This is a genomic window from Actinosynnema sp. NPDC004786 (assembly GCF_053601135.1).
The window spans coordinates 1-57671 of the sequence record NZ_JBSGBG010000045.1; the positions used below are offsets into that span (position 1 = coordinate 1).

A 57671-nucleotide genomic window follows, 5' to 3' on the forward strand; every position below is an offset into this window, starting at 1 on the left:
GCCTCGACGCCATCGCGGACAAGCTGCCGTGGATGGCGCTGCTGCTGGTGGGCGCGACGTTCGTGCTGATGTTCCTGGCGTTCGGCCTCGACGTGCCGTCCGCCCGCGCCGAGCTGGCCGCCTCGGGCCACTCCCGCGCGCCGGTCGCGCGCGGCGGGCACCTGGACGACGTGGTGGGCGTGGTGCACCTGCGCGACCTGCTGCGCGACGACGCCCGGCTGGTCGACGTGGCCCGGCCGCCGGTGGTGTTCCCGGACTCGGTGCGGGTGTCCGACGCGCTGCGCCGGTTCAAGGCCGAACGCGAGCAACTCGGGCTGGTGGTGGACGAGCACGGCGCGGTCGACGGCATCGTCACGCTGGAGGACCTGCTGGAGGAGGTCGTCGGCGAGATCCTGGACGAGACCGACCGGGACGTGATGGCGGTGCGCAACGGCGCGGACGGCTCGCTCGTGCTGCCCGGCACGTTCCCCGTGCACGACCTGGCCGACCTCGGGGTCGAGCTGCCCGACGCGCCGGAGGGCGACTACACCACCATCGCGGGCCTGGTGCTGGTGCTGCTCGGCCGGATCCCCGAGGCGCCGGGCGACGAGGTGGCCCTGGCCGACTGGACGATCAAGGTGCTGAAGGTCGAGCACCACGCCATCACGTCCGTGCGCATGCGGAAGCGGTGAGGCGCGGGGCCGGGCGGCGGGTCGGCCGCCCGGCCCGGCGGTCAGCGGCCGGCGGCGGCGACCCACGCCTCCAGGCCGGCGGCGTCGCCCGGCAACGCGGACGAGAGCACCCGGTTGCCCCCGGGCGTGACCACGACGTTCTCCTCCAGCCGCACGCCGATGCCCCGCAGCTCCGGCGGCACGGTCTCGTCGTTGGGGTGGAAGTACAGGCCCGGCTCCACGGCCAGCGCCATGCCGACCTCCAGCGTGCCGTCGTGGTAGGCCTCGGCGCGGGAGTTCGCGCAGTCGTGCACGTCGAGCCCCACGAAGTGGCCCACGCCGCAGGCGATGTAGCGGCGGTGGTGCTGGCCGTCCGGGTCCAGCGACTCCTCGACCGACACCGGCAGCAGGCCCCAGTCGTGCAGGCCCTCGGCGAGCACCCGCATCGCCTCCCGGTGGAAGTCCCGGTACTCCGCGCCGGGCCGCACGGCCGCCAGCGCCGCCGCCGACGCCCGCTCGATCAGCTCGTGCACCTGCCGCTGCGCCGGCGTGTAGGAGCCCGACACCGGCAGCGTGCGGGTGATGTCGGCGGTGTAGAGGGTGTCCAGCTCGACGCCCGCGTCCAGCAGCAGCACGGCGTCCTCGGGCACCGGCCCGTCGTTGCGGACCCAGTGCAGCACCGGCGCGTGCGGCCCGGCGGCCACGATCGAGGCGTAACCCGGCCCGTTGCCGGCCGTGCGGGCGCGCCGGTCGAACGTGCCCTGCAACCACCGCTCGCCGCCGCCCTTGACGGCGGCCCCCAGCTCGGCGGCGACGTCGGCGAACCCGAGCACGGTCGCGTCCACGGCGGCCTGGAGCTGGTCCAGCTCCCAGTCGTCCTTGACCCGGCGCAGCTCGGCCAGCACGGTCCGCAGCTCGGCGGTGTGGTCGGGGCCCGCCAGCGCGTCCAGCAGCGGGTCGACGCCGGAGGTCGCGTGCACGGCGGGCAGCCTGCCGCGCAGCGCCGACGGCAGCTCGTGCAGCGGCCGGCAGCGCAGGCCCAGCGCCTCCGTCCACTCGGCCAGGCCCGGCACCGGGCCGATCCACAGCTCGCCGTCGCGGGCGTTGGCGAAGAAGTCCGGCTCGTCCGGACCGGCGGGCGGCCGCAGGTACAGCTCCGCGTCGTGGCCGCCGGCGACGGGGTGCATGACCAGCACCGCGCCCTCCGCGGAGCAGCCCGTCAGCCACGAGAAGTCGCTGTCGGGCCGGAAGCCGTAGTCGGTGTCGTTGGACCGCACGGGCGCCCAGCCGGCGGCCACGGCGATCCGCGCGCCGGGCAGGGCGGCGCTGAGCCGGTCGCGGTGCGCGGCGGCGGCCCGCGCGGCGCCGGGCGCGACGCGGGCGGCCCGGTCGGCCGGGCCCCAGCCGTGCTGGACGAACTCGCGGAACCCGGAGGCGTCGACGAGCTTGCTCGGGTCGCGGCGGGCGGGTTTGGTCACCGTGGGCAGCCTTTCGGGTCGGGGCCGTGGACGCGTCCGGGTCGCGGTCGGCGACCGGGCGTCACCCACGATGCTCTCACCACGGCTCCGATCGCCCGATGGGGTGTCTCGTGCGCGGAAACGGGTCACCCGGCGAGGGCGATCCGGTAGGTAACACGCCACGGCGACCTACGGCAGGTGAGCGCATGCGTCCCGAGGACGTGGTCGAACTGCGGGTGCACGGCGTGTCCGGGACGCCACCGGAAGCGGTGCTCGGCGACCCGTTCCCGACCCCGGTGGCCGGTGACGACGTCGCGCGGTTCCTGCGGGCGGGCCGACCGGCGCGGGCGCTGTCGAGCGGGCGGACCCGCGTGGTGGAGGCGTTCCACTGGGGCCGCTTCACCTCGGGCGGCGCGAGCCGGGCGCTGTGGCTCGCGCTGATCCCGTTCGCGGTGCTCAACCTGGCCCGGTACGCGCTGCTGGGCGCGGGCCGGCTCGCCGAGGCGGTGTTGCGGCTGCTCGCGCTGGTGCTGACGGGCATGCTGGTCACGGCCGTCGCGTACGCGTCGCTGGAGCTGCTGGTGCGGCAGTGCGCGGGCACGGCGGCGTGCCGGTCGGCGCGGCTGGGGTTCCTCGACGGCCTGCCGTTCGGCGCGATGCTGCTGGTGGGCCTGGCGCCGCCGGTGCTGGTGGTCGCGGTGCTGTGGTGGTTCGGCCGGCAGACGTTCCTGTACGAGCCCAAGGGCACGCACCACGTGTGGGAGACCCGCACCGGCAGCCTGGGCGACTACGCGTTCTGGCACACGTCGCCGCGCACGCCCGTGCTGCGGGACGCGCACGTGGCGGCGTCGTGCGCGGTGGTCGGCGTGCTGTGCGCGGGCGCGTTGCGGACCGAGCAGGCGCACCGGCCCCCCGACGCCCTGTCGTGGACGGTGATCGGGGCGGGCGTGCTGGTGCTGGCGTGGGCCGTGGGGTGCGTGGCGCTGTCGCCGGACCGGCGGGCGGTGAACTCCCGGGCGCTCAAGTGGGCGGCGGTGGCGTACTCGGCGGTGGCGGCGGGTGTCGCGGCCGCGTTCCTGTGGCGGCTGCCGACGGACGCGGTCGGCGCGGTGACGCCGCTGGCCGGGTTCGAGGCGGTGACGAACGTCCTGTCGGCGTCGGCGATGGTGCTGCTGGTGGTCCTGCTGGGCGCGTGCGCGCGGATGCGGCGCTCCGCGCGCGGCCGGGAGCTGATGGTCGCGGACAGGCGGTTCCGGCCGATGTGGCACGGGTACGCGGCGGTGGTGATCGCGGCGCTGGCGACCACGCTGGCGGTCGGGTTCAGCGGCGGGCTGGCGTACCGGGTGGTGGACTGGGTCGGCGACCCGGTGCCGGAGTCCGGGCGGCCGGGGTCGGTGCTCGGCACGGGCTACCTGGTCGGCGCGGGGCTGTGGGGTGTGCTCGCCATCGCGTTCGTGCTGCTGCTCGCGCCGGTCGTGGCGGCCATGGTGCGGCAGGTGTCCAGCGCGCTGGTGTTCGCCGCCGGTTCGGCGGTCGCGGCGGTGGCCGTGGTGCTGCGGTGGACGTCCGCGCCGGCGTGGGCTTCCTGGGTCGCGGTCGCCGCGGCCGGCGGCCTGTACGCGTTCGGCGCGGTGTCCGGCGCGCGGCACGCGGTGGGCACGGCCGTCCGGGACGGCGTGGTGGCCGACTACCCGGGCCGCCCGGACCGGCCGGGCATCGGCAAGGTCGCGGTGGCGCAGCGGGTGGCGTCGGCCAAGTACCGCTACCACTGGCTGCTCGGCGCGGTGGCGCTGCTGGGCGGCGCGCTGGTCACGGTGGGCGGCGGCCTCGCGCTGGCCCGGCTCGCGCACCCGGGCCGGCGGGCCGTGCCGCCCCCGGCCGTGGCGGACTGGCTCTCGACCCGGCCCGCGCGGGAACTGGGCACGCTGGGCAGCCTGGTGGTGTCCGGTCTCGTGCTGGTCCTGGTGGTGCTGGGCGTGCGGTCGTGGCGGAGCCCGAAGCTGCGCACGGCGGTCGGGGTGGTGTGGGACCTGGTGGCGTTCTGGCCGCGGCTCGCGCACCCCATCTGCCCGCCGCCCTACGGCGGCCGGGCCACCATCGAGCTGACCTCGCGCGTCGTCCGGCTGGCCCGCCACCACGGCGTCGGCGCGGTGGTGCTGTCCGGGCACAGCCAGGGCAGCGTGGTGTGCTTCGCGGCGTTGTCGTTGCTGCGCCGGGAGAGCGAGCGGCCCGACCCCGCCGACGGCGAGCGCTACATCCGGCAGGCGGACGCGGTCGCCGCGCTGCGCCGGGTCGGGCTGGTCACCTACGGCTCGCAGTTGCAGTGGGCGTACTCCCGGCTGTTCCCGCACTACCTGGGGCACGCCGAGCTGCGCCGGCTGCACGCCGACCTGGGCGACCGGTGGTGGAACGTGCACCGGCTGACCGACCCGCTGGGCGGCCCGGTGCAGGTGTGGCCGGAGACGGCGGAGGAGCGGTTGTCGGCCGACCCCCGGCTGTGGGGCGTGCGGTGCGGGAACGACGTGCGGCTGCGCGACCCCGAGTTCCTCGACCCCGACCCGGACATGGTCGCCTCGCCGTTGCGCGGGCACGGCGACTACTACGACGACCCGGTGTTCGACGAGGTCGTGGCCCGGGTGGCGGACGCGGTGGCCGCGCCGCGCGGCTCGGTGGTGGTCGACGGCGTCACGCTGTCCTGACCCGCACGGGTTCCGGGCCCGGTCGAGGCGGGTCGGCTCGCGCGGGGTGACGGGCGGGTCCTGCCGGTCCCGCCGTGGTCGAGGTGTGGCGGCGCGGAATTCTCCTCGACCGGGGCGATCGACGCATTTCCGGCACGGGTGAAGACGCGAAACGGTAAACAACCGCAATCGTGCGGAAAAGTCCGGCCGCGCGCCTGGGCATGAGAATTCCTCGGTTGTCCGGTCGGAGGCCGAAGGATGCGGTGAGACGGGTCGATCTTGCGGTCGATCCGTCGTCTACGCAGGTAGATCACGCGTTACGCCGTTGTGGTGCTGAGCTGTCCGTGAGATCAAAACGTCACCGGATACACCCGATCGTGTTGATGTTCATCTGAAAGAGTGAACACTCCGCTGATTGCGTAACAGGCTCTCCGGGGTGGGCTATAAGGATCGCAACGAACGCATAATTGATTCCCGGCCTGCCTGCGACGTCGCTCCTCGAACGCCGGCCGGCCGATTCTGATTGTTCGCCGGGTCGTGGCCACACGAATGCGGACAAGGGGAGATCCATGCTCACAGGTCTGTTCGGACCGCGGTGGTGGCGTCGTCGCCCGCCGCGGTCGGTCACGGCGCCGGCGCGGTGGTCGGTCGCCCTCGCCGCGATCGCGTTCCTCGTCCCGCCCGCGCACGCCGAGCCGGTGCACGCGCGGCCCGCGCACACCGGGCCCGTGCACGCCCAACCCGCCTCCGGTGACGACGAGCCGCAGGTCAAGCCGGTGCACGCGGTGCTGCTGGTGGACGAGTCCGGTTCGATCGACGCGGAGGCGATGCGGCAGCAGCAGGACGCGGCGAAGGTCATCGCGCAGGGCGAGTACTCGCCGGGCTCCACGATCACGGTCGTCGGGTTCGCGAGCCAGGACGGGCCGAACCAGAGCGCCGTCGACGTGGTGTGCCCGACGACACCGGTCCGCACCGCCCAGGACCAGGAGTCGCTGTCGTCGTGCATCGACCGGCTGCGGGTCCGGCAGCCCGCCGAGGGCAGCGGCACCGACCACGCGTCCGCGTTGTCCCAGGCGCTGTCGGCGCTGACAGACGCGCCGGCGGGCGAGCCGCGGATCGTCTTCCTGCTCACCGACGGCGTGCTCGACGTCTCCGGCAGCCCCCAGTACGGGCAGCGGGACAACCCGGAGCGCCGCAACGAGGCGGGCCGGCAGGAGGTGGCGCGCCAGCTGGAGATCGCCCGCCAGGCGGGCGTGCAGGTGTGGCCGCTGGGGTTCGGCGCGGTGGACAAGGCCCAGCTGGACGCCCTGGCGACCGGCGGCGCGCAGGCCACGTGCGGCGACCGGACGCCCAAGCCGACCGCGACGGTGGTGGGCTCGGCCGGTGACGTGGTGGACGCCATGCTGACCGCGTTCAGCGCGAGCCGCTGCGCGGGCAAGGGCCCCTACCAGCAGAAGAACCTCCCCGCCGGGAAGACGGTGGAGCTGCCCGTCGACATCCCCACGGTCGCCACGGACGGCACGATCCTGGTCGTGCGGCCCGACCCGCGCGTCACGGTCGCCTACCTCGACCCCGACGGCCGGGAGGTGCCGAAGTCGGGCCGGCAGGGCGACTCGGCGTTCCAGGTCAGCGGCGAGCAGAGCCGGGTGGAGGCGCTGCGGGTGGTCAACCCGGCGCCGGGCCGCTGGACGGTGCGCGTCACCGGCCGCAAGGACGTGCCGGACCAGGTCGTCGGCGTCTCGGTGCTGTGGCAGGGCGCGGCCCGCGCGGTGCTGACGGTGAGCCCGCCCGCGCCCGGCGCGGGGGAGGCCGTGACGGTCGCCGTGCGCCTCTACACCCGCAAGAACGCGGTGGTGGACCCGGCGGCGCTGGACCAGCTCAGCTTCACCGCGCGGCTCACCGGCGAGGGGTTCGACCCGATCCCGGTCGCGGTCGCGGACGACGGCCAGGGGCCGGACCGCACCGCCCGCGACGGCCTCTACTCGGGCACGGTCACCGTGCCGGGGTCCGCCTCGGGGGTGCTCCAGTTCTCCGGCGCGGTGTCCGGCATCGGCATCACCGGCGACGAGCGCCAGGTGAACACCGTGGTCAAGGACGGCCGGCCGGTGGTGCGGGCGCAGGCGCGGATGGCCGACGCGGTGCCGTTCGTCGCGCCCGGCGAGACCTGGGCGGGCACGATCAGCGTCAGCAACGACTCGGGCCGGCCCAAGCGGGTGCGGCTGGTGGTGGTGGACGAGGGGCCGGGCACGGTCGTGTCGGCCTCGCCCGCGACGTTCGACCTGCCCGCGTCCGGCGACTCGAAGGTGGACTTCGAGCTGCGGTTCGCCGCGAACACCGTGATCGGGGTCAACTCGGGCACGTTGCGGCTGGTGGACGACGCGGACCCGGACACGGTGTGGCACGCCCTGCCGTTCACGGTCGCCGTCTCCTACCCGCCCACCTGGTTGCAGCGCCTGCTGTGGCTGTGGATCACGCTCGCGGTGCTGCTGGTGGCGGTGCTGGTGGTGGTGTTCCTGCGCACCCGCAACCGCAAGCGGCTGCGGGACGTGCGCGGCCTGGAGGCCGGGCTGGTCACGGCGGCCGGCGCGACGCTGCACCTGCGTGCCGAGGACCGGCCCGCCCAGGTGTTCCGGTTCTCCCTGCGCCGCGGCCCGGCCGGGGAGCCGACGCACCTGGACCTGGCCCGCGAGGGCGAGGCCGTCTACGAGCTGCGCCGCGCCGAGGACGGGATCGCCGCCGAGCTGTCCACCCCGGACGGACGGCGGCACCGCCTCCAGGCGGGGGAGCAGGTCGACGCGGGCGGCGGCGTGGTGCTGACGTTCCGCGACAAGCGGCCGCTCAACGTGCGGGTGCGGGAGCCGCGGCCCCCGAAGCCCGAGCGGCCCGGCCGGGAGCGCGCGCCCGCCGCGTCGCGGGACCGCCCGCGCCCCGAGGAACCGCCCGTGCGCCAGGCCGCGCCGCGGAACCCGGCGCCGACCGACGACGACCTGCTCTGACCGGCTGGAGGAAGAACACCGTGATGAAGATCTACCAACCGGTCCTGTTCGTCGGCCTGGGCGGCACCGGCTGCCTCATCGGCGCGGAGCTGGAGCGGACGCTGCGCGGCGAGCTGTGCGGCCCGGACGGCACGAACCTGCAGGAGGTGCTGGGCGGCAAGGGGATGCTGCCGTTCCAGCTGCCGTCGTTCCTGCAGTTCGTCTACGCCGACCTGAGCGAGGACGAGTTCAGCAGGCTCCAACGCCGGGTGGTGCCCGGCGCGGAGCACCTGCCCGCCGCCGAGCGGACGTTCCACCTGGTGCGCGACCTGGTGCCGCGCCACGACACCTACCCGGAGGTGGCGCGCAGCCTGCGGCTCAACGTGTCGGAGGGCGTCGAGTGGCTGCCGCCCGCCGACGGCGAGCCGCGGATCAGCCCGCTGGCCAAGGGCGCGGGCCAGTTCCCGACGGTGGGCCGCGCCGCGCTGTTCGAGACGCTGCGCACCGGGCTGGGCGCGGCGCAGAACCCGATCAACCGGGCGATCGGCGCGATCAACAAGTCCGGCGGCGAGCTGTCGCGCCTCGGCGGCCGCCTGGGCAACGCCTGCGACGTGTTCGTGGCGTTCTCGGTGGCGGGCGGCACCGGCAGCGGCATCTTCTACGACTACCTGCACCTGATCGGCGACGCGCTCGCCCGCAGCGGCTACCGGGCCCGGATCTACCCGCTGGTGCTGATGCCGTCGGCGTTCGAGGAGGGCCTGGGCGGCGGCCGGCCGGCGCGGCTCAACGCGGGCCGGGCCCTGCTGGACCTGTTCCGCCTCGTGGACGACCAGAACTCGCAGGTCGCCGGCACGGAGCTGGACGGGATGGGCCTCACCGGCGCGTTGTCGGTGCGCTACCCGACGGGCGGGGACCTGCGGCTGCGCGCGGGCACCGTGCAGACCGGGTTCCTGTTCAGCCGCAGCACCGGCGTGGAGCGGGAGGACCTGCACCGGTCGGTGGTGTCGCTGGTGTTCTCGCTGATCGGCACCGGCCCGACCGAGGCGGTCGGGCAGCCGCAGGGCACGGACCGGATGTACCAGTCGTTCGCGGACGACTTCATCAACCGCGCCGCCGAGCGCGAGCTGCCGTCCACCAGCGGCATCGGCAACCGGGGCGTGTCCACGAGCCTGGTGGCGTCGATGACGGTGCCGGTGGACGACCTGGCCGACATCGTCAGCTCCCGGCTGCTGGCCGAGGCGGTCACCGAGCTGCTGGAACCGCCGCCCGGCCGGGCGGAGGGCAACCGCGGCCCGATCACCGAGATGTTCACCGGCTCGAACCTGGACCCGTTGCGGCAGCGGGCGCCGGTCGAGTTCGCCGAGCCGCCGATCGCGGCGGGCGCGGAGGCGGTGCTGCGGGCGTTGAGCACGCGGGTGAACACGATGGAGGCCGCGCTGACGGCGCTGGAGCAGCAGTTGCGGCAGCGGGTGCCGCAGCTCGCCCAGGACTTCGACCCGCAGCGGGCCATCGAGCTGCTGCTGGCCGACCACGACCTGTTCCGGGTGCACCGGGTGTTCGCCGGGCACCCGGTGCTCGCCGACCCGGCCGACCAGCGCGGGTTCGCCCGCATCCTGGAGAGCAGGCGCGGCGAGCCGGAGCCGCCGGACGGCGTGGGGCTCGCGCCGCCGCAGCCGCTGCCCGTGCGCAACCGGCTGTTCAGCCGGATCAAGTGGTCGGACCCGGTGGTGCGGCACGCCATCGAGGAGCAGAACCGCTGGTACCAGTGGCGGGCCAAGCGGGCCTGGCACGCCGCGTGGAACGAGCAGGCCGGCCGGTGGCAGCGCACGCTGCGGCAGGCGGACGCGCAGCTGCGCGACATCGTGGAGGCGTTCGCCGAGCACGCCCGCCTGGACGCGCCGCGGTTCACCCGCCGCGCCCGCGAGCTGTACCGGCCGCGGGTCGGCGTGTCGTACCTGCTGCCGCCGCAGGGCGGCGACCTGGAGCCGTTCTACCAGGCCGTGCGGCGGCGGTTCGTGGAGACGCTCGCCGCGCAGGACCGGCTGCGGCCCACCGCCTCGGTCGGGGACCTGCTGACCGAGCTGGTCGGCCCGGACGGCTGGCGCACCGCGTACCGGCAGGCGTTGCAGGACGGGCCGCAGCGCGCGGTCGGCGCGATCCGGGAGCGGCTCAAGCGCGAGGTGCAGCTGCTGTTCCGCCACCAGGACGCCGAGCGCGCGCCGCTGCTGCCCGCGTTGCAGGACCTGCTGGCGGCCGCGGCCGGCTCCGAGACCGCGCGCGTCGGCGAGGACGACCTGGTGCAGTTCCGGCAGAAGCTCGCGGGCCTGGTGCCGGGCGGGTTCTCGCCGCCGGGCGCGGGGCCGATGAAGGTGCTGTTCTCCTACCCGGCGGGCAGCGCGAGCCCGGAGCTGGAGAAGTTCCTGCGCCAGGAGGTGAACCTGCCGCGCGGCGCGGACATCGTGCTGGACTTCCGCCCCACCACGGCCGAGTCGATGGTGGTCGTGCTGTTCCGCTCCTCGATGAGCGTGACCGAGGTGCCCGAGCTGCGCGAGGTGCTGCGCACGTGGTCCGACGCGCAACGCCGGCCGCAGGACCAGGACTTCCTGAAGTGGCGGCAGCGCACCGGCTACGACTTCAGCTACCTGGCCACCACCGAGGAGCACCGGGTGCTGATCCTGCACCGGCTGCTGTGCGCGATGTGGAACGGGCAGGTGACGACCGAGGGCGACCCCGAGTCGCCGACCGCGATCCAGGTGCGCCTGGGCGGCCCGGACGACGTCTCCATGCGGCTGCACCTGACCGACTACTTCCGCATGTCGTCGTGGGCCAGCGTGCTGGGCGCCTACGAGGAGTGGACGCTCACCGACGACGAGGACATCCGCCGCGACTTCGGCGCGCGGCTGATGGCGTCGCTGCCCGACCGGCTGGACGAGACGCCCTCGATGCCGTCGGACCTGTACCGGGTGGTGGTGGACCTGGCGCGCAAGCAGGCCGCCGCGCTGCCCGCCGCGCTGGAACGCCTCGGCAAGGCGGGCGCGGGCCGGGCGCAGCAGTTGCGCGAGTTCTGGACCAGCACGTTCCCGGCGGCGCTCGACCTGCCGTTCCGCGGCGTCACCTCGCCGGTGCAGGGCACGCTGCGCGACCTCGAGGAGTGGGTGGGGCGATGACCGCGAGCACGGCGAACACCCGCGCGGTGCGGGTGGTCGACCTGGTGGAGGACCGCGACGTCGGCGAGGCGTGGCTGCGGGAGACGCGGCGCGGCGACCGCTTCGACGACGTCGACCGGGTGGTCATCGTGGACGGCGTCGGCGACGTCGCGGGCGACTTCCCGCTCTACGAGCACCTGTGCGCGCCCGGCTTCCAGCTCATCGTGGTGGCGGTCGGCCGGCCCGACGAGGACGGGTCGGGCGCGCGGCTGCGCCTGCCCGGCCAGCTCACCCGGCACGAGGGCGCGGCCGTGCTGTGGGTCGGCGACGAGCACGGCGTCTGGTGGGGACCGGAGCACGCGGGCCGGGCCGGGCACCGGCCGACCGGCGGCTCCGGGCTGGCGGAGCTGAAGGAGGTGCTCGGCATCGAGGACGTCTTCGCCGACGTGGTCGAGCGCGCCCGGCTCATCCCGCACGCGACCGCGAGCCCCGCGCTGCACGTGGTGTCCGGGTCGCTGCGGTCCGACGAGGTCGCGGCCACCCGGTTCGCCGCGGTGGCGCGCCTGACCGGCCCGACCCGCGCGGCCGGCCGGGTCGCGCTCGACCTGGCCGGGCCGGAGGCGGGGGTCTCCGTCGTGGCCCCGGACTCCCGGGTGGACCGGCAGCGCGCGGTGGCGGTCGAGGCGGCGGAGGCGGCCGACCGGCAGGCGGCCCTGCTGGGCGCGTGGACGACGATGCTGCGCACGTCCGGGCGGCGGGACGTGCGCGCGGCCGTGGTGGAGGCGGGCGTCGAGCTGGACGCGTACGTGGCGCTGGTGCGCGAGGCGGCCGAGGTCGTCGGCGCGAGCGTGCGCGCGGGCGTGCCCGCCGGGGAGCGGCCGGCCGGGTTCGGGTTCGCGCCGCCCGCCGAGGTGGAGCCCGCGGCGGTGGCCGCGAAGGTGCGCGCGGTGGTGGGCGAGGAGCTGGGCGCGGGCCGGTCGCTGGTCGACGTGGCCGCGGCGCTGCGCGGCGAGGCGACCCGGCTCACGCCGGGCGGCACCAAGCGGGTCGAGGCGGAGCTGGACGCGTGCTGCCCGCCGGGGCTGTCGGCCGCGCTGGCCGACCCGCCGGAGTTCCCGAGGTGGCCTATCCCGCCGGTGACGCTGCCGGCGGCGTTCGCGGCGACGGCGGTCGCGGCGTCGCTGCCCGGCCCGTTCCGGGTGTTCGGGCTCGTCCTCGGGCTGCTGTGGGTGATCGCGGTGGCCGGTGCGGGCGCCGCCCGGCCGCGCCGGCCGTCCACCCCGGCCGCGGCCACCGCGCTGCCCGTGCTCGCGCACGGCGCGGCGGTGGCGGCGGGGCTCCTCCTGGCCCGCGTGGCCGGGGTCGAGGCCCCGGTCGAGGTGACCGCGCCGCTCACCCTGGTCGGCGCGGGCGGCCTGCTGTTCGCGCTCGTGCACGCGTGGCGGCTCGGCGCGCACCGGTGGCACGCGGCCGCCCGCACCGCCGACGCGGTCCGCGCGGCCCACGCCGTCGGCGAGGTGCTGCACCGGCTCGCGCACCACGACTGGTGGCTGGCCGAACGACGCCGGTTCGCCTCGGACGCGCTGCGGGCCGCCGCCGCGGCACTGGACGAGGTGTCGGCGGAGATGCGGGCCATCGGCCGCGAGGCGTCGCCCGGCGACACCGGCCGCGGCGGGGACGACCCGCTGCTGGCCGCGGTGGTGGCGGACGACCTCGTGGACCTCGCGGTCGCCGCGCTGGACCCGCTGTGGGCGAGCCTGGAGCTGGGCGTCGTGCCCGCGCACGGCGCCTCCGAGGTGGACGACCGGGTGCGGGAGCTGTTCGAGCGCTACACCGACCACCTCGCCCGGCGCGGCGTGCACGAGCCGCCGCCGTTCGGCCGCCGCACGCCCAGGCGGGACGAGCTGGTCGCGGAGACCCTGCGGCAGACGCCGGAGATCCTGGCCGTGGTCCGCCGCACCGGCGCGGAGGGCATGCGCCAGCTGTGCGCCGGGCAGGACCTGGCCCGGCTCGACCGCTCCGGCGCGGACACCCAGGTGATCCGGTTCGCGCCGACCCTGGCCCGGCCCCGGCTGGACGCCCCGGTCGCCGCCGCCTACGACGACGTGCGCTGGACCAGCGGCAGCCTCGCGGCGGGCGTGGTCCGGCTGGTGCCGCTGCGCGCCGAGGTCGTCCACCCCTTCTGGCCCCTGGACGGTGAGCGGCCGTGGTGAACTCCGCCTGGCAGGTGCTCGAGTACCGGGACGTGCGGTACGGGCTGCGGCGGGTCGAGGTCCGCGAGGCCGCGACGCCGCTGCCGCCGACCGGGTCGCCGCTCGCGGTGCGCCCGCTGGTCACGACCGACGGGCGGCGGCTGGTGCAGAAGTCGGTGCCGCGCGCGGAGGGGCAGCCCGACGACGACCTCTACGACCGGCTGGACCGGGAGATCCGGGCGGGCGCGCGGCTGGCGCGCCGGTTCGCGGGCCTGCCCTACCCGACCGGGCTGTCCGAGCTGGTCGGCTACGACATCGACGTCGAGGAGCCGTACGTGCTGCTGGCCCACTACCGGGGCGAGCCCGTCGCCGGGCAGGCCGGCCGGCTGCTCACCCACCAGCAGCACCGCTTCGAGGTGGGCCTGCTGCACGCGCTGCGGGAGCTGGAGGCCGCGAAGGTCGTGCACGGCGACATCTCGCCGCGGACCGTGTGGTGGGACGGCGACGACGTGCAGCTCGTCGGGTTCGAGCACGCGGTGCTGGTGGGCGAGCCGCGGGTGCGCAACGTCGGCAGCCCCACCGGCTCGCCGCAGCAGCGCGCCGGCGACGGCCCGGCGGACGTCCGCGACGACCTGTGGTCGGCGGGCGCGGTGGTGCTGCACGTCGTGACCGGCGACGTGGGGGCCACGCCCGACCCGCACGCGGCGGGCGACGCCCTGGTCGACCTGCTGGCGGGCGTGTTCGCGCCGACGCCCGGCGAACGGCCCCACCCGGTCGAGCTGCTGGACCGGCTGGCCGTGGCCGACCGCGTGCCGCCGCGGGCCGACCGCACCGCGGTCGCGTTCGGGCAGGCGCGGGCCAAGTTCGACGAGGTGCTGGTGGCCAAGCGGCCGGGTCGTGACGCGCCCGCGCCGGCGCCGCCGCGACGGGACGCGCGGCGGGTGTCGGCGGTGTGGCTCGCCGTCGTGTCGGCGGCGGTCGTCGTGCTGGCGGTCACGGCCGTCCTGGTGAACGGAGGGCTGTGGTGAACCCGGAACCGGAGGCGCGCTGGGTGCGCTGCCCCGTGTGCCTGGAGCGGTTCGCGTGGCGCGAGGACGAGCTGTGGCTGCCCACCGGCGAGGTCGGCGGCTACGAGCGGCTCGACCTGGAGAAGGTCAACGACCCGCTCAAGCGCCGCGACATCCGCCGCAACAGCTACCAGCGCTGCCCGAACCCGTCGCAGGACACCGAACCGCACCACCTGCCGGCGTCCTACCTGGACTACAAGCCGCCGTTGGTGATCGGGATCGTCGGCCGGACCGAGTCGGGCAAGACGCACCTGCTCACGTCGATCATCGCCGAGCTGCTGCGCGGCGGCCTGCAACCGCACGGCCTCACCGCCCAGGCGATGGACTACATGCAGCACCGGCGGTTCCAGGTCGAGCAGCTCGACCAGCTCGCCCAGGGCAAGGAGCTGCCCGGCACGCGGCACGGCCTCACCGGGTTCGCCGCCGTGCTGCTGGTCTCCTCGCCCGCCGGCACGTGGCCGGTCACGTTCTTCGACATCGCCGGCGAGGACTTCCTGAGCGTCGGCGACACCGGCAAGGCGGGCCGGTTCCTCATCGGCGCGAGCGCGGTGATGTTCGTCGAGACCCCGGAGGACGCCCTGGGCGTGTCGCGGGAGAACGCGGAGCGGCAGGCGGAGAGCAACGCCACGTTCGCCCGCGTGCTGGCGCGGCTCAAGGATTTGCCGCACGCGGCCGAGCTGCCGGTGTGCGTGGTGCTCAACAAGTCGGACCGGCTGCGGTACGTGCCGCCGGTCGACAAGTGGATCCGCCGGCAGGACGACGGCGAGCTGGACGCCGCCGCGCTGCTGGAGGAGAGCCGGGACTTCTACGGGTTCCTCAGCCAGCACCGGGCCGACTCGTCGCTCACCCCGTTCCACGAGTTCCCGTTGTGCACCCTGCACTTCGTGTCGGCGACCGGGAGCGAGTCGATCGGCAAGAGGTTCGTCCGCGGCGTGCGCGCGATGCGGGTGCTGCGGCCGCTGGTCGCCCTGCTGGCGATGAGCGGTGTGCTCGACGGGCCCGAGGCACGGAAGGTGGGGCGCTGGTATGACTCGGTCTGAGGGCGCGGGCGTCGGGCTGGACCGGATCCTGTTCGGGTCCCCTCCGCAGGGAGGGGTGGAGCTGCTGTGGAGCACGGTGTTCCGCCGCCGGCTGGAGGAGACCTGGCACGAACGCCTGGTCGGGCTCGTGCGGCTGGAGTTCAACTACAACTTCGACGAGCCGCGGTCGAGCCTGTCGTACTTCGCCTACCCGGACTCGACGGCGGCCGTGATGCGCCGCGTCGGCGACGGCCAGACCAACGCGCGCAACTCGGCGCAGGTGCTGGTCGGCCCGGTGGACGTGCTGACGCCGCGGCAGGCGTTGGCGCTGGAGGGGTGGGACGGCTGGTCGACGTGGGGCGAGGACGGCGCGCCGCTGCCGCCGCTGCCCGCGCCGCTCGGCCCCGCGCCGCTGGAGCACGAGCGGTCGGTGGCGGAGGTGGTCGCGGCGATCCTGCGCAAGCCGGACGAGCCGCTGACCGTCGTGGCCGCGGGTCCGGGCACGGAGGTGCCGTTGGTGCGTGGCGCGGTCGAGCTGCTGGAGCCGTTGTGGCACGGCTCGGACGCGCTCCGGCGGTGGACGTTCTCCACGCACGAGAAGGAGTTCACCGCGACGACGATCCGGCTGGTGGACATCGCGTTCCTGCCCGGCCGGTCGGCGGAGGTGACCGCGGTGTCGAAGTCGGTGCTGGACTTCACCGCCGCCCCGCCGGAGGAGGACTGGGAGGCGGCCGCGGCGGACCGGTTGGTCCGGCTGTACCGGGAGGGCGGGCGCGCGGCGGTGGAGCGGGTGTTCTCCGGGCCCGGCGGCCCGTCGCCGCGGATGGGGGAGCGGCTGCTGGAGCTGCGGGCGCGGACCGCGGGCGTCGCCGCGCCGCGCAACCCCGTCGTGGGGTCGCCGACGGGGTTCTCCGGGCTCGCCGGTGGGGACGGGGGGTCCGCGGCCGGCTCTCGCGCCGGAGCCGGCGAGGTGGCCGTGTCCGGCGGCGCGGCCGGGCACGGCGCGGCGTCCGTGTTCCCCGAGGTGGCCGGATCGCCTGCGGCGGCCGGTGCACAGCCCGGTGCCGGGTCTCCCGGCGCGGCCGGGTCGCGGGCCGTGGAGGGCGGGTCGCGGGCCGCGGCAGTCGGGGCGTCCGCAGTCAGGGCGTCCGCAGTCGGGGAGTCGGCAGTCGGGGAGTCGGCAGTCGGGAGTTCCGCAGTCGCGGAGTCGGCGGTCGGACAGGCACCGGTCGGTGGTCGGGCGGCGGTCGGTGGTCGGCCTGGGGAGGACGACGAGGTGTCGTCGGCCGAGTTGGTGGAGCGGTGGCTCGTGACCGGCGACCCGGACCTGCGCCGCCGGTTGTCCGAGCGCTCGGCCGCCCTCACCCCCGCCGACCGGGTCGGGATGCGCCACGCGCTGCTCGCGCCGCGGGCGGTGGACCGGCTGGACGCGTTGGCGGGCCACCGGACCGCGGTCGCGCTCGCGTTCGGCGCGGCGCTGGAGGACGTCGGGCACCACGCGCCGGACGTGGTGCACGGCCTGTCCGCCGTCGTCGCCGACCGGCGCAGCTCGCCGCAGCTGGTGCGCTGCGTCGTGGAGACCGCGGTGCGGCACGGGAAGCTCGACCTGATCAGCCCGGCGCTCGGCGTCCGGCACGCGCGGGAGCTGGCGATCGCCGCCCCCGACCTGCCGTGGGCGGACCTGCTGTGCGCGGACCGGGAGGCGCACCGGCCGAAGCCGGCCGCCGGGCGCGTCGACCCGCTGCCCGCCGTGACCGCGCCGGACCCGGTGTTCGACCGGTACGCGCCCACCGTGAAGGTCGTCGTCTTCGTGCTGCTGGCCTTCCTCGTCGGACTCGTCACGGGGGTGCTCGGTGGTTGACCGGAACGTCGACGCGGACGTCGTCGAGCGGGTGTGGCGGCGTCACCTGGACTGGTCGGCGGCGGCGCGGGAGGCGACCGACGCCACCCGTCGCGCCCGGCTGTTCGCGCTGGTGCTGGCGGTCGCCGCCGCGGCGGCGGGCACCGGCGCGAGCCTGCTCGACGGCATGACGGCGCGGGTGCTGGCGTTCGTGGCGGCGGTCGCGGTCGCCCTGGGCGCGATCGCCGGCCGGGCCCGCGACCGGGACGCGGTGCGCGTGGCCACGTCGCTGCGCGCGGTGGCGGAGGCGTTGAAGGCGCAGGTGTACACCTACCTGGCGGGCGCGTCGCCCTACGACGGCGCGGACCGCGAGGACGTGCTGATGGCCACCGCGAACCGGCTCACGCCCGTGGACCGGGAGCTGCGGCAACGGGTGTCGGCCGCCGCGGTCCGGCCGGAGCCGTTGCCGGCGGTGTCCGATGTGGACACCTACACCCGGCACCGCGCGCGGGAGCAGGTGGACGACTACTACCGGCCGCGGGCGCGCCGCATGGGCCGCAGCGCGAAGTGGTGCCGGCGCGTCGAGTGGTGGCTGGGCGTCGCGGCGGCGCTCGGGTCGGTCGCGGCGGGCACGCTGGAGCTGACGCAGGCGACGGTGTGGCTGGGCGTGGTCACCACCGCCACGACCGCGGTCGGCGCGCACGCGAAGGCGTCCCGCTACGAGTACCTGCAGTTCGCCTACAGCCAGACCGCCGACGAGCTGGAGGCGCTGCTGGCGGGCCGGCGGTCCGGCCGGATCCCCGACGCGGCGTTCGTCGCCGCGTGCGAACGGCTGCTCGCGGCCGAGAACCAGGCGTGGCTCGCCCTGTGGGAGTCGTCGGACGGCGAGGGGAGGGCGGCCACGTGACCAGGACCAGACCGGTGGTGCTCATCAGCCACAGCACGAGCGGGCACGGGCCGGACGGGCGGCCGACGTTGGCGGGCCGGGTGAAGGAGGAGCTGTACGCCCTGCTGGGCCGCGACTACGCCTGGCTGGACAGCGAGGACCTGCGGGGCGGCGACCGCTGGGAGGAGCAGCTGTCGGTGGCGTTGATGGAGTGCTCGGCGGTGGTGCTGCTCATCGACCGCCACGCGCTGCGCTCGAAGTGGGTGCAGCGGGAGTCGTGGGTCGCGAACACCCGGCGGCAGGCCGGCGCGAACCTCACCGCCGTGGTGCCGATCGTGTTCCCCGGCGTCTCGCGCGAGGAGGCGCTGGAGGTCTTCGCCGAGATCCGCGACCTGCACTTCCTGCGGCCGCCGCGGGACGACCGCGCGGCCGCCCGGTGGATCGTGGACAAGGTGGAGCAGGCGCTCGCCGTGCCCGCGCCGCGCCACCCGGCGGAGGCCGACTACTGGGTGGAGCTGGTGGCGGGCCACCTCGGGCACCTGCGCGGCGAGCACCTGACCTCCGCGGTGACGGCGTTGGAGCTGACCGAGGCGCAGCGCCGCCAGGTGATCGGGCAGCGCGACGCGCACCGGGTGCTGGCCTCCTTCCTGGTGACGCGGTCCAGCGGCAGCCACCTGGTGGCCGCGATGCCGTGGCTGCGGATCGGCATGGAGCGCAGCAGGCGCGAGGAGCTGGTCGACTACCTGCGCCCGACGTGGGTGGACGAGAAGCAGGCGGTGCAGCTGCTCGCGGTGGCGGGCGGCCGGCCGCGGCGGGTCGAGCTGGGCGCGGCGGACGAGTGGGTCGGCCTCGACTACGCGCGCCGCGCGGTCCAGTTCCGGCACGACCACCGGGTCGACCGGCCGCCCGAGTACGCGTACTCGGAGGCGGCCGAGGACGAGTTCCTGCTCGCCCTCAAGCGGGCGCTCGACCGCCGCGCCCGGTCGGCGGCCGCGCCGCTGCGGCTGGACGGGCGCGTCCGGCGCGTGCTGGTCGCCCTGATCAGGGATCTGCCGCTGCACACGGCCCGCAACGCGGTCCGCCGGCTGCACGACGACCACCCCGAGGTGACCGTGCTCCTGCTGACCGGTGATCGCGTCGGCACGCCGGACGACGACGCGGTGGTGCTGCGCCCCCTGTCCCAGGAGGAGACCGGGGAGGCGCAGCGCTTCATCGAAGACCTCGCCCGCGCCGCCGACGTGCCCGACCCGTTTCGCGGAAAGGACTGACCGCCGTGTCCCCAGCGGATGCACCCGACCGGAACCCCTCGGTCTACGTCATGCCCGACGGGATGCCCCTCGCGGTCGACGTCGCGCTCGCCACCGGGCGGCCGTTGCTGCTGCGCGGCGACCCCGGGTCGGGCAAGTCGTCGCTCGCCCGCCACATCGCGCACCAGCGGAAGTGGCGGTACTACGAGCACGTGGTCACGGCCCGCACGCAGGCGCGCGACCTGCTGTGGACCTACGACAGCGTGCACCGGCTGGCCGACGCCCAGACGAGGTGGGCGCGCGAGGAGCGGTACGAGTGGCAGGACCACCGGTACGTCGAGCCGGGCGTGCTGTGGTGGGCGTTCGCGCCGGGCCGGGCGCGGCGGCGGGGCGTGCCGGGCGACGGGCCGCTGCCGGCCGGGTTCGAGGCGACCGACCCGTGCCGCCCCCGGGACGGCGAGGTGTCCGGCAACCACGCGGTCGTGCTCGTGGACGAGATCGACAAGGCGGACCCGGACCTGCCCAACGGGCTGCTGGTGCCGCTCGGCTCGGGCGAGTTCGACGTGTCCGACATCGGCGAGACGGTGCGGAAGGAACCGCCGGCCGGCGCCGCGGCCGGCGCGGGGGCCCAACACCTGGTCGTGGTGACGACGAACGAGGAGCGCGAGCTGCCGCCCGCGTTCCTGCGCCGGTGCGTGGTGGCCTGGGTGCCCGACGCGGACCACGGGAAGCTGGTGGAGATCGCCGTGGCGCACCTGGCCGCGGAGGAGGGCGCGGTCACCGCCGCGGACCGCGCGCTGGCGGACGCGCTCGCCGGGGCGCTGGTCGAGGCGCGGGAGCAGGCGGTGGCGGCCAACCTGCGCAAGCCGAGCACCGCCGAGTTCCTGGACGCGTTCCGCGCCTGCCGGCAGACGGGCGTGCGGCCCGGTGACGACCGGTGGGAGCTGCTGCGCCGGCTCGTGCTGGTGAAGACCAGGCCGACGGCCGGGGTCGCGGCGGCGGGAGGAGGGGGCGGTGGCCGGTGACCTGTGGTTCGGCGACCTGGTGCGGGCGCAGGCCCGGCTGGGCGTCACCGATCCCGCGACGATCCGCGAGGTCGCGGCCCTGCTCGGGTTGACCGGCCCGCCCGACGACGAGGGGACGGCGGTGCCGCCCGACCCGGGGCCGTCGCGGCGGCCCGGCCGGGACCGGGCCGCCGACCCCGCGCGGATCCCGGAGCCACCGGCTCCGCCCGCGCCGTTCGCGCCGCCCGTGCCGCCGCGGTGGCGGCCGCGGCGACCGGGCACGTCGGTCCGGCCGCTGACGCCGGACGACCCGGAACCCCTCCCGTGGGGGGACGTGGTGCGGCTGCCCCCGTCCGAGGAGCGCCACCTGCGCGCCAGGCCGCCGCACGAGCCGCTGTTCGCGAGGTCGTCGACCCGGGCGATCATCACGGCGATGCTGTCGCGGTGGGTGCCGGACGGCCCGGTCGACGTGGCCGCCCTGCTGGACACGATCGCGCGCGGCCGGCCGGTCCGGGAGATCCCGCGCGAGCCCGTCCCGACGTCCCGGTACGGCGTGCAGGTGCTGGTGGACCGGGGCGCGGACATGGAGCCGTTCCGGCGCGACCAGGACGTGCTGGTGGAGGACGTGCGCAAGGTGATGGGCGCGAGCGTCACCGACGTCCGGTACTTCGCCGGCACGCCGTCCGACGGCTGCGGCGCGGACGACGAGGAGGCGTGGGAGCCGTACCGGCCGCCCGCCGCGGGCGGCCGGGTGCTGGTGCTGTCCGGGTTCGGCCTGGGCGCGCGCCGCGACCGGCGGGCCGCGTGGGAGGCGTGCGTGCGGGACATGCGGTGGCGGGGGTGCGCGCCCGTCGGCCTGGTGCCGGCGCCGCCGGACCGCAGACCGGCGTGGCTGACCGCGCTGCTGCCGCTGGTGACGTGGGACCGGCGGACCACCGCCGGGCACGTGGGGGCGAGGTCGTCGTGGGGCTGACCGGTCGGCTGGAGGAGGAGCTGCGCGGCGACTTCGACCGCCTGCCGGGCGGGGTGCAGCTCGCCGTGGCGTTGAGCGCGGCGACCCGGATCGAGCCCGAGCTGGTCCGGGCGATGAGGCTGACCGCGTTGCCGAGGCTGGACGTCGGCGCGGAGTCCGACCTGTGGTTCGGCGACCTGGTCGGTGCCCGCGGGCCGGACGCGGTGTCGCTGCGCGCCGAGGCGCTGCCGGTGCTGCGGGAGGCGTTGGCGCGCCGGTTGCGCGACGCCGAGCCGAGCGAGCCGATCCGGCTGGTGTGGCACGTGCTGGACGCCGTGCACCGGCCCGTGCTGCCGCCGACGCTGTACCTGGAGGAGCAGGTCACCAGGCTCGCGCTGAGCGGGTCGGCGGAGGACCTGGCGGAGGCGGCGCGGCGGTTGCGGCGGGCGCACTACTCGCTGGTGGTCGAGCGGCGCGACGGCATCGCGGACTGGGCGTTCGGCGCGTGGCGGCGGCTGCCGAGGTCGGTGCTCGCGACGCGGGCGGCCTGGCGGTTGGCGCAGGTCGTGAACAAGCGGCTGGACCCGGACCGGGTGAGCGTCGCGGACGTGCCGCCGGACCTGACGCCGCAGGACGCGTGGTTCGTGGAGGACGACGTGGGCACCGCCGAGTTGCCGGTGTCGCTGGGTGACGGCGTGCTGCGCCTGGGCGGGGAGCGGGGCGACGGCGAGGTGCTGACCGCGGTCGCCACCGACCCGGTCCTGGTGGAGGTCACCACCGCCGCGGGCAGCCGGGTCGTGCGGGTGCGGGCGGGCGGCGAGGCGCTGGTCGCCGTGCCGGCCGGGGCGGTGCGGGTGCGGACGTCCCGGCGGCACGCCTACGACCTGCGCGAACTGCCGCGGCCCGGGGTGCTGCCGGTGTTCGGGCCGCGGGGTGGGGCCGCGACGGGGGAGGTGCTGCCGAGCACGCTCCTGGAGCGCGCGCCGTGGCTCGCGGAGCCGGTGCTGGACGACAACCTGCCGGAGCTGACCCGGTGGCTGTCGGGATCGGCGGCGGTCGCGGTGCGCCTGCTGTACGAGCCGAGGGGGGACGGGCTGACCGAGGTGGCGGCGGGCCTGGCCCGGACCGCGCGGGCGGCGGGGTGGGACGTGCGCCGCGCCCTGCCCGCGACTGTTGCGGACCCCGCCCGGCCGGTCGGTGGCGCGGCGGAGCAACCCGGTCGAACTCCGGAGCGGCACAGGAGCGACCGCGTCCTCGACACAGCCGAGGGCTTCGTGCCGGCGGGCGGGGCGGAACCCGACCCGGCTGGGAGCTTCGCGTCGGCGGGCGGGGCGGTGTCCGACGCGGCCGGGGATGTCGTGCCGGTGTCCGACGCGGCCGGGGGTTCCGTGCCGGCGGGCGGGGCGGTGGGGCGTCTGCTCGTCGTGGAGGACACGGCCGTGTGGCCGCCCGCCCACCTGGCGCACTTCCTCGACGACCCGGCCGCCGGCCCCCTCCGCGTGGTGGTGCTGGACCGCTCCCCGGGCCGCTGGTGGGAAGCCCTCCAGGAGTGCCTGCCCGAGGCGGAGGTGTCGCAGTCGCGCGTCACGCCCCCGCAGTGCTCCCCGACCCGGCTCGCCCGCGCGTTCGGCGACGCGCTCGACATCACCGTGGTGCCGCCCGCCGTGCCCTCCCCCGCCCCGCCCGCCACCGTCGCGATGACCGCGCTCGCCGCCGCCCTCACCGTGCGCGGCCACGCGCCGCCGCCCGACGACCCGGCCCGGCTCGCGGCGCACCTGCTCGCCTGCGAGGCCGAGTCGTGGCCGAGGCTGCTGGGACGGCGCGTGCCGGGCCTCGCCGAGGCGGTCCTGTCCGTCACGCTGGCCGGCCCGGTGACCCGGGAGGCGGCGCGCCGGCTGGTCGAGGAGGCGCCGGGCGGGTCCGCCGCGCTGCTGGACGCGGTGACGCGCTGCTACCCGCCGGACGCCGGGGACGAGGTCGTCGGCATCCGGACGCGTCCGCTGGTGGCCGACCTGGTCGACGCGGTGGCCGCCGGCGCGCCCCGGCTGAACCTGGCCGGACGCGCGGTGCGGGCGGTGTTCGACCGGCTGGTCGCGCGGGAGGACGACGTGGCGCGGCACGCCCTCGCCAGGGTCGCGGCGGCGGACGGCGTCGGCCCGCGCGCGCTCGTGCGCGAGGTCGCGGCCACCCGTCCCGACCTGGTCGCCACCTCGCCGGACGTGGTGCTCGCCGCGCTCGCGGCCTCGGCCGACCCCGAGACCGTGGAGGAGGTGGTGTCGCGGCTGCCGCCGGGCGGCTCGGCGGACTTCGGCGCGTGCCTGCTGCTCGAACGCTCGCTCGCCGCGGACCTCCCCCCGACGACCCGCGCCCGGCGGCGGCTGGAGCTGGGCCGCCGGCTGGCCGCGGCGTCGCTGCCGCTGCGCGCCCTGGCCACGGCCGAGCGCGCCGTCACGGACCTGCGGTGGCTCGTCGCGTCCGCCCCGGCCCGCTACAAGCCGCTGCTGGCGGAGGGCTACGGCCTGCTGGTGGAGGTCGCCGGGGAGCCCCGCCGCGGTGGGGCCGCGCGGGCCGCGGTGGCGTTGCTGGACGAGCTGCGGGACGCCGAGTCGAGCCCGTCGAAGCGCGAGCTGGTGATGAGGCTCGTCGGGTACGGCAGGCAGCTCGCCGCGGCGAGCGGCGGCGCGGGCGCGGTGGAGGAGACGGCGCGGGCCGTGGACATCTACCGGGCGCTGGCGCGGTCGGACGCGGACCGGTTCGCGGCCGAGCTGGCGGTGGCGCTGAGCCGGCACGCGCACCGGCTCGCCGAGGCCGGCGACCGGGCCGCCGCGTCGGCGGCGGCGGGGGAGGCGTCGCGCCGGTTCGCGGGCCTGACCGGGAGCGTGGCCGTCGCCTACCGGGAGGAGGCGGCCCTGGCCGCCGCGCTGCGCCGGGCGCTCTGAGGCGGCCGACGCCGCGCGGGGTACGTTGCGCGGTGGCAGTTCACGAACGGAAGACCTGATGATCTCACTCCTCGCGTCCGCGTTGACGGTCGTGGCGCTGGTCGCGGCCCTGTGGTCGCTCGTGCTGGTGATCACCGACCGGCCCGTCACGCTCGCCACCAAACCCACCCTCGGCCTGGCCGCGGTGGTCGTGCTGCTGGAGGTGGGGCTGCTCGCGCAGGCGGTGGTCGCCACCGCCCTGGTGCTCGGCGGCGACCGCGGCGACCTGGACCTGCCCACGTTCTTCGGCTACCTGCTGGCGTCGGTGGCGGTGCTGCCGGTCGGCGCGTTCTGGGCGCTGGGCGACCGGTCGCGGTGGGGCGCGGGGGTGCTGGCCGTGGCGTGCGTGAGCGTGCCGGTGATGATCCTGCGGCTGAACCAGCTCTGGACGTCCCATGGCTGAGCGGTCCGACGTGCTGCGGGAGACGACCCGGTCCGGTCCGGGCCGGATGCTGATCGCGGTGTACGGGATCTTCGCCGTCGCCGCCACGGCCCGGTCGGCGGTGCAGCTCGCCACCCGGTTCGGGCACGCCCCGCTGGCGTACGTGCTGTCGGCGTTCGCGGCGGTCGTGTACGTGGTGGCGACCGCCGCCCTGGCGGGCGTGGTGTCGCGGCGGGTCGCCTACCTGGCGTGCGGCGTCGAGCTGGCCGGTGTGCTGGTGGTGGGCGCGGCGAGCCTGGTGTTCCCCGCGGCGTTCCCGGACGCGACGGTGTGGTCGGACTTCGGCGGCGGCTACGGGTTCGTGCCGCTCGTCCTGCCGGTGCTGGGCCTGCTCTGGTTGCGCCGCACCGGGCTGCGCCACGCGGCACTGCGGCACTCCGAACCGGACCGCTGAACCGGACGGCGCGCCGCCCTCGTAATGCGTTCGAGCCGCCGGACCCCCACAGCCGGCGGCCCATCCGTGGCGGCGGTCGTGACCAAGGGCGTCCGGCAGGGTGCGCCGTCGTGGGTGCAGGAGGCCGGGGGCCCGCCCCCCGGCCTCCGTGATGAAGATCACCTGACGTCACCCGATCCGGTGTCGACCCGGTTGGCGCAGGTCAGGGCCGTCCGGGCGGCGGCGCAGCCAACCCATGTCTGAGCCGGTTCTCAGGTGGGGTGTGCCACCGTTCGCACATCCGCCCGCGGCGCCCGGTGCGGTTGCCCGATAGTCGGCTGTGCCGACGGCGACGCGCCGGCAGGTCCGCCCACCAAGGAGATTCCCACGATGTCCGTGCTGGCTCGCCTGAGCCTGGCCAACCGAAGCCTCGTCGGGCTGCTCAGCCTGCTCGTGATCGGTTTCGGCGTGCTCGCGCTGCCCTCGATCAAGCAGCAGCTGTTCCCGTCCATCGAGCTGCCCGCCGCCGTGGTCATCGCGCCCTACCCCGGCGCGTCGCCGGACCTGGTGGACGGCCAGGTCGCCGAGCCGATCCAGTCGGCCGTGCGCGGCGTGGACGGCGTCGAGCAGGTGTTCACCCGCTCCGCCGAGAGTTCCGCGACCGTGCAGGTGATGTTCACCTACGGCACCGACGTCGACGCGGCCGTGGCGCAGGTGCAGCAGGCGGTGAACCGGCTCCAGCCGCGCCTGCCGCAGGGCGTCGAGCCGACCGTCGCGCAGGGCAGCACGGACGACATCCCGGTCATCGCGCTCGCCGCGACCTCCGGCGACGACGACATCGCCGCCGCGGCCCGGCTGCGCGCCGAGGTCGTGCCCCACCTCGAGGCGATCCCGGGCGTGCGGGAGGCCACCGTCAGCGGTGAGCGCGACCGCCAGGTCACCGTCACCGTCGACTACGCCCGGCTGGCCGCGGCCCGGGTCGAGCCGCAGGCCCTCACCACGGCCCTGACCACGGCCGGCGCGGTCGTGCCCGCCGGCACCGTCGCGGACGGCGACAAGGCGCTGACCGTGCAGGTCGGCGGCCCGGTCGCCTCGGTGGACGACCTGCGCGGCCTGCTCCTCGCCTCGCCCGCCGGGCCGGTCCGGCTCGGCGACGTGGCGCAGGTCGAGTCCGCGCCCGCGCCCGCCACCGCGCTGACCCGCACCAACGGCGAACCCACGCTCGGCATCAGCGTCACCATGACCTCCGAGGGCAACGCGGTCGAGATCTCCCAGCGCGTGCGGGAGCAGCTCGGCGCGTGGGGCGAGGCGGCCGGCTCCACCCTGTCCGTCGCGTTCGACCAGGGGCCCCAGGTGGAGAAGGCGATCAGCGGCCTGACCACCGAGGGCCTGCTCGGCCTGCTGTTCGCGGTCGTGGTGATCCTGCTGTTCCTGCTGTCGGTGCGGTCGACGCTGGTGACGGCGGTGTCGATCCCGCTGTCGGTGGTGGTCGCGCTGATCGCCCTCTACACCGGCGACCTGTCGCTGAACCTGCTCACCCTCGGCGCGCTCACCATCGCGGTCGGCCGGGTGGTGGACGACTCGATCGTGGTGCTGGAGAACATCAAGCGGCACCTCGGCTACGGCGAGGAGAAGCAGCGCGCCGTGCTCGACGGCACCCGCGAGGTGGCGGGCGCGGTGACCGCGTCCACGCTGACCACGGTCGCGGTGTTCCTGCCGATCGCGTTCGTCGGCGGCATCGCGGGCGAGCTGTTCGGCCCGTTCTCCGTCACCGTCACCGTGGCGCTGCTGGCGTCCCTGCTGGTGTCGCTGACGATCGTGCCGGTGCTCGCGTTCTGGTTCCTCCGCAGGCCGGCCGTGCCGACCGACCCGGAGGAGGCGGCGAAGGCCCGCGACGCGGCGCTGGAGAAGGAGCGCCGCAGCCCGCTGCAACGCGCCTACGTGCCCGTGCTGAAGTTCGCCACCACCCGCCGCTGGGCGACGCTGCTGATCGCGGTGCTGATCTTCGGCGGCACGCTCGGCCTGGCCGGCTCCCTGGAGACCAACTTCATCGACAACGCGGGCGGCACCGCGTTGCAGGGCAGCCAGAAGCTGCCGCCCGGCACCGGTCTCGCCGCGCGCGACGAGGCCGCGCGCAAGCTCGAGGGCGTGCTGGCCGACACCGACGAGGTCGAGACCTACCAGGTCACCGTCGGCACGGACAACAGCCTGGCCGCGTTCGGCTTCGGCGGTGACGGCGACACCAGCGTCCGCGCCACCGTCCGCGAGGGCACCGACCTGGAGGCGTTGCAGGACCGGCTGACCGAGCGGCTGAAGGACACCCCCGGCGCGGGCGAGGTGGCGTTCGGCGCGGCGGCGTCCGGCTTCGGCTCGGACACGATCGACGTGCTCGTCACCGCGCCCGACGAGGCCACCCTGCGGGACGCCGCGGACCGCGTGCAGCGGGCCGTCGCCGACACCCCCGGCGTCGGCGAGGTCACCAACGACCTGTCGGTGAGCGCGCCCCGCGTGCAGGTCACGGTGAACGCGGCCGCGGCGGCGGCCCGCGGCCTCTCCGGCCAGACCATCGGCCAGTTCGCGGCGCAGGCGCTGCGCGGCGTGCCGGTGGCGCAGCTGCCCGTCGACGGCGAGGCCCGGCAGGTGCTGCTGCGCACCGGGACCGCGCCGACCGACGTGGCCGCGTTGCGCGCGCTGCCGCTGCCCGGCGGCGTCACGCTCGGCCAGGTCGCCGAGGTGTCCGTGGTGGACGGGCCGGTGCAGGTGCGGCGCACCGACGGCGCGCGCAGCGCCACCGTGTCGGCCAAGGCCACCGGCTCCGACCTGGGCGCGGTGACCGCCGAGCTGACCTCCCGGCTGGACGCGCTGGACCTGCCCGCCGGCGCGGCGCACAGCATCGGCGGCGTCAGCGCCGACCAGGCCGAGACGTTCGCCGACCTGGGCCTGGCCATGCTCGCCGCGATCGCGATCGTGTTCCTGATCATGGTGGCCACGTTCCGCAGCCTGGTGCAGCCGCTGATCCTGCTGGTGTCCATCCCGTTCGCGGCGACCGGCGCGATCGGCCTGCTGCTGCTCACCGGCACCCCGCTCGGCCTGCCCGCGCTGATCGGCATGCTGATGCTCGTCGGCATCGTGGTGACGAACGCGATCGTGCTGATCGACCTGGTCAACCAGTACCGGCGGGACGGCATGCCGGTGCGGGAGGCGGTGGTCGAGGGCGGCAGGCGGCGGCTGCGGCCGATCCTGATGACCGCCGCGGCCACGATCTTCGCGCTGCTGCCGATGGCGCTCGGCATCACCGGCGAGGGCGCGTTCATCGGCAAGCCGCTCGCGATCGTGGTGATCGGCGGGCTGATCAGCTCGACGCTGCTCACCCTGGTGCTCGTGCCGACCCTCTACTCGATGGTCGAGGGCCGCAAGGAACGCCGGGCGGCCAAGCGCGCCGAACCCCGCCCGACCGGGGACCGCGAACCGGTCGCCGTCTGAGCACGCCGGTCGGACAGGCCCCGTCGCCCGCCGCGGCGGCGGGGCCTCGCCGGGTGGCGACCCGGTCGGGCCCCGACGGCGCGGCGGGCGCCCGGTGGGAAACCTCCGCCGCTTCCGAACCCGTGGAAGCGCAGGGCGTCACCTCCGGCGGGTCGCGGTCCGGGTGGCGCTGGAGCGCGACGGGCCGCGGGGCCGGCGGTCGCGGTCGGGAGGGCCGGGGAGCGTGCCGAGCCCCGGGCCGCCGGGCCTCGCCGGAGCGCGACGAGCCCCTGGGCGGAGTGTCCGGCGGGGTCAGGCTTCCGGCTCGTAGGCCAGGTTCGGCCGCAGCCAGCGCTCGACCTCCTCGACCGCCATCCCGCGGCGGCGGGCGTAGTCCTCCACCTGGTCGCGCCCGATGCGGCCCACGGTGAAGTAGCGCGACGCCGGGTGCGCGAAGATCACACCGCTCACGGCCGCCGCCGGGGTCATGGCGAACGAGTCCGTCAACGCCAGCCCCACCCGCTCCGCGCCCAGCAGCTCGAACAGGTCCCGCTTCTCGCTGTGGTCCGGGCTCGCCGGGTAGCCGAACGCGGGCCGGATGCCCCGGAACCGCTCGGCGTGCAGGTCCTCCAGCGCGGGCTCGGCGTCCGGCTCGAACCAGTCCCGCCGCGCCCGCAGGTGCACGTGCTCGGCGAACGCCTCGGCCAGCCGGTCCGCCAGCGCCTTCACCATGATCGCCTTGTAGTCGTCCTGCTCCCGCTCGTACCGGGCGGCCAGCTCCTCCGCGCCGTGGATCGCCACCGCGAACCCGCCCAGGTGGTCGCCGGCCGGCGCCACGTAGTCGGCCAGGCAGCGGTTCGGGCGGCTCTGCGGCTTGGCCGTCTGCTGCCGCAGCATCGGCAACCGCCTGCCGTCCACCACGATGTCGTCGCCCTCGGCGTGCGCGGGCCAGAAGCCGTACACGCCCCGGGCCCGCAACGACCCGTCCGCGACGATCCGGTCCAGCATGGCGTTCGCGTCGTCGAACAGCTCCTGCGCCGCCGGGTTGGTCTCCAGGATCCGCGGGAACTTGCCCTTCAGCTCCCAGGCCAGGAAGAAGAACGTCCAGTCGATCATCTCGCGCAGCTCGGCCACCGACGGCTCCACCACCCGCAGCCCGGTGAACGCGGGCGTCGGCAGGTCGTCGAACGACACCACCTCGGCGTTCGCCCGCGCCTGCTCGACGGTCAGCAACGGCGTGCTCTGCCGGTTCTCGTGCTCCTCGCGCAACCGCTGCTGCTCGGCCCGGTTCGCCTCGGCCAGCTCCTGCGCCCGGTCGGGGTCCAGCAGCGCCGACACCACGCCCGCCACCCGGGACGCGTCCAGCACGTGCACCGTGGTCCGGTCGTACGCGGGCGCGATCCGCACCGCGGTGTGCTGCCGGGACGTCGTCGCCCCGCCGATCAGCAGCGGCAGGTCCATCCCGCGCCGCTGCATCTCCGCCGCCACCGACACCATCTCGTCCAGCGACGGCGTGATCAGCCCGGACAGGCCGATGGCGTCCGCGCCCTCGGCGACCGCGGTGTCCAGGATCTTCGCCGCGGGCACCATCACGCCCAGGTCGACCACGTCGTAGTTGTTGCAGCCCAGCACCACGCCGACGATGTTCTTGCCGATGTCGTGCACGTCGCCCTTCACCGTGGCGAGCACGACCTTGCCGTTGCCGCGGGTCGAGCCGGACGCCTCCTTCTCCGCGTCCATGAACGGCTCCAGGTGGGCCACCGCGCGCTTCATCACCCGCGCGCTCTTCACCACCTGCGGCAGGAACATCTTGCCCGACCCGAACAGGTCGCCGACGACCTTCATGCCGTCCATCAGCGGGCCCTCGATCACGTCCAGCGGACGTGCCGCGGCCAGCCGGGCCTCCTCGGTGTCCTCGACGATGAAGTCGACGATGCCGTGCACCAGCGCGTGCTCCAGCCGCTGCTCCACCGTGCCCTCGCGCCAGGACAGGTCGACCGCCCGCCTGGTGCCCGACCCGGACACCGTGCCGGCGAACGTCACCAGCCGGTCGGTGGCGTCGGGGCGGCGGTCGAACAGCACGTCCTCGACCAGCTCCAGCAGGTCGGCCGGGATGTCCTCGTAGACGGCGAGCTGGCCGGCGTTCACGATGCCCATGTCCAGGCCCGCGCGCACCCCGTGGTACAGGAACGCCGAGTGCATCGCCTCGCGCACGGTGTCGTTGCCGCGGAACGAGAACGACAGGTTCGAGATGCCGCCGCTGATCCGCACCCCCGGACAGCGCTGCTTGATCAGCGGGATCGCGTCCAGGAACGCCTTGGCGTACCCGTTGTGCTCGGCGATGCCCGTCGCCACGGCCAGCACGTTCGGGTCGAAGATGATGTCCTCGGCCGGGAAGTCCGCCTTCTGCGTCAGCAGGTCGTAGGCGCGGCCGCAGATCTCGACCTTGCGCTCGGTCGTGTCGGCCTGGCCCTCCTCGTCGAACGCCATCACGACCACGCCCGCGCCGAAGTCGCGGATGCGGCGGGCCTGGGCGAGGAACTGCTCCTCGCCCTCCTTCAGGCTGATCGAGTTGACCACGCCCTTGCCCTGCACGCACTTCAGCCCGGCCTCCAGCACGCTCCACCGCGAGCTGTCGACCATGATCGGGACGCGGGCGATCTCCGGCTCGGTCGCGATCAGGTTGAGGAACGTGGTCATCGCCCGCTCGCTGTCGAGCAGGTCGGCGTCCATGTTCACGTCCAGCAGGTTCGCCCCGCCGCGCACCTGCTCCAGCGCGACGTCCACCGCCGCCTGGTAGTTCTCCGCCTCGATCAGCCGGCGGAACTTCGCCGAACCGGTCACGTTGGTGCGCTCGCCGATCATCACGAACCCGGTGTCCGCGCCGATCTCGAACGGCTCCAGGCCGCTGAACCGGCTGCGCTCCGGCACCCGCGCCACCGACCGCGGCGCGAGGTCCCCGACCGCCGCCGCGATCCGCGCGATGTGGTCGGGCGTCGTGCCGCAGCAGCCGCCGACGATGTTCACCACGCCGTCCTCGGCGAACTCCCGCAGCAGCGCGGCCGTCTCCTCCGGCGTCTGGTCGTAGCCGCCGAACGCGTTCGGCAGGCCGGCGTTGGGGTGGCTGGCCGTGTAGACGCCGGCGATCCGCGACAGCTCCGCCACGTGCGGCCGCATCTCGGCCGCGCCCAGGGAGCAGTTCACACCCACGACCAGCGGGTCGGCGTGCGCGACGGAGTTCCAGAACGCCTCCACCGTCTGCCCGGACAGCGTCCGGCCGCTCAGGTCCACGATCGTGACCGAGATCCACAGCGGCAGGTGCGGCGCGACCTCGCGGGCCGCGGCGACGGCCGCCTTCGCGTTCAGCGTGTCGAAGATCGTCTCGATGAGCAGCAGGTCGACGCCGCCCTCGGCGAGCGCGCCGATCTGCTCCGCGTAGGTGGCCTTCACCTGGTCGAACGTCACCGTCCGGTACGCCGGGTCCTCCACCCGCGGCGACAGCGACAGGGTGACGTTGAGCGGGCCCACCGAGCCCGCCACGAACCGGCCGCCCGCCTCGTCGGCCGCCTGGCGGGCGAGCTGCGCGCCGCGCAGGTTCATCTCGCGGACCAGCTTCTCCAGGCCGTAGTCGGCCTGCGCGATGCCCGTCGCGGTGAACGTGTTCGTCGTGGTGATGTCCGCGCCCGCGGCCAGGTAGCGGCGGTGGACGTCGAGCACCAGGTCCGGCCGGGTCAGGTTGAGCAGGTCCGGGTCGCCGGTGACGTCGCGCTCGTGGTCGCCGAGCAGGTCGCCGCGGTAGTCGGCCGGGGTCAGCCCGGCAGCCTGGAGCATCGTGCCCCAGGCGCCGTCCAGCACCGCGACGCGCTGGTCGAGCAGCTCTCGCAGGGCGTTTTCCGACACGCGGCCTCCCATGGTGGTGGGAGGCGCCCTTCGGGTCCTTGCGCCCGACCGAGCGTGGCGGGCCGAAGGCCCGTTGCAGCGCCTCTCGGTCGGGAGACCGATCTTAGCGAAATTCGCGTTTGTGGGCGCACCCGTCCACGACGTGAGACGGTTTCGCGGTCGGTCAGCGGACGATGACGACCTCCAGCGTGCGCGGCCCGTGCACGCCCTCGACCCGTTCCAGCTCGATGTCGCTGGTCGCGGACGGTCCGCTGATCCACGTCTGGGTGCGCGCCCCGGCCAACGCCGCCACCGCGTCCGGCACCCCCGCGACCACCTGGTCGGCCCGCACCACGACCAGGTGGTAGTCCGGCACGAGCGTGAGCGCGCGCGGCCCCTGGTCGGGGGCGTCGTGGTCGAGCACGATCGTGCCGGTCTCGGCGACCGCCACGTGACAGGCCGTGAGCACCGCGTCGGCCCGTTCGAGCGCGGCCACGTCCACCGGACCGCGCACGACCTCGACCCGGACGGCTTCGGGGTCCGCTCCGGTCGCCGCGTCCACCCACGGCCGGGTCCACTCCGGCGGCGTGCCGGGCGCGGTCACCACGTGCCGCGCGCCGCGCTCCCGGAGCGCCCCGGCGACCGCCGCCGCCACCTCCCCGGCCTCCGCCACCCGCACCCGCGCCCGGTAGTCGCGCAGGCGTTCGGCGAACAGCTCCACGTCACCCGGCCCGCGCGTGCCCGCCGCCCGGTACTCCCGCGGCACCGGCGTCGCGGCCCGCGCGCCCTTCGCCCGCCGCACCCTCGCCAGCACCTCGTCCCGCGCGCTCACCGGGACTCCCACCAGTCGCGGAACGTCTCCTTCGGCGGTTGCGGCAGGTCACGCGCCGCCGACCACCCCGGCAGCGGCACGTGCCGGCTCGCCACCCGGCCGAACTTCCCGAGCCGCACCAGCCGCCGCCACCGCCGCGCGTCCGACATCGCCCACGCCAGCGCCCGCATCGCGGTCGACTCCGGCGTCGTCCGCTTCGCCGACACCACCCGTTCCCGCAGGTGGACCAGCATGGACGGGATGTCGATCGCCACCGGGCACACGTCGTAGCAGACACCGCACAACGACGACGCGAACGGCAGCGTCGGGTTCCGGTCCACCCCGGTGAGCTGCGGCGACAGCACCGCCCCGATCGGACCGGGGTACGTCGAGCCGTACGCGTGACCGCCCGTGCGCTCGTACACCGGGCACGAGTTCAGGCACGCCGAGCAGCGGATGCAGCGCAACGCCGCCCGGCCGTCCGGGTCGGCGAGCGTGGCCGTGCGGCCGTTGTCCACCAGCACCACGTGGCTGGTCTGCCCCTCCGTCGGCCCCGTCCACACCGACGTGTACGGGTTCATCCGCTCGCCCGTGGACGACCGGGGGAGCAGCTGCAGGAACACCTCCAGGTCCTGCCAGCGGGGCACCAGCTTCTCGATCCCCACCACGCTGATCAGCGTGCGCGGCAGGGTCAGGCACATCCGCCCGTTGCCCTCCGACTCGACCACCACCAGCGACCCCGTCTCGGCCACGCCGAAGTTCGCGCCCGAGATCGCCACGTCCACCGTCGTGAACTTGTGCCGCAGGTGCCGGCGCGCCGCCTCCGCCAACGCCCGCGGGTCGTCGGTCAGGTCCGGGTCCACGCCCGGCATCCCGCGCCGGAAGATCTCCCGGATCTCCGACCGGTTGCGGTGGATCGCGGGCACCAGGATGTGGCTCGACTTGTCGTGGCCCAACTGCACGATCAACTCGGCCAGGTCGGTCTCCACCGCGTGCACGCCGATGTCGGCCAACGCCTCGTTCAGCCCGATCTCGACCGTGGCCATCGACTTCACCTTGATGACCTCGCGCGTCCCCGTGGCCCGCACCAGCCCGGCCACGACCCGGTTGGCCTCGTCGGCGTCCCGCGCCCAGTGCACCTGCGTGCCGCGGCTGGTCAACGCCTCCTCGAACCGCACCAGGTACTCGTCGAGGTTCGCCAGCACCTCGTCCTTGATCGCCGCCCCCGCCGCCCGCAGCCCCGCCCAGTCGGGCAGCTCGGCGACCACGGCCGCGCGCTTGGCCCGGATCGTGCCGGTGGCCTTGGCGAGGTTGCGCCGCAACTGCGCGTTGCCCAGCGCCTCGCGCGCGGCCTTCGGGAACGGCTCGCCGGTCAGGTTGCCGCCGCCGGCGGGCATGCCCAGGAACGTCGTCATCGCGTGTGCTCCAGGATCTGGGCCAGGTGCAGCGGCCGGACACCGCCGCGCAGCCTGCTCAGGCCGCCGCCGATGTGCATCAGGCACGACGAGTCGCCCGCCGTGAGCACGCCCGCCCCCGTGCCGAGGACCGCGCTCATCTTGTCCGCGAGCATCGCGGTGGAGGTGTCGGCGTTCTTCAGCGCGAACGTGCCGCCGAACCCGCAGCACGTGTCCGCGCCCGGCAGCTCGACCAGGTCGATGCCCTCGACCGCGCGCAGCAGCCGCAACGGCCGGTCGCCGACCTTCAGCACGCGCAACGAGTGGCACGTCGGGTGGTAGGTGACCCGGTGCGGGAAGTACGCGCCCACGTCGGTGACGCCGAGGACGTCCACCAGGAACTCCGACAGCTCGTAGGTCCGCCGCGCCGTCTCCTCGGCCGCCTCGGCCAGCGCGCGGTCGCCGTGCTCGCGCGCCACGCCCGCGTGCTGGTGGCGCACCGACCCCGCGCACGACCCGGACGGCGCGACCACCACGTCGGCGTCCTCGAACGCCCGCACGTGGTTGCGGACCAGCGGCAACGCCTGGCCCGCGTACCCGGTGTTGACGTGCATCTGCCCGCAGCACGTCTGCCCCGGCGGCACGACCACCTCGTGGCCGAGCCGCTCCAGCAGCCGGACGGTGGCCTTGCCGACGTCCGGGAACAGCCCGTCGACCAGGCACGTGACGAAGAGCGCGACCTTCACCGCGACGAGTCTAGACTGCGTGGCCTGACCACACCAGGGCTGTGGTCAGACCACAGGAGGTGCGGACGGTGTCCGGGTACGGCGCGGTGCTGCGGCACGTCGAGTCGGAGCTGAGCGCGGGCAGGCTCGGCGTGGGGCAGCACCTGCCCGCCGAGCGCAGGCTGGCCGAGGACCTCGGCGTCAGCCGCGCCACCGTCCGCGAGGCGATCCGCGTGCTCCAGGCGATGGGCGTGGTGCGCAGCGGCGTCGGCTCCGGACCCGACGCGGGCACGACCGTCATCGCCGACCCCGCGGGCGGGCTCGGCGCGGCCCTGCGCCTGCACCTGGCCACCCGCAGGCTCCCGATGGCCGACCTCGTCGGCACCCGCGTCATGATCGAGAGCCACTCGGTGCGCGCGGCCGCCGCCACCCCCGACCACCCCGACCTCGCCCGCGCCGCCGACCTGCTGACCCGCATGGACGCGCCCGACCTCGACGCGGACGCGTTCCACCAACTCGACGCCGACTTCCACGTCGCGCTCACGGCCGCCGCCGGCAACGCGGTGAACACCGCGATCATGGCGGCCCTGCGCGACGCGATCCACCGCACCGTGCTCGACGCCGTGCAGGCCCTGCCCGACTGGTCCCGCACCGCCGTCCGGCTGCGCCGCGAGCACCGGTCGATCCTGCGCGCCGTCCGGGCGGGCGACGGCGAGCTGGCCGCGGCCCGCGTGACCCGCCACGTCCGGGGGTTCCACCGCGAATGGGCCCGCCACGCGGGTCCGACGTGACCGGACGGCCCCGCCGCGACCCCCGCCACCGCGAACCCCGGCCCCGCCGCGGCCCCCCGTCACCGCGAACCCCGCCGGACGTCACTCGGGCAGGTGATGCCGGACGTCCTCCGAATCGGCCAGGCGCCCCCGGATGTCCTCCAGCGTGGCCGGGGCGGCCCCGTGGGCCCGCGCCTGGACCAGCACGTTGCCCAACGCGGTGGCCTCCACCGGACCCGCCGTCACCCGCCGCCCGGACAGGGTCGCCGTCAACCGGCACAGCAGGTCGTTGCGCGACCCGCCGCCCACGACGTGGATCACGTCCACGTCCCGCCCGGTCAGCCGCGCCGCCTGGTCCACCGTGCGGGCGTAGGCGACGGCCAACGAGTCCAGCACGCACCGCACCGTCTCGACCGGACCCGCCAACGGACCCGTCGCCGCCTCCGCGATCCGACGCGGCATGTCACCCGGCGGGATGAACGCCGGGTCGTCCACGTCCACCGTCGGCCCACCCGCCGGCAGCGCCTCCGCCCGCGCCAGCAGGTCCGCCGGGTCCAGCCCCGGCCACTCCCGCATCGACTCCTGGAGCAGCCACAACCCGCCCACGTTGCGCAGGAACCGGATCCGCCCGTCCACCCCGCCCTCGTTGGTGAAGTTCAGCTCCCGCGCCCGCCCGTCCACCACCGGCGCCGGCAGCTCGACCCCCGCCAACGACCACGTCCCGCTGGACACGTAGGCGAACCGCGACCCGTCGGCGGGCAGCGCCACCACCGCCGACGCCGTGTCGTGCGACCCGACGGCCGTGACCGGCGTCGCGCGGGGCAACCCGGTCGCCCGCGCCACCTCCGGCCGCAGCACGCCGCGCACCTCGCCCGGCTCCTGCAACGGCGGCAACGGCACACCGGCGGCCAGCTCCGCCGACCACGTGCGCGTCCGCACGTCCAGCAGGCCCGTGGTCGACGCGTTCGTGATCTCCGTGCGCAGCTCGCCGGTCAACCAGTACGCCAGCAGGTCCGGCAGCAGCACCACGTGCGCGACCTTCTCCCACAGCGGCGACGACCGCTCCGCCTCCAGCTGGTAGAGCGTGGTGAACGGCAGGAACTGCAGGCCGTTGATCGCGTACAGGTCCTCGAACGGCACCCGCGCGTGCACCCGCTCCACCGCCTCGGCCGTCCGCCCGTCCCGGTAGGAGACGGGCTCGGCCAGCAGCTCGCCGTCCGCGCCCAGCAGCCCGTAGTCCACGGCCCAGGTGTCGATGCCGATCGACGCCACCTCGCCGAACCCGGCGGCCAGCGCCCGCAGGCCGGTCAGCACCTCCCGGTACAGGCCGGTGAAGTCCCACCGCAGGCGCCCGTCGCGGTGGACCACCCCGTTCGGGAAGCGGTGCACGACGTGCAGCGTGGTCCGGCCGCCGGCCACCACCCCGGCCACGACCCGGCCGCCCGAGGCGCCGATGTCCACGGCTCCGAAAACCCCGGCGACGGACGACATGGGCGACTCCTCGGCTTGAATCGTTTCAAACCACCGCAGTGAAGCGCCCCGCGCCCGCCCTGTCAAGGACGCCGTCCGATCCCCGGGAGGACCGGGGACCGGACGGCGACCGCGCGACCCGGGGCCGGCGACCCCGGACCCGGGCCGCGCGGGCTCAGTCGCCCAGCGGGTTGAGCAGGTCGGCCTTGCCCTCGAACGCGAACAGCAGCAGGTCCGTCATCCGGAACGTCCGCGCGTCCGGCCCGAACCGCGGCCGCCACGACGGCTCCCGCACGATCGACGTGCGGCTGCCCTCCATGGCGCGGTGGAACACCTCCGCCACGATCCGGCCGCCCACCGGCCCCAGCCGGCCGCCGGCGAACTCCGCCTCCCGCAGCACGTACAGCCACAGCGGCGTCGCGGCGGTCACCGCGGCCTTCTGCGCGTCGGTCAACGAGTCCAGCACCGCCCCGCCGTTGCCGACCAGGACCTGCTCGTCCGTCAACGGCGGCACGCCCAGGAACTCCGCCATCTGCTGACCACTGGCCAACCGCACCATGTCCGCCCGGGTCAGGTTGCGGAACGCCAGGTTGCGCTGGATCTCCGGCACCGTGCCGCCGCGCCCGCCGAACGACCCCGCCGGGAGCTGCGTCAACGGGTTCACCAGCAGGCTGTCCACCCGCTTGGCCACGTTGCCGCCGTCCGCGGTCGGCGGCACCAGGTCGGGCCGGTCGGCCTCGGTGAAGTCGTACAGCCGGCGGAAGTCCGCGATCCAGTTCGTCGGCAGCGCGTCCACCGTGCCCGAGTTCGGGTTGTCCAGGTCCGGCAGCGCCGAGCCCGGGTCGAAGTTGCCGGACGTGCCGGTGAACACGAACAGCAGGAACAGCGTGGCGACCCCGCCCGGACCGGCCGAGTTGAACACCCGGTTCCACTGGTACGCGCCCCGGACCATGCTGTGCCCCAACCGGTACGCCGCGACCGAGAACTCCAGCGGCATCGTCGGGTGCAGCCCGTGCGGCGCCGTGCCGCGACCCGGCGCCTCGAAGAACCGCCGGCCGTTGGCGAACACGTCGTCCACGACGGCCGGGTCCACGATCCGCGGCAGGAAGTCGGTGCGCAGCACCCACTGGTAGTGGCGCACCACCTCCTCCCGCGCCGCGGTGAACAACCGCCGCCCGGTCAGCCCGCGCAACGCCAACTCGTCCACGACCCGGTTGTGGAACCGGATGAACGCCAGGTGGTGCTGCGCGACGATCAGGTTCTCGTCGTTGCGCGCGTCCGGGATCAACGGCCGACGCCGGTCCGCCCCCGTCGTGCCCGCCGCGCCGAACCGCGGCAGGTCGAACCCCTCCAACGCGACGTTCACCCGCTCGTCCGGGAACGGCGTCGGCGACGTCGTGCCGACCTTCAGCTTCACCCCGTCCGCGGCGTAGAAGATCCGGTCGTTGCGGTCGCCCGGACCGCGCCCGTAGACCGAGTCGAGGTCCAGCGCCGGCGACCGGCCCTGCAGCAGGTCGTCGAGGTTGACCTCCTCGCCGAGCTGCGCCTCGGTGCGGTCCATGGTCAGGTCGTGGTCCACGAACTGGCCGAGGTAGGTGAACCCCGCCGGCACCGGCGGCGCGGCGGAGTCCTGCTGCGGGACGTCCGCCGTCATGGCGGTGGCCAGCGCGATCCTGGTCTCCTCGTCCAACCGCGGACCCTCCGGGCCGAGCCGGGAGAACCGGAACCGGCGTAACTCCTCCACGGTGAGCGGTTGGCGGGCCGTCGCCACGCCGTCGCGGTCGAACTCCAACACCCCCTCGCCGACGACGAAGAAGCTGTTCGTGCCGTGCTGCTTCATTGACCCCCCAGGTCATGTGGTTGCCCGGATCGACCGGGCGGGACGAACGCACCCCCTGTGGCCGCCCCAACTACACATGTACCAGGCGATGTCCATCAGATACCCGGACCATTCCGCTGAGCCGATCGCGCCAGTCCACGCGGGCCGGCAAGTCGCTGGTCGGGAGCTTCCTGAGAGATCCTGTGAATTTCCTTGCCCGTCAGCCGTTGTCGGCCGCGTTCAGGCACGCCCGCGGCACCCGGCGTCCTCTCTTGGCGGCCGTCCGGCGTTCTCGGCGGCGTTCGGGCGCGTGCAGTCGTTCAGGCGTTCTCGGTGGCGTTGCAAATCCCCCTCCGGTCGCACGTCCTCGGTGGCGTTGACCGTGCCCTTGGGGCAGGGCGTAGACAGGTCGGCACACACGCCGAGGGGGATTCACGGATGATCGATTACGCGACGCACAGCCGGTTCACCGATCCGGGTCCACTGACCGGGTGGTTGAACGGCATCGAGCCGGACCTGAGTGAGCTGCACCGCACCGCGTCCACCCTGGTGTTCCACTTCTGGGGCAACGGCGACGTCACCGACCACGGCTTCCTCCCGGCGCGGCGGGCCGAGGTGGACCTGCGCTACGCGGCCGACATGCTCGCGCGCCTGCACGAGCTGAATCCCGGGCCGTTGGGCGCGGAACGGGCGACGACGGAGCGGATCCTGGGCTGCTGCCGGGACTTCACGCTGCTGTTCGTGTCGATGGCGCGGCAGTGCGGGATCCCGGCACGGTCGCGGGTCGGGTTCGCCGCGTACCTCGTGCCCGGCCGGCACGTCGACCACGTCGTGGCCGAGGTGTGGGACGGCGACCGGTGGCGGCTGGTCGACCCCCAGTTCGCCGTCCCCGACTCCGACCTCGGCGGGGTGGATCCGACCGACCTGCCGCGAGACCGTTTCCTGGTGGGCGCGGACGCGTGGCGGGCGTGCCGGTCGGGCGCGCTCGACCCCGACCGCTTCGTGATCTCCCCGGACCGGACCGACCCGCGCCTGCGCGGCCTGCCACAGATCCGGCACAACCTCGTGCAGGACCTCGCGGCGCTGAACAAGCACGAGATGATCCTCTGGGACCTGTGGGGCTGCCTGACCGACGACCCGGCAGTGTCCGACCCGGCAGTGTCCGAACAGGACGCCGCAGCCGCCGACGAGCTGGCCGCGCTGCTCCAAGACCCCGACAGCGCCGACGTGAGCGCAATCTTCACCACCGACCCCTACCGCGTGCCACCGGTGATCACGTCCATCGACCAGACCACCCTGGCACCGGTGGAGGTCACACTGCGCTGAGCCACCTCTGTCCACGACGGACAGTCCCCGGTGGACGCTCCTGCATGCCCGTCTCGCCCGCGGCCACCGTGACCCCGCCGCCCGCGAGCGCCCGATCCGCGACGGGCCGGCCGCCACCGGGGGCGAGCCGGCGCGGGTCGATCCTCGACCGCCGGCCCGGCGCATCCCCGACTCCCGACGCCGGCCGCGCCCAGGCCGCAGGCGCTCGACCGCCCGGCGGTCGACGCGACGCTACGGGGCGCGGACGCTCGATGCGAGCGGGTCGGTGCCGCACGTTCGCCCTCCCACTGCCGCACGTTTCCGCGGCCACTGCCTCGCGTCTCCCCGGTCACCGCCTCGCGTCTACGGGGCGGGGGCGTCGAGGGGGCGGGTGGGGCGGCGGGTGGTTGGGCAGGCCGGTGGTTGAGCGGGGCCTCATTTCTTCAACCGACGTTTGACGGTGAAGATAACGGTGTTTTGGTGAGTCGGGCAAGACAGGTTCACTCGATCGGGTTCGGGGTGTCGGGCGAAACCGCAGGTCGGAGGGAGTGGGGTGATCGTCGCCCCGTCCACCACACTGAACGTCATGACCTCTCCCGAGCACCTCGACGTCGTGATCGTGGGCGCCGGGCTCTCCGGTGTCGGCGCGGCCTTCCGCCTCCGCACCGAGTGCCCCGGCAAGTCCGTCGCGATCCTCGAAGCCCGCGACACCCTGGGCGGCACGTGGGAGGTGTTCCGGTACCCCGGCGTCCGGTCCGACTCCGACATGTTCACCCTCGGCTACCCGTTCCGCCCCTGGCGCGAGGCGGCGGCGATCGCGGACGGGCCGTCGATCCTCCGGTACATCCGGTCCACGGCCGCCGAGTTCGGCATCGACCGGCTCGTGCGCTACCGCACCAAGGTCGTCGCGGCCGACTTCGACACCGGGACGGCCCGCTGGACGCTCACCGTCGCCACCGACGGCACGACGAGAACGATCACCTGCGACTTCCTCTACACCTGCGCCGGCTACTACGACTACGACCACCCGCACGACCCGGCCCTCCCGAACCTCGACGCGTTCCGCGGCGTCGTCGTCCGACCCCAGTTCTGGCCCGACGACCTCGACTACGCCGGCAAACGGGTCCTCGTCATCGGCAGCGGCGCGACGGCGGTCACGCTCGTGCCCGCCATGGCGCGCACCGCGGCCCACGTCACGATGCTCCAGCGCTCGCCCACGTGGATCGGCGTGGTCCCCGGGCGCGACCGCCTCGCCGACGCCGCCCGCGCCGTCCTGCCCGCGACCGCCGCCCACCGCCTGGTCCGCGCCAAGAACATCCTGGTCAACCTCGCCTTCTACCAGTTCTGCCGCCGCCTGCCGAAGGCCGCGCGCAAGCTCCTCACCGGCCTGTCCGCCCAGGTCCTCGACGCCCGGACGGTCCGCGAGCACTTCACCCCGACCTACGACCCGTGGGACCAGCGGCTGTGCGCGAGCCCCGACGCCGACCTCTTCCACGCGCTCAAGGACGGCCGGGCGTCGGTCGTCACGGACCACGTCGACACGATCACCCCCGACGGCGTGCGGCTGAGGTCGGGGCGGGAACTCGCGGCCGACGTCGTCGTCACCGCCACCGGTCTGCGGCTGCTCGCCCTGGGCGGCATCGCGCCGAGCGTCGACGGCCGCCGCGTCGAGCTGTCCGAGCAGTTCGTCTGGCGCGGCGCGATGATCACCGGCCTGCCGAACTTCGCGGTCTGCCTCGGCTACACGAACGCGTCCTGGACGCTGCGCGCCGACCTGACCTCACGCCTGGTGTGCCGGGTCCTCAACCACATGGACGACCGCGGTTACGCCTCCGTCGTCCCCACGCCGAAGCGCCCGCCGGTCCCGCGCCCGCTGCTCGACCTCGCCTCCGGCTACGTCCAGCGCGCCATCCACGCGTTCCCGCGCCAGGGCGACCGCGGCCCGTGGCGGGTGCGGCAGAACTACCTGCTCGACTCGGTCACCACGCTGCGCGGCAACCTGGACCGCGACCTCGTCGGCACGGCCCGATCGTAGGCAACCCCTCCCCGGCACGGCGCGTCCTTGTCCCCGTGGACGCGAGCGACGATCACCCGGTGGACGCGACGGACGGCCGCCCGGCCGGGCGGGTCGCGGCACGGCGACGCGGGCCCGCGTGGGCGGGGTGGGCGATCGGCGTGCCGATGAACCTGGCCCTCGGCGTGGCCGGCCACTACCCGATGGTCGCGCTGTGGCTGCTCGGCACGGCGGTCGTGCAGGAATCGGGCTGGGCCACGCCCGACCCGACCCTGCTCGACGACGGCTGGTTCCCGATCGTGCTCGTCGTGGGCGTGACGTGGCTGTTCTTCCTGCCGGTCGTGGTGGGGCTCAACCTCGTCGTCACGCGCGTCACGGCGGTGCGACGGCCGCCCTACCGACTGGCCGCCGCCCTGCTGCCGGCGGTGCCGTTCGCCTACGAGGTGGTCACGGCAGCTTGACGCCGGTCAGCTCCGCGCACGCGTCGAGCAGGCGGTCCTGGACCTCGACGTCGTAGGCGGCGGGGTTGGCGCGCAGCTCCTCGCGCCACTTGAAGTAGCGGCCGGTGACGGTGGCGGCGGGCTCGTCGCTCGTCGCCAGCCACACCTGGGTGTCCGCGCCCTTCGGCAGCTCGTCGGTCGCGCCGGGGCCGCCCAGCTTGGTCTTGATCCAGCCGGGGTCGACCGCGTTGCTCAGCACGTAGGTCCACCGGCGCGCCACCGCGAACGCCAGCACCACGTCCAGCAGCTTCGAGTCCGAGTACGCCTGCATGCCGTGCCACGGCCCGCGCTCGTGCTGGAGGTCGTCGAGGTCCGCCACGCCCTGCGCCTCCAGCCCCGACGTCAGGTAGACCAGCCGCCGGGGCCGGGGCATCAGGGCCGTGAGCAGGTACGGCGCCAGCACGTTGACCTGGAACAGCAGCTCCAGGCCGTCCTCGGTGACGGTGCGCTCGGCCAGGCCGCCGCCGAGCCCCGCGTTGTGGATCACCACGTCGAACCGCCCGGCGGCGTCGGCCAGCTCCCGCGTCTGCGCCAGCGACGCGAGGTCGCCGACGACCACGTCGGCCGCGCCGGGCACGGCGGCCAACGCGTCCTCGGCCCGGGCGGCGTCGCGCGCGTGCAGCACGACCCGGTGCCCGAGCGAGACCAGCGTCGCCGCCGTCTCCCGACCGATACCGTCCGACGACCCCGTGACCAGAACGCTCACCATGCGGCGGAGCCTACCTGGGAGCGTTCCCAATCGCCGTTCAGCCGATCACCTGCCACCCGGCGAGTTGCGCGGCGGGCCAGCCCGTGTTGCCGGTGAACCGCAGCCGCACGTACCGGGCGCGCAGCCCGGACGGCAGCGCGACGGTGACGGCGTTGCCGGCGGCCGGGTCGAACACGTACCCGGTCGCGCCCAGCGCGGTGGCGAACGCCGAGCCGTCCGACGACGCCTCCACCGCGATCGTCTGCGTGCGCCTGCCCCACGCCGGGTTCGGCGGCAGGCTCAGCACCATCCGGCGCGGCGCGGCGACCGCGCCCAGGTCGACCTGGATCCACTGCGGGAACGCCTGGTTCGCGCTCTCCCAGTAGCTGTGCGGGTCGGCGTCCACGGCGAAGTGGCTGCCGTAGTGCTGGGTCTGGCTGCTCTGCGCGGTGGGCCTGCCGGCGGCGAGGTCGCGTTCCGCCGGGGGCGTGTCGGTGAGCACCGGCCTGGTCGGGCGGACCGCGGTCAGCGGGATCAGGCCCTTGAGCATCCGGCCGCCGTCGCCGGTGAGCCGCAGGTAGTAGTCCGACGAGCACCGCGTGCCGTCCTCGTCCAGCGCGAGGAACCCGGAGCCGACCGGGATGCCCGCCTGCGTCTCCGGCGTCTTGGCGATCTGGTTGGCCTCGTTGTACTCGTCGAACATCGAGATGTAGATGCCCTGCACGCCCAGCCGGACCATGTTGTAGAACTGCCGCCACATGAAGTCGCCGTGCGCGCGGTGCCGCCGGGACAGGTCGCCGGGCAGCACGCACGGCTGGTAGTCGATGCCGAGCCGCGTGCACTCGGCCTGGTCCGGCGAGTTCACGTTGGTGTGGAAGTGGTCGGCGTCGGCCACCGTGCCGATCCGGCCGACCATCCACGGCGACAGCATGTGGAAGCTGCGGTAGACCTGCGCGAAGCCCGGCCGCGAGTCCTCGACCTCGCGCCGCCAGTGCGTCGGCACGCCGCCGATCAGGTACACGCCCTGGCCCTTGAACCAGTCGACGACGTCCTGGCACTGCTGCGGGGTGAACGGCCGGCCGGGGTCGTTGAAGCCGAAGCCCCAGACGCACACCACCGGTTTGCCGTTCTGGCGGGCGTACATGGGGGAGGAGGTGTACGCCCGCATCTTGTCGATCCAGTCGGCCTTGATCTCCGACTGCATGTTCGTCCAGTTGGTGACGTCGTACATGATGTAGAACTTCACGCCGTGCGCCTCGGCCGCGCGCCGGACGTGGGCGGTGACGGCGTCGCGGATCGGGCCCTCGCCGCCGGTCGGGTTGAACCGCTGGAGGGCCGCGGTGTCGCAGCCGTACTCCCGCATCCACCGGAAGTGGACGTCCACGGTGGAGTAGTCGTGGTTGGAGAAGACGGTCGCCGGCCGGCCGTCGCCGAGCGCGCCGAACGCGGTCGCGTACTGGTTCGGGTAGTCGGTCATGTCCGGCCAGGCCATCAACGCGTGGTTGGCCGGCGAGGGCGGCCGGCCCCAGTCGTGGCTCCAGTGCCACCAGCCGTTGATCGGCGAGTTGTCGCCCCGGGCGGCGAACCAGCCCTGGTAGCCGACGGTGATCTTGCCGACCACGTCGCCCGGCGGGCTCGCGGCGGCGGCCGGGCTCGACGTGGTGGTGGCGAGGGCGGAGGCGGCCAGGGCCGACCCGATGAACGTCCTGCGTGACAGGGACACCGCACGCTCCTTCGTTGGAGGGACGGCATCAGCATGCAAGAAGTGAGCAGCGTCACGCAATAATTCGACAAACCGGGATTCTCGGGTCGGACCGGGACGAGGCCGCGCCAGGTGGGCGACCAGTTCGGCGGCCGACCGGAACCCGGTTCACGCGGCGACCCCGGCCTTCGGCCGTGCGCGGGCCAGCAGCACGCCCCCGATCACGACCGCGCCGCCGACCGCCGTGTGCCACCCCACCGGCTCGTCGAGCAGCACCGCGCCGAGCGCCGTCGACCACAGCGGCGCGACGTAGGTGACGGTGGACGCCACCGCCGGACCGGCCGCGCGGATGACGTCGAGGTTCAGCACGTACGCCAGGCCCGTGCCGACCGCGCCCAGCACCGCCAGCGCCACGACGGCCCCCGTGCCCGGCCACGCCGGCGGCCCGCCCGCGAACGGCGCGACCAGCGCCAGTTGCAGGGTCGCGCAGGTGATCTGCACGGCCGACAACGCGCTCGCGCCGTGCCCGCCGCCGGCGAAGAACCGGCGGGTGTAGGCGAACCCCGCGCCGTAGCAGGCGGTCGCGGCGAGGCAGGCGAGGCCGCCTTCGAGCAGGTCGCCCGACAGCCCGCGCCACGCGCCGAGCACGACGAGCACCCCGGCGAAGCCCGTCCCGAGCCCGGCCAGGCGGGTCCGGGTGATCCGCTCGCCCGGCACGACGAGCAGCACGAACACCAGCGTGGCCAGCGGCGTGGTGGCGTTCAGCACCCCGGCCGGCACCGAGCCGACCAGCGTCTCGCCGTGCGCGAGCAGCGTGAACGGCACGGCGTTGAGCAGCGCCGCCACCACCGCCGCGTGACCCCACGTGCGCCGGTCCCGCGGCACGGCGGAGCCGCCCGCCAGGCACATCGCCCACAGCGCGAGCGCGCCGAACAGGCAGCGGGACAACGCCACCCACACCGGCGGCACGCCCGCGTCCACCGCCACCTTGATCAACGCGAAGCTGCCGCCCCAGATCGCGGACAGCAGCAAGAACTTCCCGGACGTCTGCACCTGGGGGAGGATCGCCGCGCCTGCGAGGATGAGTCCAACAAGTGCCCGACACCGATCCATGAGAGCGGCTCATGACGTTGAACTTCGCGCAGCTCCGCGCGTTCCTCGCGGTGGTGGACGAGGGCGGCTTCGGCGCGGCCGCCGAGGCGCTGGGCGTGACCCAGTCCGCCGTGTCGCACGCCGTCGCCGCGCTGGAGCGCACGCTCGGGCACCCCGTGCTGGTCCGGCGCGGCGCGCCGCCCCGGCCGACCGCGTTCGGCGTCGAGGTCGTGGCGCACGCCCGTGCCGCGGTGGCCGCGTCGGCGGCGATCACGGACCTGGCCGCCCGGCGGGGCGGGGCGGCGCGCGGCACGGTGAAGCTGGCCGCGCCGCCGACCGTGTGCCAAGGGCTGCTGCCGGACCTCATGACGCGGTGGGGCGCGGAGTTCCCGCACGTGCGGGTCCGGGTGTTCGAGGGCGAGGACGACGAGGTGGCCGAGTGGCTGGCCAACGGCACGGTCGAGGCCGCCGTCGTGGTCGACCCGCCCGGCGGGGACGGCGTGCCGGTGGGGGAGGACGCGTTCCACGCCCTGCTGCGGGCCGACCACCCGTTGGCCGGGGTCGGCGAGGTGCACGTGGCGGACCTGGCCGACGACCCGTTCCTGCTGTCGTGCGGCGGGTGCGAGCGGCACGTGCGGCAGGTGCACGCGGGCCTGCCGTTCGACCCGCTGCACCGGGTGCGGGAGCTGGGCACGCTGCTCGCGATGGTCCGGGCCGGGGTCGGCGTGTCGGTCGTGCCGGGGCTGGTGGCGTCGATGCTCGTGCCGGGCCTGGTCCTGGTCGCGCTGCGGCCGAGGGTGGTGCGCCGGCTGGTGCTGAGCGGGCCGCCGGGGCGGGAGTGGCACCCGGCGGTCACCGCGCTGGTCGACTCCGTGCGGCGCACCTGAGCGCGGCGACCTCATCGCCCGGCGGGGCCGCCGCGGGTGTGAGCGGCGGGCGGGTGTGAGCGGCGGCCGAGTTTGATCCCGGCCCGGCGGGCAACTCCCGGCCCATGACGAGAGGCGCGCGAGCGGCGCTGGTGCTCGGCCTGGGGATCGGCGGGTTCGTGGACGGCATCGTCGCCCACCAGCTCCTGGGCCGGCACCACGTGCTGTCCGGGTGGCACCCGGACGACCTGCACCTGAACATGCTCGGCGACGGGCTGTTCCACCTGCTGTGCCTGCTGCTGGTGGTGGTCGGCGTGGCCGCCCTCAACCGGGCGGGCACGCTGCCGGGCCGGGTGCTGTGGGGTGGCGTGCCGGCCGGCTGGGGCGTGTTCAACCTGGTGGAGGGGATCGTCGACCACCAGGTGCTCGGCATCCACCACGTGCGCAGCGGCCCCCACGAGGTCGCCTACGACCTCGGGTTCCTCGCCCTGGGCGCGGCGCTGGTCGTGGTGGGCGGGCTGCTGCTGCGGGAACGGGCGCGCCGGTGAGCGGCGTGCGGGAGCGGTTGCGGCGGGCCGCCCGGGACGTGTTCGGGTGGGCCGAGCTGCGCGACGAGCAGATCGACGCCATGGAGCAGGTGCTGGCGGGCCGTGACGTGTTCGTCGTGCTGCCCACCGGCGCGGGCAAGTCGGCGGTCTACCAGGTGCCCGGCGTGCTGCTGGACGGCCTGGTCGTCGTCGTGTCGCCGTTGATCGCGTTGCAGCGCGACCAGGTCGCGGCGCTGCGGGAGAACGGCGCGCCGCGCGCCGAGCTGGTCAACTCGGGACAGTCCGACGCGGACAACGAGGCCGCGTGGGAGGCCGTCGCGCGCGGTGAGGTGCGGTACCTGTTCGTCGCGCCCGAGCAGCTGGCCAAACCCGAGGTGCTGGAGCGGCTGGGCGAGCCGGCGCTGGTCGTGGTGGACGAGGCGCACTGCGTGTCCGCGTGGGGTCACGACTTCCGGCCCGACTACCTGCGGCTGGCGGCGGCGGTGGAGCGGGTGGGCCGGCCGCCCGTGCTCGCGCTGACCGCCACGGCGGGCACGACCGTGCGCGAGGACGTGATCACCCACCTGGGCATGCGTGACCCGGTCGTGGTGGCCGTGGGGTTCGACCGGCCCAACCTGTCGCTGGAGGTGCGCGCGTTCGTCGGGGACGACGAGAAGCGGCGCGCGGTGCTGGAGTGGGTGCGGGACGCGCCGAAACCGGGCCTGGTGTACGTGGCCACGCGCAAGGACGCCCGCCGGTACGCCGACGACCTCGTCGCCGCCGGGGTGGACGCGCAGCCCTTCCACGCGGGGATGAAGGCAGCCGACCGGGAACGGGTGCAGGACGCGTTCATGCGCGGCGAGGTCGACGTGGTGGTGGCGACGTCCGCGTTCGGCTTGGGCATCGACAAGCCGGACGTGCGGTTCGTCGCGCACGCCTCCGCGCCGGGCTCGCTGGACGCCTACTACCAGGAGATCGGCCGGGCGGGCCGGGACGGCGAGCCGGCGCTGGCGGTGCTGTTCTACCGGCCGCAGGACCTGGGGCTGCAACGGTTCCTCCAGTCCCGGCACACCGACCGCGACGGGCTCGTGGAGCTGGCCGCGTTCGTGCGCGACCACCCCGGGCTGCGGGTGACCGAGCTGGCGCGGGAGAGCGGGCGGTCCCGGCGCACGGTCACCACGGGGGTGAACCTGCTGGAGCGGGTCGGCGCGGTGGAGGCCGCCAAGGCCCGGTTCCGGGCGGTGGTCGAGCCGGAGCGGGCGGCCGACCTGGCGGTCGCGGAGGCGGAGCGGCTGCAACGCCTGGACCGGTCGCGGATCGAGGTGCTGCGGGCGTACGCGGAGACCAGGGCGTGCCGGCGGCAGCACCTGCTCGGGTACTTCGGCGAGGTGCTGGAGCGGGCGTGCGGCAACTGCGACACGTGCGCGCGGGGCGAGGCGGGCACCGGCATCTCGGCCAACCCCGAGTACCCGGCGCAGTCGCGGGTGGACCACGCCGAGTTCGGCTCCGGGACGGTGGTGCAGAGCGAGGCCGACCGGATCACCGTGCTGTTCGAGGACGTCGGTTACAAGACGCTGTCGCTGGAGGCCGTGCACGCGGCCGACGTGCTGGGCCGGCACCCGGACCCGTGACCCGGTCCGCCGTCCCGCCGGGGTCAGCCCACGTCGACGCCGACCGGCATGCCGGTGAGCGGCAGCCCGGAGGCGAGCGCGAGAGCCGCCGCCGCGGGCGGGTAGGCCAGCTCGCCCAGGCCGCCGATCGGGGCGTCCGACGCCACCGGCACCACGTCGATGTCCGGCACCCGGTCGATGCGCGCCCACGCGTAGTCCCGGAACGACGACTGGGCGACCCGGCCGTCCCGCACGGTGATCTGCGCCCCGAACACGGTGGACAGCGCGTCCACGACCCCGCCCTCGACCTGCGCCCGCACCCCGGACGGGTGCAGCACCGGCCCCACGTCCACGGCCGCCGTCACCCGGCGGACCCGGCCGTCGGCGGCGTCGGCGACCACGGCGATCACCGACCCGTACTCCTCGTGGCACGCCACCCCGCGGGTCACGCCCGGCCGTGCCCGCCCGGCCCGCGCCGCCGCCGCGTCCAGCACCCGCCGCAGGCGCGAGTCGGCGGGCAGCAGCCGGCGTCGCAGCTCCACCTGGTCGAGCCCGGCCCGGCGGCCCAGCTCGCCCAGGAAGACCTTCTCGGCGAACTGGAAGTGGCCCGAGTACACGGCGCGCCAGAACCCGGTGCGCAGCGGCGAGCCCTTCAGGGCGACGTCCACCCGGCCCGCCACCCCGTACGGGAAGTGGTCGCCGGCCGCCTTGACGACGGCGGGGTTGGCGAAGAACGGCGCGACGGACAGCGGCCACGTCGCGACGCCGTGCGCCCGCCACGTCGGCACACCCGCCGCGTCCACCACGGCGGACAGCCGGTGCACCGACATCGGCCGGTACGAGTCGTGCCGCATGTCGTCGTCCCGGGTCCACAGCACGCTCACCGGCGCGCCCACCGCCCGTGAGCAGGCGACCGCCTCCAGCACCGGGTCGGGTTCGATGCGGCGGCCGAACGCGCCGCCGGCCAGCGTCGCCTCGACCCGCACCGCCGCCTGGTCCAGCCCGAACTGCCGGGCCAGCGTCGCGCGCAGCGTGCCGGGGTCCTGGGTGGGCGTCCACACGGTGACGCCCGTGCCGGTCACGTGCGCGGTGGAGTTCATCGGCTCCATGGGCGCGTGCGCCAGCAGCGGCAGCCGGTACGTGGCCTCGAACGCCACCGGTCCGGGCGCCCCGGGCACGGCGGGCAGCGCGGCCTCCAGCTCCGCGAGCCACTGCCGGCTGTCCGCGGTGGGCGTGCCGCCGCGCCACGTCACCCGCAACGCCTCCCGGCCGCGCAACGCCTCCGGCGTGGACCGGGCGATCACCGCCACCCCGCCCTGACCGGCCGTGGCCGGGTCGAGCGGCGTCACCGCGACCACACCGGGCACCGCGCGCGCCGCGGCGTCGTCCACCCCGTCGACCAGCGCGCCGATCCACGGCGGCCGGAGCACGACGGCGACCAGCGCGCCCGGCGGGCGGGTGTCGATGCCGTACCGGGCCCGGCCGGTGACGATCGCCCGGGCGTCCACCCGGCCCGCGCGCGTGCGGCCCAGCAGCCGCCACCGCTCCGGCGGGGTCAGCGTCACCGGCACGGTCGTCGGGTCCAGCGCCGCCGCGTCCCGCACCAGGCTCGCGTACCGCAGCACCCGGTGGCCGTGGCGGACCGCGCCGTCCCGCGCCGCGCACTCCTCGACCGGCACGCCCCACCGGCGCGCGGCGGCCGCGACGAGCAGGCAGCGGGCGGTGGCGGCGGCCCGGCGCAGCGGCTCGTGCAGCTGCCGGGCGGAGAACGAGTTGCCCACGCCCTGCGGCCCGAACCGGGCCGGGTCGCCGTGCGCCTGCTCCAGCCGCACGTCGTCCACCTCGACCATCAGCTCCTCGGCCACCAGCAGCGCCACCACGGTGCGCACGCCCTGCCCGGAGTCCGGTTTGGGCGCGGTCGCGGTGATCCGGCCGCGGTCGTCCAGCCGCACGAAAGCGGAGGGCGCGAACCCGTCCGCCGCCTCCGCCGCGCCCGGCCGGGACAGCGGCACGGACACGACGAGCACGCCGCCGAGGAAGGTCCGCCGACTGATCGTCACCGCTCGCCCCGCTTCCACCGCGCGGCCAACCGGACGGCCGCCCGGATCCGGGTGTACGTGCCGCAGCGGCACACGTTGTCGCGCAGCGCGGCGTCGATCTCGTCGTCGTCCGGGTCGGGGTTGGCGGCCAGCAGCGCGACCGTCGACATGATCTGGCCGGGCTGGCAGTAGCCGCACTGCGCGACGTCCAGCTCCAGCCACGCCCGCTGCACGGGGTGGTCGCCGTCCTCGGACAGGCCCTCGATGGTGGTGATCCGCTTGCCCTGCGCCTCGGCCACGGGCGTGACGCACGGCCGCGCCGCCGCGCCGTCCACCAGGGACGTGCACGCGCCGCACGCGCCCACGCCGCAGCCGTACTTGGGGCCGAGCAGGCCGAGCCGCTCCCGCAACGCCCACAGCAGCGGCGTCTCGCCGGGCACGTCCACCTCGCGCCGCTCGCCGTTGACGTGCAACCGATACCGCCCCATCGCGGCCCCCTTCGCGTTCGGCCGCGTCCCATCGTGGTGGGGTGTCGATCGGTGTGCAATCAATCGTTCAGTCGTGCGCCGTCGACGCCGGTACGGCCGACAGGCGGTTGCGGTCCCGGCGCGCCGCAGGACTCCCGCACGGTCAGGCTCGGCCACAGGGCGACGCGGTGCACCGGGCGGTCCAGCGGGTCGGCGGCGCGGGCCAGCGCCAGCTGCGCGGCCAGCGCGCCGACCCGGTGCTTCTGCGGCCGCACGGCGGTCAGCGGCGGGTCGGAGGCGGCGGCCACCTCGTCGTCGTAGGACACCACCGCCAGGTCGCCCGGCACGTCCCAGCCCCGGTCGCGGGCCCGGTGCAGCAGCCCGATGGCCTCGCGGTCGGCGTGCACCAGCAGCGCCCGCACCCCGGCCCGCGCGCACCGGTCCAGCACGTCGTCGCAGGCCCGTGCCCATCCCGGCGACCCGTACGACGGCACCTCCACGGCGGGCGCGCCGTCCGCCGGGAGGCCGAGCGCCGACACCGCCGCCGTCCACCCGGCCCGGATCGCCGCCCGGTGCGGGCTCGGCCGCGACAGCACCAGCCCGACGCGCCGGTGCCCCAGCGCCGCGAGGTGTCGCACCGCGAGGCCCGCGCCCGACGCGTGGTCGGTCACCGCGGCGTCCAGCCCGATCAGCGGCAGCTCCGGCGGCGGCACCCGTTCCACCAGCACCACCGGCACCCTCAGCCCGGCCAGCCAGCGCAGCAGGTCCAGCCCGGCGGTGCTCGGCGCGACGAGCAGCGTGCGCACGCCCCGTTCCAGCAGCTTCGCCACCTGCCGCCGGTCCTCGGCCGGGTCGTAGCAGGAGGTGCGCAACGCCAGCCTCCCGCCCGCGGCCGTCACGGCGGTCTGCGCGCCCTGGATCACGGCCGGCCAGTAGTAGTCCTCGGACGGCGTCACCATGCCCACCAGGACGTGCGGCGCGCGCGGGGCCGGGTCGCCGCGGTGGGGCAGCGTGACGCCGCCGTGCACGCGCGCCACCAGGCCGCGGTCGGCCAGCGCGGTCACGTCCCGGCGGACGGTCACCGCCGTCACGCCCAACCGCTCCACCAGGTCGGCGAGCCGGACCACGCCCTCGGCCCGCACCGCCGCGAGGATCAGGTCACGCCGCTGAGCCGCGAGTCGCATTGTCGGTTCCGATCGACTTTGATCGTTCCTGTTCGGTTCGTTGACCTTGGACTATGCCACGGACTGGAGTGGATCCACAGGACTCCACCAGGGGGACGGCACTCCCGACCCGAACCGGCCGGACCACCGCCCCAACATCACCCAACACACCACCCGCAAACCCTCGCCGCACCGCCCGCCCGCCACCGCCCGCCCGCCACCGCCCGCCCGCCACCGCCCGCCCGCCACCGCCCGCCCGCCACCGCAGAACCAGCCGCCCAGCCGTCGCCGACCACCGCCGCCACCCACCGTCGCCGCCGAAGCGCACACGTCGCCCGGCACGACGGTCCCGTCCCCGATCCCCCTTCCGACGAGGAGGCACCCCATGGACCCATCGGGCAGGCTCACCCGCAGGAAGCTGCTCACCGCGGCCGGCGCCGCGGTCGCGGGCAGCGCGCTCGGCGCCGGCGTGGCCGCGGCGGACGCCACCATCGGCGTCGACCCCACCGCCGACAACGGCACGTGGGAGGGCTGGGGCACCTCCCTGGCGTGGTGGGCCACCGTGTTCGGCGACCGCGACGACCTCGCCGACCTGTTCTTCACCACCAAGACCGTGACCTACAACGGCACGGCGCTGCCCGGCCTCGGGCTGACCATCGCCCGCTACAACCTGGGCGCGTCGAGCTGGAACGCGGTGAACGGCGAACGGATGGTCGCCTCGCCGAACATCCCCCGCTTCAAGCAGGTCGAGGGGTTCTGGCAGGACTGGACCAACGAGGACCCGACCTCGTCGGCCTGGAACTGGAACGCCGACGCCAAGCAGCGCGCGATGCTGGTCAAGGCCACGCAGCGGGGCGCGATGAGCGAGCTGTTCGCCAACTCGCCGATGTGGTGGATGTGCCTGAACCACAACCCGTCCGGCGCGGCGGACGCGGCCGACACCAACCTCCAGCCGTGGAACCACCGGCAGCACGCCCTGCACCTGGCCGCCACCGCGCGCCGCGCCCGCGACCAGTGGGGCGTCACCTTCCGCACCGTCGACCCGTTCAACGAGCCGTCCTCGGCGTACTGGCACGCCAACGGCACGCAGGAGGGGTGCCACATCGACGCCACCACCCAGCGCAGCGTCCTGGCGCACCTGCGCGCCGAGCTGGACCGCCAGGGCCTGACCGGGACGTGGGTCGCCGCGTCCGACGAGACGAGCTACGACCTCGCCCGCACCACCTGGAACAGCTTCGACGCCACCACCAAGGGGTTGGTGCGGCAGGTCAACGTGCACGGCTACCAAGGGCTGGGCGGCCGGCGCGACCTGCTGGCCGACGACGTCCGCGCGGCGGGCAAGGTGCTGTGGAACTCCGAGCACGGCGACGGCGACGGCTCCGGCATGCAGACGGCCCGGTGCCTGCTGATGGACTTCCGCTGGCTCAAGCCGACCGCCTGGTGCTACTGGCAGGTGATGGACCCGACCTCCGGCTGGGGCGCGATCCGCTACGACGGCGGCACCGGCCAGGCGGGCGCGGTGGAGACGAAGCTGTACGTGCTGGCCCAGTTCACCCGGCACATCCGCCCCGGCATGCGGATCCTCGGCACCGGCGTGGACTACGCCGTCGCCGCCCACGACGCGGCCGCGCGCCGCCTGGTGATCGTGGCGGCCAACACCGGGGCGGCGCAGACGCTGACGTTCGACCTGTCCCGGTTCGGCCAGGCGCCGGACGGCGCGGTGACCCGGTGGTCCACGCTCACCTCCGGACCGGGGGACCGGTACGCGCGCCGCCAGGACCAGCGGGTGTCGGGCAGGCTCCTGCGGGTGCCGTTCGCGGCCGGCGCGGTGCAGACGGTCCAGGTGGACGGGGTGGTCCGGTGAGGGCGGCGGTCCTGGTGGCGGCCGTGCTCGCCGCGACGCTGGTGCAGCCCGGTGTCGCGCACGCCGCGCCACGCGTCACCCTGCTGTCCGACACGCTGCTCGACCAGTCGGCGCTGTACTTCGTGTCCTACGACGGCCTGGTGAACAACAACGCGTTCCAGGACGCGCTGATCACCTACAACGGTCACCAGTACGCCGCCTGGTACACCTCCACCCGCAACGCCGTGGTGGCGCGCCGCCCGCTGGGCGGGGCGTGGGAGAAGGCCGTGCTGCCGCACCAGCTCGGCACGAACGACTCGCACAACGTGATCTCGCTGGGCATCTCGCCCCAGGACGGCGCCCTGCACGTCGCCATGGACACGCACAACTCGCGGCTGTACTACGCGAAGTCCGTCGCGGGCCTGGCGTCGCAGCCGGGTTCCTTCCGGTGGTCGCCTTCGGTGTTCGGCGCGGTGCAGCGGACCCTGGGCGGCGTCGAGCTGGGCAACATGACCTACCCGCAGTTCGTGGTCACGCCCGAGGGCGCGTTGCAGTTCAGCTACCGCACCGGCGGTTCGGGCAACGGCGTGAACGAGCTGGCGGAGTACACCGGCGGCACGTGGCGGAGGCTGGGCGCGTGGTCGTCGGCGACCGGCGACTACACCGGGCCGAACGGCGTCGTCTCCACCACCCGCAACATGTACCTGCACGGCCTCACCTACGACCGACGCGGACGGCTGCACGCCGCGTTCACGTGGCGCGAGGGCAACACGGGCGTGCTGTGCCACCCCGGGGGCCTGACCAACCACGACACCGGCTACGTCTACAGCGACGACCGGGGCCGCACGTGGCGCAACGGGGCGGGCGCGGTCGTCGGGACCACGGGCGGCACGCGGGTCTCCGTGACCTCGCCGGGCCTGGTCGTCGACCCGCTCGACCCGAACCACGGGCTGATGAACCAGGAGGGCCAGAACGCGGACTCCGCCGGCACGCCGCACGTGGTGATCAGCTACGTGCCGGGCCGGTTCACCCAGTGCGTGTCGAACTACGCGCAGCAGCGCGCCCAGTACGGCCGCACGTTCCACGTCGTGCGCGACGCCGACGGCACGTGGACCAAGCGGGAGGTGCCGGTGCCGCCGGGCAGCACGCAGCGCACCAAGCTCGTGTTCGACCGGGACGACAACGCCTACCTGGTGATGCCGCGCGGCCGGATCGTGTCGGCGAGCCGGGTGAGCGGGTGGACGGACTGGGCGCTGGTGTTCGACCAGCCGTCGATGAACGCGTTCGGCGAGGTCAACGTGGACACGTCCCGGGTGGCCGCGGACGGGGTCCTGTCGTTCCAGTACCAGCAGCGCTCCAGCGGCACGACGCCGTCGCCGATCCGGGTGGCGGACTTCCGCCTGGGCTGACGGCGGCCGGGGCGACCGGTGGTCCCGGCGACGGGACCACCGGTTCAGTAGCCGACGTACCCGGTGCCGGCGCTGATCCCGACCAGGCCCGGGTGGTTGCCGAAGCCGCCGTAGCGCGCGTAGGTGTAGCGGACGCCCGCGATGATGTTGTCGACCGGGGCGTAGATGTCGTCGTAGCCCGGCAGCTTGTACGCCTGGAACGTGGGGTCGATGCACTGCATCAGGCCCTTGGAGGGTGTGCCGCGGGCGGCGTTGGAGTCCCAGGTGTTGACGGCGTTGGGGTTGCCGTTGGACTCCTTGATGATGATCGTGTAGATCTCGTCGAGGCTGTCCTCGGTGATCGGGGTGCCGTTGGCGGCGAGCACCGCGATGGCCTCGCGGATCCAGCCCTCGATCTGGCGCTGCTTCGGCGGCTTGCGCGCCTCGGCGGCCTCGCGGGCCTCGCGCGCCGCCTGCTCCTCGGCCGCCTTGCGGGCCGCGTACCCGTCCTGCGCCACGCCGCTGGCCTGGTTGAACAGGTGCAGCGCGGCGAGCTGCTCCTGGCGGATGATCCGGGCGGTCTCGGACCCGAGGTCCACCGCGTGCCGGGTGTCCACCTTGCCGGTGCGGACCGTGTCGTCCGGGACGCCGCCGAGGTCCGCGCCGCCCGCCATCGGGCTGAACGGCCCGTTCATCGCGTAGGCGGCCGCGCCGGAGCCGGACACGATGCCGACGGCCACCGCCACCCCGGCGATGCGCCGGGGGAGCACCTTCTCGGCCTCCGCCCGGTGCGCGCCCTTGTAGCCGGGCGGCGGGGGCGGGACCCGGAAGGTGGTCTGCCCGGGTTTGTTCTTGTGACGGACGTGCCGTGCCAAGGGTGCAGCCTCCTGCGGTCGGGGAACTCCGTCACCGGACCTGGCGGGGGATCCAGGTGGACGTGGGCCGCGTCGGGGGAGTCGGGCCCGTGTCCTGTCGGTGATGGAACCGTGATCTGCGGCAGGGAACGTAACCGTTCGTGTTTCAAAGAGGCAAGGAAACGGCAATAATGGGTGACGTGCGTCACGTTTCCTGCGTCTCGTAACTACTCTCTGTTGTACCGGGTCGCGGCGGAGCGTCAGGGCGGTATCTAACGGGTGTACGGACTGGTCGTGACCGGTCCGTCCGGACGGCGACGACGCGGAACGACCCGAACCGGATCGTCCGCGCGGCTACAGTCGGAAGTCCTGCGTCC

At 75.1% G+C, this 57671-nt stretch carries 39 protein-coding genes and 1 riboswitch; of the genes, 25 read left to right on the plus strand and 14 right to left on the minus strand.

Annotated features, from left to right (window positions below; translation table 11 throughout):
• Positions 1-671: transporter associated domain-containing protein (locus ACWEFJ_RS31125; RefSeq protein ID WP_449715929.1), on the plus strand; the 671-nt coding region annotated here is incomplete at its 5' end.
• A 41-nt stretch (positions 672-712) separates the two neighbouring features.
• On the opposite strand, the gene ACWEFJ_RS31130 is transcribed toward ACWEFJ_RS31125, so the two are convergent.
• Positions 713-2128 carry an aminopeptidase P family protein gene (locus tag ACWEFJ_RS31130; protein WP_449715930.1) on the minus strand — a complete coding sequence of 472 codons (1416 nt, stop codon included), beginning with the start codon at positions 2126-2128 and terminating at the stop codon, positions 713-715.
• A gap of 185 nt (positions 2129-2313) precedes the next feature.
• Here ACWEFJ_RS31130 and ACWEFJ_RS31135 point away from each other — a divergent pair, with 185 nt between their 5' ends.
• The 15 genes from ACWEFJ_RS31135 to ACWEFJ_RS31205 all read left to right on the plus strand — a co-directional run bounded on the left by ACWEFJ_RS31135 (position 2314) and on the right by ACWEFJ_RS31205 (position 28389).
• Entirely contained in the window at positions 2314-4806 is a 2493-nt protein-coding gene (locus ACWEFJ_RS31135; RefSeq protein WP_449715931.1) for a hypothetical protein, read from the plus strand.
• Positions 4807-5354: 548 nt separating this feature from the next.
• The gene (locus tag ACWEFJ_RS31140) at positions 5355-7781 is read left to right on the plus strand and encodes a VWA domain-containing protein (protein ID WP_449715932.1); all 2427 of its coding nucleotides are present in this window, start codon (positions 5355-5357) and stop codon (positions 7779-7781) included.
• 23 nt (positions 7782-7804) lie between these two features.
• The gene (locus ACWEFJ_RS31145; protein WP_378091698.1) at positions 7805-10927 is read left to right on the plus strand and encodes a tubulin-like doman-containing protein; all 3123 of its coding nucleotides are present in this window, start codon (positions 7805-7807) and stop codon (positions 10925-10927) included.
• Positions 10924-13119 carry a hypothetical protein gene (locus tag ACWEFJ_RS31150; protein ID WP_378091700.1) on the plus strand — a complete coding sequence of 732 codons (2196 nt, stop codon included), beginning with the start codon at positions 10924-10926 and terminating at the stop codon, positions 13117-13119. Before ACWEFJ_RS31145 ends, ACWEFJ_RS31150 begins: the two co-directional genes overlap by 4 nt.
• Positions 13113-14126: a protein kinase family protein gene (locus tag ACWEFJ_RS31155; protein ID WP_378091702.1), complete on the plus strand. Its 1014-nt coding sequence runs from the start codon at positions 13113-13115 to the stop codon at positions 14124-14126. Before ACWEFJ_RS31150 ends, ACWEFJ_RS31155 begins: the two co-directional genes overlap by 7 nt.
• Positions 14123-15205, plus strand: a complete 1083-nt coding sequence (locus ACWEFJ_RS31160) for a TRAFAC clade GTPase domain-containing protein (RefSeq protein ID WP_378091704.1) — start codon at positions 14123-14125, stop codon at positions 15203-15205. The genes ACWEFJ_RS31155 and ACWEFJ_RS31160 overlap by 4 nt, the downstream gene beginning before the upstream one ends.
• Positions 15192-17045: a hypothetical protein gene (locus ACWEFJ_RS31165; RefSeq protein WP_449715933.1), complete on the plus strand. Its 1854-nt coding sequence runs from the start codon at positions 15192-15194 to the stop codon at positions 17043-17045. The genes ACWEFJ_RS31160 and ACWEFJ_RS31165 overlap by 14 nt, the downstream gene beginning before the upstream one ends.
• Complete coding sequence (locus ACWEFJ_RS31170) at positions 17038-17931, plus strand: DUF4231 domain-containing protein (protein WP_378091708.1); 894 nt, start codon at positions 17038-17040, stop codon at positions 17929-17931. The genes ACWEFJ_RS31165 and ACWEFJ_RS31170 overlap by 8 nt, the downstream gene beginning before the upstream one ends.
• Positions 17928-19178, plus strand: coding sequence for a toll/interleukin-1 receptor domain-containing protein (locus ACWEFJ_RS31175; RefSeq protein WP_378091710.1), 1251 nt, complete (start codon positions 17928-17930; stop codon positions 19176-19178). Before ACWEFJ_RS31170 ends, ACWEFJ_RS31175 begins: the two co-directional genes overlap by 4 nt.
• A gap of 5 nt (positions 19179-19183) precedes the next feature.
• Positions 19184-20182: an AAA family ATPase gene (locus ACWEFJ_RS31180; protein ID WP_449715934.1), complete on the plus strand. Its 999-nt coding sequence runs from the start codon at positions 19184-19186 to the stop codon at positions 20180-20182.
• A complete protein-coding gene (locus tag ACWEFJ_RS31185; RefSeq protein WP_378091714.1) occupies positions 20172-21134 on the plus strand; it encodes a hypothetical protein in 963 nt (320 codons plus the stop codon). Before ACWEFJ_RS31180 ends, ACWEFJ_RS31185 begins: the two co-directional genes overlap by 11 nt.
• Positions 21125-24052 carry a hypothetical protein gene (locus ACWEFJ_RS31190; RefSeq protein ID WP_449715935.1) on the plus strand — a complete coding sequence of 976 codons (2928 nt, stop codon included), beginning with the start codon at positions 21125-21127 and terminating at the stop codon, positions 24050-24052. Before ACWEFJ_RS31185 ends, ACWEFJ_RS31190 begins: the two co-directional genes overlap by 10 nt.
• 58 nt (positions 24053-24110) lie before the next feature.
• The gene (locus tag ACWEFJ_RS31195) at positions 24111-24494 is read left to right on the plus strand and encodes a hypothetical protein (RefSeq protein WP_378091718.1); all 384 of its coding nucleotides are present in this window, start codon (positions 24111-24113) and stop codon (positions 24492-24494) included.
• On the plus strand, positions 24487-24927 hold the full coding sequence (locus ACWEFJ_RS31200; RefSeq protein ID WP_378091720.1) for a hypothetical protein: 441 nt from the start codon (positions 24487-24489) through the stop codon (positions 24925-24927). The genes ACWEFJ_RS31195 and ACWEFJ_RS31200 overlap by 8 nt, the downstream gene beginning before the upstream one ends.
• 369 nt (positions 24928-25296) lie before the next feature.
• The gene (locus ACWEFJ_RS31205) at positions 25297-28389 is read left to right on the plus strand and encodes an efflux RND transporter permease subunit (protein WP_449715936.1); all 3093 of its coding nucleotides are present in this window, start codon (positions 25297-25299) and stop codon (positions 28387-28389) included.
• Positions 28390-28680: 291 nt separating this feature from the next.
• Here the strand turns inward: ACWEFJ_RS31205 and metH are convergent, their stop codons facing one another.
• The 4 genes from metH to ACWEFJ_RS31225 form a co-directional block, all read right to left on the minus strand.
• Positions 28681-32268: a methionine synthase gene (gene metH / locus ACWEFJ_RS31210; protein ID WP_449715937.1), complete on the minus strand. Its 3588-nt coding sequence runs from the start codon at positions 32266-32268 to the stop codon at positions 28681-28683.
• 14 nt (positions 32269-32282) lie between these two features.
• Positions 32283-32361, minus strand: a riboswitch (S-adenosyl-L-homocysteine riboswitch).
• Positions 32362-32431: 70 nt separating this feature from the next.
• Positions 32432-33079, minus strand: coding sequence for a LutC/YkgG family protein (locus ACWEFJ_RS31215; protein WP_378091729.1), 648 nt, complete (start codon positions 33077-33079; stop codon positions 32432-32434).
• Positions 33076-34473 carry a lactate utilization protein B gene (locus ACWEFJ_RS31220; protein ID WP_449715938.1) on the minus strand — a complete coding sequence of 466 codons (1398 nt, stop codon included), beginning with the start codon at positions 34471-34473 and terminating at the stop codon, positions 33076-33078. The genes ACWEFJ_RS31215 and ACWEFJ_RS31220 overlap by 4 nt, the downstream gene beginning before the upstream one ends.
• Entirely contained in the window at positions 34470-35198 is a 729-nt protein-coding gene (locus tag ACWEFJ_RS31225) for a (Fe-S)-binding protein (protein ID WP_378091733.1), read from the minus strand. The genes ACWEFJ_RS31220 and ACWEFJ_RS31225 overlap by 4 nt, the downstream gene beginning before the upstream one ends.
• A 41-nt stretch (positions 35199-35239) precedes the next feature.
• Between ACWEFJ_RS31225 and ACWEFJ_RS31230 the strand changes: the two genes are divergently transcribed.
• Positions 35240-35968, plus strand: a complete 729-nt coding sequence (locus tag ACWEFJ_RS31230; RefSeq protein ID WP_378091735.1) for a FadR/GntR family transcriptional regulator — start codon at positions 35240-35242, stop codon at positions 35966-35968.
• A gap of 81 nt (positions 35969-36049) precedes the next feature.
• Here the strand turns inward: ACWEFJ_RS31230 and ACWEFJ_RS31235 are convergent, their stop codons facing one another.
• Both ACWEFJ_RS31235 and ACWEFJ_RS31240 read right to left on the minus strand, forming a co-directional pair.
• Positions 36050-37438: a rhamnulokinase gene (locus tag ACWEFJ_RS31235; protein ID WP_449715939.1), complete on the minus strand. Its 1389-nt coding sequence runs from the start codon at positions 37436-37438 to the stop codon at positions 36050-36052.
• A 154-nt stretch (positions 37439-37592) separates the two neighbouring features.
• Entirely contained in the window at positions 37593-39257 is a 1665-nt protein-coding gene (locus tag ACWEFJ_RS31240) for a peroxidase family protein (RefSeq protein WP_449715940.1), read from the minus strand.
• A gap of 417 nt (positions 39258-39674) precedes the next feature.
• Between ACWEFJ_RS31240 and ACWEFJ_RS31245 the strand changes: the two genes are divergently transcribed.
• The 3 genes from ACWEFJ_RS31245 to ACWEFJ_RS31255 all read left to right on the plus strand — a co-directional run bounded on the left by ACWEFJ_RS31245 (position 39675) and on the right by ACWEFJ_RS31255 (position 43016).
• A complete protein-coding gene (locus ACWEFJ_RS31245) occupies positions 39675-40562 on the plus strand; it encodes a transglutaminase-like domain-containing protein (RefSeq protein WP_449715941.1) in 888 nt (295 codons plus the stop codon).
• A 565-nt stretch (positions 40563-41127) separates the two neighbouring features.
• Positions 41128-42576: a flavin-containing monooxygenase gene (locus ACWEFJ_RS31250; RefSeq protein WP_449715942.1), complete on the plus strand. Its 1449-nt coding sequence runs from the start codon at positions 41128-41130 to the stop codon at positions 42574-42576.
• 59 nt (positions 42577-42635) lie between these two features.
• Positions 42636-43016, plus strand: a complete 381-nt coding sequence (locus ACWEFJ_RS31255; protein ID WP_449715943.1) for a hypothetical protein — start codon at positions 42636-42638, stop codon at positions 43014-43016.
• Here ACWEFJ_RS31255 and ACWEFJ_RS31260 read toward each other — a convergent pair.
• The 3 genes from ACWEFJ_RS31260 to ACWEFJ_RS31270 all read right to left on the minus strand — a co-directional run bounded on the left by ACWEFJ_RS31260 (position 43003) and on the right by ACWEFJ_RS31270 (position 46498).
• Positions 43003-43764: an SDR family NAD(P)-dependent oxidoreductase gene (locus tag ACWEFJ_RS31260; RefSeq protein ID WP_378086516.1), complete on the minus strand. Its 762-nt coding sequence runs from the start codon at positions 43762-43764 to the stop codon at positions 43003-43005. The two genes, ACWEFJ_RS31255 and ACWEFJ_RS31260, sit on opposite strands and share 14 nt — an antisense overlap.
• 37 nt (positions 43765-43801) lie before the next feature.
• Complete coding sequence (locus ACWEFJ_RS31265) at positions 43802-45466, minus strand: discoidin domain-containing protein (protein ID WP_449715944.1); 1665 nt, start codon at positions 45464-45466, stop codon at positions 43802-43804.
• A 147-nt stretch (positions 45467-45613) separates the two neighbouring features.
• On the minus strand, positions 45614-46498 hold the full coding sequence (locus ACWEFJ_RS31270) for a DMT family transporter (protein ID WP_449715945.1): 885 nt from the start codon (positions 46496-46498) through the stop codon (positions 45614-45616).
• A 71-nt stretch (positions 46499-46569) separates the two neighbouring features.
• Here ACWEFJ_RS31270 and ACWEFJ_RS31275 point away from each other — a divergent pair, with 71 nt between their 5' ends.
• The 3 genes from ACWEFJ_RS31275 to ACWEFJ_RS31285 all read left to right on the plus strand — a co-directional run bounded on the left by ACWEFJ_RS31275 (position 46570) and on the right by ACWEFJ_RS31285 (position 49561).
• Positions 46570-47424, plus strand: coding sequence for a LysR family transcriptional regulator (locus ACWEFJ_RS31275; protein WP_449715946.1), 855 nt, complete (start codon positions 46570-46572; stop codon positions 47422-47424).
• 104 nt (positions 47425-47528) lie between these two features.
• On the plus strand, positions 47529-47951 hold the full coding sequence (locus tag ACWEFJ_RS31280; RefSeq protein WP_449715947.1) for a DUF2243 domain-containing protein: 423 nt from the start codon (positions 47529-47531) through the stop codon (positions 47949-47951).
• Positions 47948-49561: a RecQ family ATP-dependent DNA helicase gene (locus tag ACWEFJ_RS31285; protein WP_449715948.1), complete on the plus strand. Its 1614-nt coding sequence runs from the start codon at positions 47948-47950 to the stop codon at positions 49559-49561. Before ACWEFJ_RS31280 ends, ACWEFJ_RS31285 begins: the two co-directional genes overlap by 4 nt.
• A gap of 23 nt (positions 49562-49584) precedes the next feature.
• Here ACWEFJ_RS31285 and ACWEFJ_RS31290 read toward each other — a convergent pair whose 3' ends face one another.
• Genes ACWEFJ_RS31290 through ACWEFJ_RS31300 form a run of 3 tightly spaced genes read right to left on the minus strand, consistent with a single transcriptional unit; the run spans position 49585 to position 53230 of the window.
• Positions 49585-51600 carry a molybdopterin cofactor-binding domain-containing protein gene (locus tag ACWEFJ_RS31290; protein ID WP_449715949.1) on the minus strand — a complete coding sequence of 672 codons (2016 nt, stop codon included), beginning with the start codon at positions 51598-51600 and terminating at the stop codon, positions 49585-49587.
• The gene (locus ACWEFJ_RS31295; RefSeq protein WP_449715950.1) at positions 51597-52067 is read right to left on the minus strand and encodes a (2Fe-2S)-binding protein; all 471 of its coding nucleotides are present in this window, start codon (positions 52065-52067) and stop codon (positions 51597-51599) included. The genes ACWEFJ_RS31290 and ACWEFJ_RS31295 overlap by 4 nt, the downstream gene beginning before the upstream one ends.
• A 59-nt stretch (positions 52068-52126) precedes the next feature.
• A complete protein-coding gene (locus ACWEFJ_RS31300) occupies positions 52127-53230 on the minus strand; it encodes a substrate-binding domain-containing protein (protein WP_449715951.1) in 1104 nt (367 codons plus the stop codon).
• A gap of 364 nt (positions 53231-53594) precedes the next feature.
• Here ACWEFJ_RS31300 and ACWEFJ_RS31305 point away from each other — a divergent pair, with 364 nt between their 5' ends.
• Both ACWEFJ_RS31305 and ACWEFJ_RS31310 read left to right on the plus strand, forming a co-directional pair.
• Complete coding sequence (locus ACWEFJ_RS31305) at positions 53595-55073, plus strand: glycoside hydrolase (RefSeq protein WP_378088562.1); 1479 nt, start codon at positions 53595-53597, stop codon at positions 55071-55073.
• Positions 55070-56461 (plus strand): BNR repeat-containing protein, encoded by a 1392-nt coding sequence (locus tag ACWEFJ_RS31310; RefSeq protein ID WP_449715952.1) that lies wholly within the window; start codon positions 55070-55072, stop codon positions 56459-56461. The genes ACWEFJ_RS31305 and ACWEFJ_RS31310 overlap by 4 nt, the downstream gene beginning before the upstream one ends.
• A gap of 44 nt (positions 56462-56505) precedes the next feature.
• On the opposite strand, the gene ACWEFJ_RS31315 is transcribed toward ACWEFJ_RS31310, so the two are convergent.
• Positions 56506-57315 (minus strand): transglycosylase SLT domain-containing protein, encoded by an 810-nt coding sequence (locus ACWEFJ_RS31315; RefSeq protein ID WP_378088558.1) that lies wholly within the window; start codon positions 57313-57315, stop codon positions 56506-56508.
• Positions 57316-57671: the final 356 nt, after the last annotated feature.

Excerpts from the sequence above, each read along its gene's own strand:
- ACWEFJ_RS31275 (WP_449715946.1), top strand. The coding sequence starts at position 46,570 with ATGACGTTGAACTTCGCGCAGCTCCGCGCGTTCCTCGCGGTGGTGGAC.
- ACWEFJ_RS31240 (WP_449715940.1), bottom strand. The coding sequence starts at position 39,257 with ATGAAGCAGCACGGCACGAACAGCTTCTTCGTCGTCGGCGAGGGGGTG.
- ACWEFJ_RS31300 (WP_449715951.1), bottom strand. The coding sequence starts at position 53,230 with ATGCGACTCGCGGCTCAGCGGCGTGACCTGATCCTCGCGGCGGTGCGG.
- ACWEFJ_RS31260 (WP_378086516.1), bottom strand. The coding sequence starts at position 43,764 with ATGGTGAGCGTTCTGGTCACGGGGTCGTCGGACGGTATCGGTCGGGAG.
- ACWEFJ_RS31200 (WP_378091720.1), top strand. The coding sequence starts at position 24,487 with ATGGCTGAGCGGTCCGACGTGCTGCGGGAGACGACCCGGTCCGGTCCG.
- ACWEFJ_RS31220 (WP_449715938.1), bottom strand. The coding sequence starts at position 34,473 with ATGACGACGTTCCTGGGCATGCCCGCCGGCGGCGGCAACCTGACCGGC.
- ACWEFJ_RS31135 (WP_449715931.1), top strand. The coding sequence starts at position 2,314 with ATGCGTCCCGAGGACGTGGTCGAACTGCGGGTGCACGGCGTGTCCGGG.
- ACWEFJ_RS31245 (WP_449715941.1), top strand. The coding sequence starts at position 39,675 with ATGATCGATTACGCGACGCACAGCCGGTTCACCGATCCGGGTCCACTG.
- ACWEFJ_RS31195 (WP_378091718.1), top strand. The coding sequence starts at position 24,111 with ATGATCTCACTCCTCGCGTCCGCGTTGACGGTCGTGGCGCTGGTCGCG.
- ACWEFJ_RS31205 (WP_449715936.1), top strand. The coding sequence starts at position 25,297 with ATGTCCGTGCTGGCTCGCCTGAGCCTGGCCAACCGAAGCCTCGTCGGG.
- ACWEFJ_RS31280 (WP_449715947.1), top strand. The coding sequence starts at position 47,529 with ATGACGAGAGGCGCGCGAGCGGCGCTGGTGCTCGGCCTGGGGATCGGC.
- ACWEFJ_RS31150 (WP_378091700.1), top strand. The coding sequence starts at position 10,924 with ATGACCGCGAGCACGGCGAACACCCGCGCGGTGCGGGTGGTCGACCTG.
- ACWEFJ_RS31305 (WP_378088562.1), top strand. The coding sequence starts at position 53,595 with ATGGACCCATCGGGCAGGCTCACCCGCAGGAAGCTGCTCACCGCGGCC.
- ACWEFJ_RS31140 (WP_449715932.1), top strand. The coding sequence starts at position 5,355 with ATGCTCACAGGTCTGTTCGGACCGCGGTGGTGGCGTCGTCGCCCGCCG.
- ACWEFJ_RS31250 (WP_449715942.1), top strand. The coding sequence starts at position 41,128 with ATGACCTCTCCCGAGCACCTCGACGTCGTGATCGTGGGCGCCGGGCTC.
- ACWEFJ_RS31295 (WP_449715950.1), bottom strand. The coding sequence starts at position 52,067 with ATGGGGCGGTATCGGTTGCACGTCAACGGCGAGCGGCGCGAGGTGGAC.
- ACWEFJ_RS31145 (WP_378091698.1), top strand. The coding sequence starts at position 7,805 with ATGAAGATCTACCAACCGGTCCTGTTCGTCGGCCTGGGCGGCACCGGC.
- ACWEFJ_RS31235 (WP_449715939.1), bottom strand. The coding sequence starts at position 37,438 with ATGTCGTCCGTCGCCGGGGTTTTCGGAGCCGTGGACATCGGCGCCTCG.
- ACWEFJ_RS31165 (WP_449715933.1), top strand. The coding sequence starts at position 15,192 with ATGACTCGGTCTGAGGGCGCGGGCGTCGGGCTGGACCGGATCCTGTTC.